Annotated in this window: 51 protein-coding genes and 2 pseudogenes (2 of these 53 running past the window's edge); 25 read left to right on the forward strand and 28 right to left on the reverse strand. The window is 70.7% G+C overall.

The features are described from left to right. Together AQI88_RS22830 and deoC are read right to left on the reverse strand one after the other, a co-directional pair. A protein-coding gene (locus AQI88_RS22830; protein WP_067002447.1) for an aldehyde dehydrogenase family protein crosses the window boundary here: on the reverse strand, nt 1-384 show its start. Its footprint begins 1,053 nt before the window's first position; 384 of the gene's 1,437 nt are visible here — the first part of the coding sequence; the start codon lies at nt 382-384; its stop codon lies off the left edge, out of view. Nucleotides 385-389: 5 nt separating this feature from the next. Next, a complete protein-coding gene (gene deoC, locus AQI88_RS22835; RefSeq protein WP_079057736.1) occupies nt 390-1,355 on the reverse strand; it encodes a deoxyribose-phosphate aldolase in 966 nt (321 codons plus the stop codon). Between the two features lie 131 nt (nt 1,356-1,486). Here deoC and AQI88_RS22840 point away from each other — a divergent pair, with 131 nt between their 5' ends. Next, nucleotides 1,487-2,200: a PH domain-containing protein gene (locus AQI88_RS22840; RefSeq protein WP_067002451.1), complete on the forward strand. Its 714-nt coding sequence runs from the start codon at nt 1,487-1,489 to the stop codon at nt 2,198-2,200. 91 nt (nt 2,201-2,291) lie between these two features. Here the strand turns inward: AQI88_RS22840 and AQI88_RS22845 are convergent, their stop codons facing one another. The 3 genes from AQI88_RS22845 to AQI88_RS22855 all read right to left on the reverse strand — a co-directional run bounded on the left by AQI88_RS22845 (nt 2,292) and on the right by AQI88_RS22855 (nt 5,548). After that, on the reverse strand, nt 2,292-3,923 hold the full coding sequence (locus AQI88_RS22845) for a phospho-sugar mutase (protein ID WP_067002453.1): 1,632 nt from the start codon (nt 3,921-3,923) through the stop codon (nt 2,292-2,294). Between the two features lie 204 nt (nt 3,924-4,127). Further along, on the reverse strand, nt 4,128-4,952 hold the full coding sequence (locus AQI88_RS22850) for a purine-nucleoside phosphorylase (RefSeq protein ID WP_067002455.1): 825 nt from the start codon (nt 4,950-4,952) through the stop codon (nt 4,128-4,130). Between the two features lie 158 nt (nt 4,953-5,110). Continuing rightward, complete coding sequence (locus AQI88_RS22855; RefSeq protein ID WP_067002457.1) at nt 5,111-5,548, reverse strand: gamma-glutamylcyclotransferase family protein; 438 nt, start codon at nt 5,546-5,548, stop codon at nt 5,111-5,113. 106 nt (nt 5,549-5,654) lie between these two features. On the opposite strand from AQI88_RS22855, the gene AQI88_RS22860 reads away from it, so the two are divergent. Both AQI88_RS22860 and AQI88_RS22865 read left to right on the forward strand, forming a co-directional pair. Further along, nucleotides 5,655-7,103: an NAD(P)H-quinone dehydrogenase gene (locus tag AQI88_RS22860; protein WP_067002460.1), complete on the forward strand. Its 1,449-nt coding sequence runs from the start codon at nt 5,655-5,657 to the stop codon at nt 7,101-7,103. Between the two features lie 166 nt (nt 7,104-7,269). Then, nucleotides 7,270-8,202: a DeoR/GlpR family DNA-binding transcription regulator gene (locus AQI88_RS22865; protein WP_079057737.1), complete on the forward strand. Its 933-nt coding sequence runs from the start codon at nt 7,270-7,272 to the stop codon at nt 8,200-8,202. A gap of 168 nt (nt 8,203-8,370) precedes the next feature. Here the strand turns inward: AQI88_RS22865 and AQI88_RS22870 are convergent, their stop codons facing one another. Further along, complete coding sequence (locus tag AQI88_RS22870; RefSeq protein WP_067002463.1) at nt 8,371-10,143, reverse strand: acetyl/propionyl/methylcrotonyl-CoA carboxylase subunit alpha; 1,773 nt, start codon at nt 10,141-10,143, stop codon at nt 8,371-8,373. Between the two features lie 361 nt (nt 10,144-10,504). On the opposite strand from AQI88_RS22870, the gene AQI88_RS22875 reads away from it, so the two are divergent. After that, nucleotides 10,505-11,089: a hypothetical protein gene (locus AQI88_RS22875; protein WP_244184267.1), complete on the forward strand. Its 585-nt coding sequence runs from the start codon at nt 10,505-10,507 to the stop codon at nt 11,087-11,089. Here the strand turns inward: AQI88_RS22875 and AQI88_RS22880 are convergent. The 4 genes from AQI88_RS22880 to AQI88_RS22885 all read right to left on the reverse strand — a co-directional run bounded on the left by AQI88_RS22880 (nt 11,061) and on the right by AQI88_RS22885 (nt 13,772). Continuing rightward, the gene (locus AQI88_RS22880) at nt 11,061-11,678 is read right to left on the reverse strand and encodes a Maf family protein (protein ID WP_079057738.1); all 618 of its coding nucleotides are present in this window, start codon (nt 11,676-11,678) and stop codon (nt 11,061-11,063) included. The genes AQI88_RS22875 and AQI88_RS22880 overlap by 29 nt on opposite strands. A 26-nt stretch (nt 11,679-11,704) precedes the next feature. After that, nucleotides 11,705-11,833, reverse strand: coding sequence for a morphogenic membrane protein MmpB (gene mmpB, locus AQI88_RS48535; RefSeq protein ID WP_279616563.1), 129 nt, complete (start codon nt 11,831-11,833; stop codon nt 11,705-11,707). Between the two features lie 109 nt (nt 11,834-11,942). Continuing rightward, complete coding sequence (locus AQI88_RS43390) at nt 11,943-12,152, reverse strand: acyl-CoA carboxylase epsilon subunit (RefSeq protein ID WP_079057739.1); 210 nt, start codon at nt 12,150-12,152, stop codon at nt 11,943-11,945. Between the two features lie 24 nt (nt 12,153-12,176). After that, the gene (locus AQI88_RS22885; protein WP_067002467.1) at nt 12,177-13,772 is read right to left on the reverse strand and encodes an acyl-CoA carboxylase subunit beta; all 1,596 of its coding nucleotides are present in this window, start codon (nt 13,770-13,772) and stop codon (nt 12,177-12,179) included. Between the two features lie 112 nt (nt 13,773-13,884). Between AQI88_RS22885 and AQI88_RS22890 the strand changes: the two genes are divergently transcribed. Beyond that, nucleotides 13,885-14,745: a biotin--[acetyl-CoA-carboxylase] ligase gene (locus AQI88_RS22890; RefSeq protein ID WP_067002469.1), complete on the forward strand. Its 861-nt coding sequence runs from the start codon at nt 13,885-13,887 to the stop codon at nt 14,743-14,745. 199 nt (nt 14,746-14,944) lie between these two features. After that, nucleotides 14,945-16,069 (forward strand): adenylate/guanylate cyclase domain-containing protein, encoded by a 1,125-nt coding sequence (locus AQI88_RS22895; protein ID WP_067002472.1) that lies wholly within the window; start codon nt 14,945-14,947, stop codon nt 16,067-16,069. A 22-nt stretch (nt 16,070-16,091) separates the two neighbouring features. Here the strand turns inward: AQI88_RS22895 and AQI88_RS22900 are convergent, their stop codons facing one another. Next, nucleotides 16,092-16,718, reverse strand: coding sequence for a hypothetical protein (locus tag AQI88_RS22900; protein WP_244184268.1), 627 nt, complete (start codon nt 16,716-16,718; stop codon nt 16,092-16,094). Between the two features lie 216 nt (nt 16,719-16,934). Here AQI88_RS22900 and AQI88_RS22905 point away from each other — a divergent pair, with 216 nt between their 5' ends. The 3 genes from AQI88_RS22905 (at nt 16,935) to hutH (ending at nt 20,721) form a co-directional block, all read left to right on the forward strand. Next, on the forward strand, nt 16,935-17,729 hold the full coding sequence (locus AQI88_RS22905; RefSeq protein ID WP_067002474.1) for an enoyl-CoA hydratase/isomerase family protein: 795 nt from the start codon (nt 16,935-16,937) through the stop codon (nt 17,727-17,729). Between the two features lie 212 nt (nt 17,730-17,941). Continuing rightward, on the forward strand, nt 17,942-19,096 hold the full coding sequence (locus AQI88_RS22910) for a GGDEF domain-containing protein (protein WP_067002476.1): 1,155 nt from the start codon (nt 17,942-17,944) through the stop codon (nt 19,094-19,096). Between the two features lie 86 nt (nt 19,097-19,182). Further along, nucleotides 19,183-20,721 carry a histidine ammonia-lyase gene (gene hutH, locus AQI88_RS22915; RefSeq protein WP_067002478.1) on the forward strand — a complete coding sequence of 513 codons (1,539 nt, stop codon included), beginning with the start codon at nt 19,183-19,185 and terminating at the stop codon, nt 20,719-20,721. 53 nt (nt 20,722-20,774) lie between these two features. Here hutH and AQI88_RS22920 read toward each other — a convergent pair whose 3' ends face one another. Together AQI88_RS22920 and AQI88_RS22925 are read right to left on the reverse strand one after the other, a co-directional pair. Further along, nucleotides 20,775-21,569: a hypothetical protein gene (locus tag AQI88_RS22920; protein WP_244184270.1), complete on the reverse strand. Its 795-nt coding sequence runs from the start codon at nt 21,567-21,569 to the stop codon at nt 20,775-20,777. A 41-nt stretch (nt 21,570-21,610) separates the two neighbouring features. Beyond that, nucleotides 21,611-21,937, reverse strand: coding sequence for a hypothetical protein (locus tag AQI88_RS22925; protein ID WP_067002482.1), 327 nt, complete (start codon nt 21,935-21,937; stop codon nt 21,611-21,613). Nucleotides 21,938-22,047: 110 nt separating this feature from the next. On the opposite strand from AQI88_RS22925, the gene AQI88_RS22930 reads away from it, so the two are divergent. From AQI88_RS22930 to AQI88_RS22940, 4 genes and pseudogenes are all read left to right on the forward strand, one after another. Next, the gene (locus AQI88_RS22930) at nt 22,048-22,395 is read left to right on the forward strand and encodes a hypothetical protein (protein WP_067002484.1); all 348 of its coding nucleotides are present in this window, start codon (nt 22,048-22,050) and stop codon (nt 22,393-22,395) included. 220 nt (nt 22,396-22,615) lie between these two features. Beyond that, the gene (locus AQI88_RS22935) at nt 22,616-23,860 is read left to right on the forward strand and encodes a L,D-transpeptidase (RefSeq protein WP_208615872.1); all 1,245 of its coding nucleotides are present in this window, start codon (nt 22,616-22,618) and stop codon (nt 23,858-23,860) included. An 87-nt stretch (nt 23,861-23,947) separates the two neighbouring features. Next, nucleotides 23,948-24,085: pseudogene (locus tag AQI88_RS43395) on the forward strand (ABC transporter ATP-binding protein); the annotation flags it as partial. 141 nt (nt 24,086-24,226) lie between these two features. Next, nucleotides 24,227-27,526: a S8 family peptidase gene (locus AQI88_RS22940; RefSeq protein ID WP_208615873.1), complete on the forward strand. Its 3,300-nt coding sequence runs from the start codon at nt 24,227-24,229 to the stop codon at nt 27,524-27,526. 67 nt (nt 27,527-27,593) lie between these two features. Here the strand turns inward: AQI88_RS22940 and AQI88_RS22945 are convergent, their stop codons facing one another. From AQI88_RS22945 to AQI88_RS22955, 3 genes are all read right to left on the reverse strand, one after another. After that, nucleotides 27,594-27,827, reverse strand: coding sequence for a hypothetical protein (locus AQI88_RS22945; protein ID WP_067002486.1), 234 nt, complete (start codon nt 27,825-27,827; stop codon nt 27,594-27,596). Nucleotides 27,828-28,378: 551 nt separating this feature from the next. Beyond that, the gene (locus AQI88_RS22950; RefSeq protein WP_067002728.1) at nt 28,379-28,873 is read right to left on the reverse strand and encodes an ATP-binding protein; all 495 of its coding nucleotides are present in this window, start codon (nt 28,871-28,873) and stop codon (nt 28,379-28,381) included. Then, complete coding sequence (locus AQI88_RS22955; RefSeq protein WP_067002488.1) at nt 28,873-29,079, reverse strand: hypothetical protein; 207 nt, start codon at nt 29,077-29,079, stop codon at nt 28,873-28,875. The genes AQI88_RS22950 and AQI88_RS22955 overlap by 1 nt, the downstream gene beginning before the upstream one ends. A 163-nt stretch (nt 29,080-29,242) precedes the next feature. On the opposite strand from AQI88_RS22955, the gene AQI88_RS22960 reads away from it, so the two are divergent. The 4 genes from AQI88_RS22960 (at nt 29,243) to AQI88_RS22975 (ending at nt 31,704) form a co-directional block, all read left to right on the forward strand. Next, the gene (locus AQI88_RS22960) at nt 29,243-30,076 is read left to right on the forward strand and encodes a helix-turn-helix domain-containing protein (RefSeq protein WP_067002490.1); all 834 of its coding nucleotides are present in this window, start codon (nt 29,243-29,245) and stop codon (nt 30,074-30,076) included. Further along, a complete protein-coding gene (locus AQI88_RS22965) occupies nt 30,048-30,341 on the forward strand; it encodes a DUF397 domain-containing protein (RefSeq protein ID WP_067002492.1) in 294 nt (97 codons plus the stop codon). Before AQI88_RS22960 ends, AQI88_RS22965 begins: the two co-directional genes overlap by 29 nt. Nucleotides 30,342-30,404: 63 nt before the next feature. Next, the gene (locus AQI88_RS22970) at nt 30,405-31,175 is read left to right on the forward strand and encodes a group II truncated hemoglobin (RefSeq protein WP_067002494.1); all 771 of its coding nucleotides are present in this window, start codon (nt 30,405-30,407) and stop codon (nt 31,173-31,175) included. A gap of 16 nt (nt 31,176-31,191) precedes the next feature. Next, on the forward strand, nt 31,192-31,704 hold the full coding sequence (locus AQI88_RS22975; RefSeq protein WP_067002496.1) for a hypothetical protein: 513 nt from the start codon (nt 31,192-31,194) through the stop codon (nt 31,702-31,704). Here AQI88_RS22975 and AQI88_RS22980 read toward each other — a convergent pair. Beyond that, the gene (locus AQI88_RS22980; RefSeq protein ID WP_067002498.1) at nt 31,701-32,597 is read right to left on the reverse strand and encodes a helix-turn-helix transcriptional regulator; all 897 of its coding nucleotides are present in this window, start codon (nt 32,595-32,597) and stop codon (nt 31,701-31,703) included. The two genes, AQI88_RS22975 and AQI88_RS22980, sit on opposite strands and share 4 nt — an antisense overlap. 180 nt (nt 32,598-32,777) lie before the next feature. Here AQI88_RS22980 and AQI88_RS22985 point away from each other — a divergent pair, with 180 nt between their 5' ends. Then, the gene (locus AQI88_RS22985) at nt 32,778-33,818 is read left to right on the forward strand and encodes an NAD(P)-dependent alcohol dehydrogenase (protein ID WP_067002500.1); all 1,041 of its coding nucleotides are present in this window, start codon (nt 32,778-32,780) and stop codon (nt 33,816-33,818) included. On the opposite strand, the pseudogene AQI88_RS22990 reads toward AQI88_RS22985, so the two are convergent. Next, nucleotides 33,811-34,209, reverse strand: a pseudogene (locus AQI88_RS22990) (iron chelate uptake ABC transporter family permease subunit); the annotation flags it as partial. The gene AQI88_RS22985 and the pseudogene AQI88_RS22990 overlap by 8 nt on opposite strands. Nucleotides 34,210-34,505: 296 nt before the next feature. Next, on the reverse strand, nt 34,506-35,240 hold the full coding sequence (locus AQI88_RS22995) for a type 1 glutamine amidotransferase family protein (protein WP_067002502.1): 735 nt from the start codon (nt 35,238-35,240) through the stop codon (nt 34,506-34,508). 112 nt (nt 35,241-35,352) lie between these two features. Here AQI88_RS22995 and AQI88_RS23000 point away from each other — a divergent pair, with 112 nt between their 5' ends. Beyond that, the gene (locus tag AQI88_RS23000) at nt 35,353-39,612 is read left to right on the forward strand and encodes a HEAT repeat domain-containing protein (RefSeq protein WP_067002504.1); all 4,260 of its coding nucleotides are present in this window, start codon (nt 35,353-35,355) and stop codon (nt 39,610-39,612) included. A 37-nt stretch (nt 39,613-39,649) separates the two neighbouring features. Here the strand turns inward: AQI88_RS23000 and AQI88_RS23005 are convergent, their stop codons facing one another. The 3 genes from AQI88_RS23005 to AQI88_RS23015 all read right to left on the reverse strand — a co-directional run bounded on the left by AQI88_RS23005 (nt 39,650) and on the right by AQI88_RS23015 (nt 43,809). Further along, entirely contained in the window at nt 39,650-40,741 is a 1,092-nt protein-coding gene (locus AQI88_RS23005) for a hypothetical protein (RefSeq protein WP_067002506.1), read from the reverse strand. A 64-nt stretch (nt 40,742-40,805) separates the two neighbouring features. Continuing rightward, on the reverse strand, nt 40,806-42,440 hold the full coding sequence (locus tag AQI88_RS23010) for a M48 family metalloprotease (protein ID WP_067002508.1): 1,635 nt from the start codon (nt 42,438-42,440) through the stop codon (nt 40,806-40,808). A gap of 250 nt (nt 42,441-42,690) precedes the next feature. Further along, complete coding sequence (locus AQI88_RS23015) at nt 42,691-43,809, reverse strand: hypothetical protein (RefSeq protein ID WP_067002510.1); 1,119 nt, start codon at nt 43,807-43,809, stop codon at nt 42,691-42,693. A gap of 218 nt (nt 43,810-44,027) precedes the next feature. Between AQI88_RS23015 and AQI88_RS23020 the strand changes: the two genes are divergently transcribed. Next, nucleotides 44,028-45,182, forward strand: coding sequence for a cystathionine gamma-synthase (locus AQI88_RS23020; protein ID WP_067002513.1), 1,155 nt, complete (start codon nt 44,028-44,030; stop codon nt 45,180-45,182). Between the two features lie 12 nt (nt 45,183-45,194). On the opposite strand, the gene AQI88_RS47080 is transcribed toward AQI88_RS23020, so the two are convergent. The 3 genes from AQI88_RS47080 to AQI88_RS23035 form a co-directional block, all read right to left on the reverse strand. Beyond that, a complete protein-coding gene (locus tag AQI88_RS47080; RefSeq protein WP_067002515.1) occupies nt 45,195-45,443 on the reverse strand; it encodes a hypothetical protein in 249 nt (82 codons plus the stop codon). A gap of 25 nt (nt 45,444-45,468) precedes the next feature. Then, nucleotides 45,469-45,975 (reverse strand): sigma factor-like helix-turn-helix DNA-binding protein, encoded by a 507-nt coding sequence (locus AQI88_RS47085; RefSeq protein ID WP_067002517.1) that lies wholly within the window; start codon nt 45,973-45,975, stop codon nt 45,469-45,471. 132 nt (nt 45,976-46,107) lie between these two features. Beyond that, nucleotides 46,108-46,614: a MarR family winged helix-turn-helix transcriptional regulator gene (locus tag AQI88_RS23035; RefSeq protein WP_208615880.1), complete on the reverse strand. Its 507-nt coding sequence runs from the start codon at nt 46,612-46,614 to the stop codon at nt 46,108-46,110. A 161-nt stretch (nt 46,615-46,775) separates the two neighbouring features. Here AQI88_RS23035 and ilvA point away from each other — a divergent pair, with 161 nt between their 5' ends. From ilvA to AQI88_RS23050, 3 genes are all read left to right on the forward strand, one after another. Then, nucleotides 46,776-48,005, forward strand: coding sequence for a threonine ammonia-lyase (gene ilvA, locus AQI88_RS23040; RefSeq protein ID WP_067002520.1), 1,230 nt, complete (start codon nt 46,776-46,778; stop codon nt 48,003-48,005). A 253-nt stretch (nt 48,006-48,258) separates the two neighbouring features. After that, a complete protein-coding gene (locus tag AQI88_RS23045; protein WP_067002521.1) occupies nt 48,259-49,242 on the forward strand; it encodes an ATP-binding cassette domain-containing protein in 984 nt (327 codons plus the stop codon). Further along, on the forward strand, nt 49,239-50,096 hold the full coding sequence (locus tag AQI88_RS23050) for an ABC transporter permease (protein ID WP_067002523.1): 858 nt from the start codon (nt 49,239-49,241) through the stop codon (nt 50,094-50,096). Before AQI88_RS23045 ends, AQI88_RS23050 begins: the two co-directional genes overlap by 4 nt. A 65-nt stretch (nt 50,097-50,161) precedes the next feature. Here AQI88_RS23050 and greA read toward each other — a convergent pair whose 3' ends face one another. Then, the gene (gene greA, locus AQI88_RS23055; protein ID WP_067002525.1) at nt 50,162-50,662 is read right to left on the reverse strand and encodes a transcription elongation factor GreA; all 501 of its coding nucleotides are present in this window, start codon (nt 50,660-50,662) and stop codon (nt 50,162-50,164) included. Nucleotides 50,663-50,833: 171 nt separating this feature from the next. Then, complete coding sequence (locus AQI88_RS23060) at nt 50,834-51,232, reverse strand: DUF4307 domain-containing protein (RefSeq protein WP_067002527.1); 399 nt, start codon at nt 51,230-51,232, stop codon at nt 50,834-50,836. Between the two features lie 106 nt (nt 51,233-51,338). On the opposite strand from AQI88_RS23060, the gene mca reads away from it, so the two are divergent. Continuing rightward, complete coding sequence (gene mca / locus AQI88_RS23065) at nt 51,339-52,220, forward strand: mycothiol conjugate amidase Mca (protein WP_067002529.1); 882 nt, start codon at nt 51,339-51,341, stop codon at nt 52,218-52,220. Next, nucleotides 52,213-52,473 carry a hypothetical protein gene (locus AQI88_RS23070; RefSeq protein ID WP_079057742.1) on the forward strand — a complete coding sequence of 87 codons (261 nt, stop codon included), beginning with the start codon at nt 52,213-52,215 and terminating at the stop codon, nt 52,471-52,473. Before mca ends, AQI88_RS23070 begins: the two co-directional genes overlap by 8 nt. A gap of 63 nt (nt 52,474-52,536) precedes the next feature. On the opposite strand, the gene AQI88_RS23075 is transcribed toward AQI88_RS23070, so the two are convergent. Beyond that, on the reverse strand, nt 52,537-55,587 hold the 3' portion of the coding sequence (locus AQI88_RS23075; protein ID WP_067002533.1) for a tetratricopeptide repeat protein. It continues 153 nt past the right edge of the window; the window shows 3,051 of its 3,204 coding nt (coding positions 154-3,204); its start codon lies beyond the right edge, outside the window — the gene reads right to left on this strand; it ends in the stop codon at nt 52,537-52,539.

Here is a 55,587-nt window from a genome sequence, read left to right on the forward strand (position 1 = left end):
GTGCGCGGCGACCAGCGGGAGGTCCGCGTCGCGGGTCTCCTTGATCGGCTTGCCGTTGTCCAGCGTCTCCAGGACGGCCAGCTCGCGGCTGCGCTCCTGGATGATGCGGGCGATGCGGAACAGGTACTTGGCGCGCTCGGAGCCGGGCAGCGCCGACCACTTCTCGAACGCCTTGCGGGCGGCCTTCACCGCGCGGTCGACGTCCGCCTCCCCGGCCTGGGCCACCTCGGAGAGGACCTCCTCGGTGGACGGCGAGACCGTCTTGAAGACCTTGCCGTCGGCCGCTTCCACGAACTCGCCGTCGATGAACAGGCCGTAGGAAGGGGCGATGTCGACGACCGAGCGGGACTCGGGCGCCGGTGCGTACTCGAATACGGAAGCCATGATGATCAGTCCACCGTCACGTAGTCGGGGCCGGAGTAGCGGCCGGTGGCCAGCTTCTGACGCTGCATCAGCAGGTCGTTCAGGAGCGAGGAGGCGCCGAAGCGGAACCAGTGGTTGTCCAGCCAGTCCTCGCCCGCGGTCTCGTTGACCAGGACCAGGAACTTGATGGCGTCCTTGGTGGTGCGGATGCCGCCCGCGGGCTTCACGCCGACCTGGACGCCGGTCTGGGCGCGGAAGTCGCGCACCGCCTCCAGCATGAGGAGGGTGTTGGCGGGGGTCGCGTTGACGGCGACCTTGCCGGTCGACGTCTTGATGAAGTCCGCGCCCGCCAGCATGCCCACCCAGCTCGCCCGGCGGATGTTGTCGTACGTCGACAGCTCGCCGGTCTCGAAGATGACCTTCAGCCGGGCGCTCGTCCCGCAGGCCTCCTTCACGGCGACGATCTCGTCGTACACCTTCAGGTACTTGCCCGCGAGGAACGCGCCCCGGTCGATGACCATGTCGATCTCGTCGGCGCCCGCGGCGACGGCGTCCCGGACGTCGGCCAGCTTGACGTCGAGGGCGGCACGGCCGGCCGGGAAGGCGGTGGCGACCGAGGCGACCTTCACGCCGGAGCCGGCGACGGCCTCCTTGGCCGTGGCCACCATGTCGGGGTAGACGCAGACCGCGGCGGTGGCGGGGGCGGTACGGTCCGTCGGGTCGGGGTGGACCGCCTTGGCGCCGAGCGCCCGGACCTTGCCCGGGGTGTCCGCGCCTTCCAGCGTCGTCAGGTCGACCATCGAGATGGCGAGGTCGATGGCGTACGCCTTCGCGGTGGTCTTGATGGAACGGGTGCCGAGAGACGCGGCGCGCGCCTCCAGGCCGACCGCGTCGACGCCGGGCAGCCCGTGGAGGAAGCGGCGCAGCGTGCTGTCGGACGCGGTGACGTCAGCGAGAGCGTGTGCGGGGGATGCAGTGGTGGGCATGGTCACCAGACGAGCATATCTACGCGCGTAGCGGCTGTATAGCCCCGGGTGCTCATTGCCTGGTCGGAGGTCACGGATGAGCGCCGGTATCGGGGCGTGCAGGGGCGGTCGCGGTGGCTTCGGGCAGAATCGGGGCCATGACGACCCCGGACCACCAGTCACCCGCGCCACAGCCCCCGGTACCCGCCGCGAAGGACCGGATCTACCGCTCGCCGTTGGCGCTGGTGGCCGGTGTGCTGCTGCTCGCGCTCGTCGGCTGGCTGGGCTTCGACGCGCTGGTCCACGGGCACGGGCGGACGCCCTGGCTCGCGCTCGCCGGGCTGATCCTGATCGTGCCGCTGGTGGTCGCCTTCACCTTGCGCCCGGCCGTCTACGCGAACGACGACCGGCTGCGGATCCGCAACCCCTTCCGGCTGATCACCCTGCCCTGGGGCGAGATCGCCTCCCTGCGCTCCGGGTACACCAACGAGGCCGTCATGAAGTCCGGCGCCAAGTACCAGCTGTGGGCCATCCCGGTCTCGCTGCGCGCCCGCAAGAAGGCGGCACGGCGGCAGGCGCGGGTGGACTCGGCGGGCGCGGGTGGCGGGCGCGGTGTGCTCGGCGGGCGTGGCGGGCGGGCCGGGGGCGGGCTGGGCCTCGGCGGGTTCGGCGCGTTCGGTGATGCCGATGCCTCGACCGGTCCGGCGCGCGCGGAGACCGACAAGATCATGGACGACCTGCGGGAAGTCCTGGAGCGGCGCGGCGAGGCGGAGGCGGCTCAGGGGGAGGTCACCGTGCGCTGGGCCTACGAGGTGGCTGCGCCTGCGGTGGCCGGGGCGGTGCTGCTGGCGATTCTGCTGGCGATCGGGTGAGGCTGCTCTGCCGGTGAGGCGGGGCGTGTGAACGCCTGAAAGACGAAATGGGGTGCCCCGGGCGGGGGCACCCCATCGGTCTGCGTACGGATCAGATGCCGGCCGCTGCCGACAGGTCCCGCTTCAGGGCGGCCAGCAGTTCGTCGGCCTTCGTGCGGGCCGTCGGGAGGCCGGCGTGCGCGGCGACCGGGACGACGACCTCCAGGTAGCACTTCAGCTTGGGCTCGGTGCCGCTGGGGCGGACGATGACGCGGGCGCCGTCGAGGGTGTAGCGCAGGCCGTCGGTGGGCGGGAGCTTGTCCGTGCCCTGGGTGAGGTCCTCGGCGCGGACGACCGGCAGGCCCGCCAGCTCGGTCGGGGGCTGTTCGCGCAGGCGGTGCATCGCGTCCGCGATGATCGAGAGGTCCTGGACGCGGACCGAGAGCTGGTCGGTGGCGTGCAGGCCGTGCTCCACGGCCAGGTCGTCGAGGAGGTCGAGGAGGGTGCGGCCCTCCTCCTTGAGCTGCGAGGCCAGTTCCGTGATCAGGAGCGCGGCCGTGATGCCGTCCTTGTCGCGTACGCCCTCGGGGTCCACGCAGTAGCCGAGGGCCTCCTCGTAGCCGTAGCGCAGGCCCTCCACGCGGGCGATCCACTTGAAGCCGGTGAGGGTCTCCTCGTAGGGCAGGCCCGCCTTCTCGGCGATGCGGCCGAGGAGGGAGGAGGAGACGATCGACTCCGCGAAGGTGCCGGTGACGCCCCGGCCCACCAGGTGGGCGGCGAGCAGTGCGCCGACCTCGTCGCCGCGCAGCATCCGCCAGGCCTCGCCGTCGCGCACGGCCACCGCACACCGGTCGGCGTCCGGGTCGTTGGCGATCACCAGGTCCGGGACCGTCTCCCGGGCCTGGGCGAACGCCAGGTCCATGGCGCCCGGCTCCTCCGGGTTGGGGAAGGCCACCGTCGGGAAGTCCGGGTCCGGGTCGGCCTGCTCGGCGACCAGCACCGGCTCGGGGAAGCCGGCCCGGGCGAAGGCGGCGAGGAGGACGTCCTTGCCGACGCCGTGCATCGCCGTGTAGACCGTGCGGGCGGTGCGGGGGGAGCCGGGGGCGAGGACCGCGTCCGTACGGGCCAGGTAGGCGTCCAGGACCGCGTCGTCCAGGGTCTCCCACCCGCTCTCCGGGCGGGGTACGTCGTTCAGGGAGGCGATCGCGTCGATCTCGGCGGCGATCTCCGCGTCGGCGGGCGGGACGATCTGGGAGCCGTCACCGAGGTACACCTTGTAGCCGTTGTCCCGGGGCGGGTTGTGGCTGGCGGTGACCTCCACGCCCGCGACCGCGCCGAGGTGCCTTATCGCGAAGGCCAGCACGGGGGTGGGGAGGGGGAGGGGCAGGACCGCTGCGCGCAGGCCGGCCCCGGTCATCACGGCGGCGGTGTCCCGGGCGAAGTCTGCGGACTTGTGGCGGGCGTCGTAGCCGATGACGACGAGTCCGTCGGTGTGGCCCTGCTTCTTCAGGTACGCGGCGAGGCCGGCGGCGGCGCGGATGACGACGCTGCGGTTCATGCGCATCGGGCCGGCGCCCAGCTCACCTCGCAGGCCGGCGGTGCCGAACTGGAGGGTGCCACTGAAACGGGCCGACAGTTCCGTTACGTCACCGGCGTCGATCAGCTTGGCGAGTTCCTCACGGGTTTCCGCGTCGGGGTCCTCGGCGAGCCATGCCTGGGCCTTGGTGATCAGATCGTCGTGCACGTCGTGGTCAACCTCTCCTGTGTTGTGCCTGCTCTCCTGGGGGCTCCGCCCCCAGACCCCCGTTTCCCACCCGCCCATCCGACTCGGTCGGCCGTGAAGTGGACGGGCGGGATCGCGCTCAGCGCCACCGCAGCACCCGCGGTGCGCGCTTGCGCCACCGCAACACCCGCGGCGCACTCGCGTCGCCGCAGGTCCCCGCGCTGCTTACAGCTTGCCCAGTACCTGGCCGAGCAGCTCGCCCATCCGTGCCGCCGAGTCGCGGCCCGCCTGGAGGACCTCCTCGTGGTTGAGGGGCTCGCCGGTCATGCCTGCCGCGAGGTTGGTGACCAGGGAGATGCCCAGCACCTCGGCGCCCGCCTCGCGGGCGGCGATGGCCTCGAGGACCGTGGACATGCCGACCAGGTCCGCGCCGATCACGCGGGCCATGCGGATCTCGGCCGGGGTCTCGTAGTGCGGGCCGGGGAACTGCGCGTAGACGCCCTCCTCCAGGGTGGGGTCGATCTCCTTGCACAGGGCGCGCAGGCGGGGGGAGTAGAGGTCCGTCAGGTCGACGAAGTTGGCGCCGACGATCGGGGACGTGGCCGTCAGGTTGAGGTGGTCGCTGATCAGGACCGGCTGGCCGGGGCGCATGCCCTCGCGCAGACCGCCGCAGCCGTTGGTCAGCACGATGGTCTTGCAGCCGGCGGCGACGGCCGTGCGGACGCCGTGCGCGACGGCGGCGACACCGCGGCCCTCGTAGTAGTGCGTGCGGCCGAGGAAGACCAGCGCGCGCTTGTCACCGAAGGTGTACGAGCGGATCTTGCCGCCGTGTCCCTCGACGGCCGGCGGCGGGAAGCCGGGCAGCTCGGTGACCTGGAACTCGGCGTCGGGGGCCCCCAGGGCGTCGACGGCCGGAGCCCAGCCGGAGCCCATCACGAGGGCGACGTCGTGGGTCTCGGCGCCCGTGAGCTCGCGCAGGCGCGCGGCGGCCGCGTCGGCGGCGGCGTAGGGGTCGCCCTGGATGTCGTCCGGAAGAAGAGATGCGTTCACGCCGACGAGGGTAGCCGCTCTTCGCCTACGCGCGTAGATGACAGAGCCCACGGGATTGGGATCGTTGTCTTGTCGTTTTCGACAAAGGAGGGGCAAATCCGCAGCAAAACCCGCTGGGGCCCCTTGCTCGGCGCGCCCGGAGCGCCGTCCGGCTCGCCTCAGCAGGGGCGCTTGCGCAGCTCCATCACATAGTCGTGGGGCGCCCCGGCGGACTCGGCGGCATCGGCGATCTCCCCGAGGTACCGGGCCGACGGCAGCCCGCCCTCGTAGCCGTTCAGGACGTAGGCCCAGGCCGGTTCCTCGCCGTCCAGCGTGTGCGCGAGCACCCGGACGCGCCGGTAGATGCCGAGGCCCACGCCCTCCCACCGGTCGAGGGACTCCTCGTCCATGGGTGCTATGTCGTACAGGCCGACGAAGACCTGGGCTCCGGGCTCCTCGACGATCATCGCCAGCGCCCCCTCCCAGCCCAGCTGCTCGCCCCCGAAGGTCAGTCGCCAGCCGTTCAGCCAGCCGGTGGCGCGCAGTGGGGAGTGCGGGGCGCGGCCGGACATCAGCCCCGCATCGAGGTTGCCGGCGTATGCGGCATAGAGCGACATGGAGAGAGGGTACGGCAGGGGAAACTCCCGTCCCGGTCACCCTCTTCCGTTCCAGGAGTCCCGCTGGTGCGGCCCCGGGCAGTAGCACCTTGAAGCGTGCGGGACAATGGGGTACGTGACTCGGATCGTGATCATCGGTGGCGGACCCGGCGGATACGAGGCGGCCCTGGTGGCCGCCCAGCTCGGCTCGGAGGTGACCGTCGTCGACTGCGACGGTCTGGGCGGAGCGTCGGTGCTGACCGACTGCGTGCCGTCGAAGACCCTTATCGCTACGGCCGAGGTGATGACCACCTTCGACTCCTCGTACGAGGAGCTGGGCATCATCGTCGCCGACGACACCCCGCCATTGGAGCAGGCCGCCCGGGTCGTCGGTGTCGATCTCGGCAAGGTCAACCGGCGTGTGAAGCGGCTCGCACTCGCGCAGTCGCACGACATCACCGCCTCCGTCACCCGCGCCGGCGCCCGGGTCCTGCGCGGCCGCGGCCGGCTGGACGGCATGCAGGGCCTCGACGGCTCCCGCAAGGTCGTCGTCACCGCCGCCGACGGCACCGAGGAGACCCTCACCGCCGACGCCGTCCTCATCGCCACCGGCGGCCACCCGCGCGAGCTGCCCGACGCCCAGCCCGACGGCGAGCGCATCCTGAACTGGACCCAGGTCTACGACCTCACCGAGCTGCCGGACGAGCTGATCGTGGTCGGCTCGGGTGTGACCGGTGCCGAGTTCGCCGGTGCCTATCAGGCGCTCGGCTCCAAGGTGACCCTGGTGTCCTCGCGCGATCGCGTGCTGCCCGGCGAGGACCCGGACGCCGCCGCCGTCCTGGAGGACGTCTTCAGGCGCCGCGGCATGAACGTCATGGCCCGCTCCCGCGCGCAGTCCGCCAAGCGGGTCGGCGACCGGGTGGAGGTGACGCTGGCCGACGGGCGCGTCATCACCGGCTCGCACTGCCTCATGGCCGTCGGTGCCATCCCGAACAGCGCGGGGCTGGGCCTGGAGGAGGCCGGCGTCAAGCTGCGCGAGTCCGGGCACATCTGGACCGACAAGGTGTCGCGGACGACCGCTCCGGGCGTCTATGCCGCCGGTGACGTGACCGGTGTCTTCGCCCTCGCGTCCGTCGCCGCCATGCAGGGACGTATCGCCATGTACCACTTCCTCGGCGACGCGGTGGCCCCGCTGAACCTCAAGACGGTCTCCTCGAACGTCTTCACCGACCCGGAGATCGCCACCGTGGGCTACAGCCAGGCGGACGTGGACGCGGGCAAGATCGACGCGCGCGTGGTCAAGCTCCCCCTGCTGCGCAACCCGCGCGCCAAGATGCAGGGCATCCGGGACGGCTTCGTGAAGATCTTCTGCCGCCCGGGCACCGGCATCGTCGTCGGCGGTGTGGTCGTCGCGCCGCGTGCCTCGGAACTGATCCACCCCATCTCGATCGCCGTCGACAACAATCTGACGGTCGAACAGATCGCGAACGCATTCACCGTGTACCCCTCCCTTTCGGGGTCGATCGCGGAGGTGGCGCGCCAGCTCCACACGCGCAAGGCGAGCGGCGAGGCCTGACGGCCGATTCCGCATCCCCGCTGGTCACGGGGAGTTGTCGCGCATGCGTACGGCATAGTCGGGCGGGTTAGCCCCTATACCACTTCCCGCCCTCCCATGCGAACAACTTCTGCTATTCGGCGCAAACTGCTGAAAGCAGACGGTCGTTGGGGTTACTGTCAGTTTCGTGTTCGCTGCAGAACGTCGCCAATTGATCCTCGAAATGGTGCGAGCGAACGGGGCCGTGTCGCTCCGTGAACTCGCCCGTGTCGTCCAGACCTCCGAAGTGACCGTACGACGGGACGTGCGGGCACTGGAGGCAGAAGGACTCCTCGACCGCCGGCACGGCGGTGCGGTACTGCCGGGCGGGTTCACGCGGGAGTCCGGCTTTCCGCAGAAGTCCCATCTCGCGACCGCCGAGAAGACGGCCATCGCCGACCTGGCCGCGGGCCTCGTCGAAGAGGGCGAGGCCATCGTCGTCGGAGCGGGGACCACCACGCAGGAGCTGGCCCGCCGGCTCGCGCGCGTGCCCGGGCTGACGGTCGTCACCAACTCCCTCCTGGTCGCCCAGGCGTTGGCCCATGCCAACCGGGTGGAGGTCGTGATGACCGGCGGCACCCTGCGCGGCTCCAACTACGCCCTGGTCGGCTCCGGCGCCGAGCAGTCCCTGCAGGGGCTGAGAGTGTCGAGGGCCTTCCTGTCGGGGAGCGGCCTGACCGCGGAGCGGGGTCTGTCCACGTCCAACATGCTCTCGGCGTCCGTCGACCGCGCGCTGGTGCAGGCCGCCGCCGAGGTCGTGGTCCTCGCCGACCACACCAAGCTGGGCACGGACACGATGTTCCAGACGGTGCCGACGGATGTCATCACCCGGCTGGTCACCGACGAGCCGCCCGCGCACGAGGACCGTGCCGCCACCGAGCTGCAGGCCCTTGCCGATCAGGGGGTGCAGATCGCCGTGGCCGGGGCGAGCAGCCCTTCGGGGGGTGAGCAGGTCCCGGCGCGGCGTCCGTTGCCGGGGCCGCGGCGGGGACCGGTGAGCGGGGGTGGGCTGCGGGGGATGCTGGGGGAGCAGTCGGCGGGGGCTGAGCGGGGGCGCGTCGCCGACCTTCGCAGGCGCTGAGAGTGCCTGTTCGCCGTAGGGCTTGAGGTCGTTGGGCGGGTGCGGGGCCGTTGTGGTTGTTCGCGCAGTTCCCCGCGCCCCTGGGGGTTGTAGCTCGCCCGCGCTGAAAGCGAAACGCCCGGCAGACCACCGTAAGCGGTCCACCGGGCGTCACTCGGATTCTTGCCGTCAGTCCTTGATCTCGCAGATCGCTGCGCCCGAGGTGACGGACGCGCCGACCTCGGAGGTCAGGCCCTTGATGGTGCCCGCCTTGTGGGCGTTCAGGGGCTGTTCCATCTTCATGGCCTCAAGGACGACGACCAGGTCACCCTCCTGGACCTCCTGGCCCTCCTCGACGGCGACCTTCACGATCGTGCCCTGCATCGGGGAGGCGAGGGTGTCGCCGGACGCCACCGGGCCGGACTTCTTGGCCGCGCGGCGCTTCGGCTTGGCGCCCGCCGCGAGGCCGGTGCGGGCCAGGGACATGCCGAGGGAGGACGGGAGGGAGACCTCCAGGCGCTTGCCGCCGACCTCGACGACGACCGTCTCGCGGCCCGACTCCTCCTCCGCCTCGGCGTCGGCCGGGGCGGTGAAGGGCTTGATCTCGTTGACGAACTCGGTCTCGATCCAGCGGGTGTGGACCGTGAAGGGGTCGGCGGAACCGGTCAGCTCCGGGGCGAAGGCGGGGTCCTTGACGACCGCGCGGTGGAACGGGATCGCCGTCGCCATGCCCTCGACCTGGAACTCCTCCAGGGCGCGGGAGGCCCGCTCCAGGGCCTCCTTGCGGGTGCGGCCGGTGACGATCAGCTTGGCGAGCAGCGAGTCCCAGGCCGGGCCGATGACCGAGCCGGACTCCACGCCCGCGTCCAGGCGGACACCGGGACCGGACGGCGGGGCGAACCGGGTGACCGTACCGGGAGCCGGGAGGAAGTTGCGGCCCGGGTCCTCGCCGTTGATGCGGAACTCGAAGGAGTGGCCGCGCAGCTGCGGGTCGTCGTAGCCCAGCTCCTCGCCGTCGGCGATGCGGAACATCTCGCGGACCAGGTCGATGCCGGTGATCTCCTCGGTCACCGGGTGCTCCACCTGGAGGCGGGTGTTCACCTCCAGGAAGGAGATCGTGCCGTCCTGGCCGACCAGGAACTCACAGGTGCCGGCGCCCTCGTAGCCGGCCTCCTTCAGGATCGCCTTCGAGGCGCGGTACAGCTCGGCGACCTGCTTCTCGGACAGGAACGGCGCCGGGGCCTCCTCGACCAGCTTCTGGTGGCGGCGCTGGAGGGAGCAGTCACGGGTGGAGACCACGACCACGTTGCCGTGCTTGTCGGCCAGGCACTGGGTCTCCACGTGACGCGGACGGTCCAGGTAGCGCTCGACGAAGCACTCGCCACGGCCGAAGGCGGCGACCGCCTCGCGCACCGCGGACTCGTACAGCTCGGGGACCTCTTCGAGGGTCCGGGCGACCTTCAGACCGCGGCCGCCGCCGCCGAACGCCGCCTTGATGGCGATCGGCAGGCCGTGCTGCTCGGCGAAGGTGACGACCTCGTCGGCACCGGAGACCGGGTCGGGCGTGCCGGCCACCAGGGGGGCGCCGGCGCGCTGGGCGATGTGCCGGGCGGCGACCTTGTCACCCAGGTCGCGGATGGCCTGCGGAGGCGGGCCGATCCAGATCAGACCGGCGTCCAGGACCGCCTGCGCGAAGTCGGCGTTCTCGGAGAGGAAGCCGTAGCCGGGGTGGATCGCGTCCGCACCGGATTCACGAGCGGCGTTCAGCACCTTCTCGATGTCCAGGTAACTGGTGGCCGGAGTGTCACCGCCCAGTGCGAACGCCTCATCCGCGGCGCGGACATGCAGAGCGTCCCGGTCCGGGTCCGCGTATACGGCCACGCTCGCGATCCCACTGTCCCGGCAGGCCCGGGCCACGCGGACAGCGATTTCGCCACGGTTGGCGATGAGCACCTTGCGCACGATTGAGGCTCCCTCCTTGAAACAAGCCGAGTTTAGGGACTGTGGACACGGCACTTCGACCCGTCCCCAATGGTGAGCTTGCCCACACGGAGCGTGATGCGAGGCTTGCTCGACCCGCGAAAGCCCATGTCGCACCTCGGTACGCAGGGCTCCACCGGGAAACCCTAGCCCCGTCATGTGGTCAAGGTCTCTGTGAGGGCGTGCTGCGGCCCACTCCGTTTCTTTGTCGAGTCCCTACGAATGGCCCAATGATTCTTTGCTACTGACCGAACCCTTGTCCCTGGGTTTACCCATTAGTAGCGTTCGCGATGACTCGAACGTACTTGAGGTAACAGCTGAGGTCGAAAGTGGGTGGGGGCCGGTGGTACGCAGACCGGTGGCGTGGGTCGTGGCGGTCGTCCTCCTTGCCGAGGCGCTCTTCATCGCGGCACTGAACTGGTTCCTCGGGATGGTCGTGGACCGGCAGAAGATGTCGCTGGCCGGCCTCGATCCCCATGTCATGTCGACGTCCTCGAAGATCGGTGGAGTCCTCTTCGGCCTCTACTTCGTCCTGTGCGCCGTGGTGGCCCTGCTCGTCGCGATACGCAACCGGGCCCCCGCCGGCTTCGGCCGCATCCTGCTGATCAGCGTCGCGGTGGTGCACGCCCTGCTGGGCGCGTTCACCCTGAGCATGGTGGGCTGGCCGGCGTTCCTGTTCATGATGGTGATGCTCGGGCTCGTCGTCCTGCTCCTGATGACGTACGACCGTGACGGCGGTCCGGAGCAGGCCTCCCCGGGCGGTGCCCCGGAGGCGGGCGGCGACCCGAAGGCCGTGACCGAGCCGGGCGTGTCGCCGGGCGTGGCGGGTGAGCCGCACAGCCGTACGGGTGAGCCGCAGGACGGGGACGACGAGCCGCAGGACTCGGTCCCCGCCCAGCTCACTCAGCCGGTGCCCACAACTCTGTGATGCCGATGCCCAGTTCGGCCAGCAGCCGCCGTACGAGGGGCAGGCTGATGCCGATCACGTTGCCGTGGTCGCCGTCGATGCCCTCGATGAACGGCGCCGAGCGGCCGTCCAGGGTGAACGCTCCGGCGACGTAGAGGGGTTCGCCGGAGGCGACGTACGCGGCGATCTCCTCGTCGGTGGGCTCGCCGAAGCGGACGACGGTGGAGGCGACCCCGGCGACGTACCGCTTGGCCGTCGTGTCCCAGACGCAGTGCCCCGTCTGGAGGGTCCCGGCCCGCCCGCGCATCGCCTTCCAGCGGGCGGTGGCCTCCTCGGCGTCGGCGGGCTTGCCGAGCGCCTGGCCGTCCAGCTCCAGCACCGAGTCGCAGCCGATCACCAGGGCGCCCTGCACCTCCGGCTTCGCCGCCACCACGGAGGCCTTGGCCTCGGCGAGGGCGAGCGCGAGCTCGGCCGGGGTGGGCGCGGTCACCGCGTCCTCGTCGACCCCGCTCACGATCACCTCGGGCGTGAGGCCCGCCTGCCTCAGGAGGCCCAGCCGGGCGGGGGACTGGGAGGCGAGCACGAGTCGTCTGCGCGGCTTAGCAGTCATACGGCCAGGTTAGCGGTGTCGCTGCGCTACCTCAGGCCGATCACGATCATCCCGAGCAGCATGGCCAGGGCCAGGACGAGGCCGAGCCGCCGAAGCATCTCCTGCATGTCGCGCAGTTCTTTCGGCGGCTCGTTCTCGGGGTCTGACCACAGCATGCCACTAGCGTGGGGCTGGGGCGGTCAGGGCGCCTGAGTAGGCGTACTCAGATTGGCACTGGTGCTGCACTGAGCTGCGCGGTTCCCCGCGCCCCTGGGGAGTTGCAGCTCAGCTTGGCCAATAAGTGCGGGTCCAGGATGACTGGCCCGGGTGGGGGACGCGCTGTGCTGCGATGCGGGACGGGTCCGACCAGGCGTCCCGGGGGCCCGGTGCGCCGGGCGGCGTTGCTGCTGCCGCCGCGGCGCGGGCGCGGACCACCGCCAGGGCGGCGGCGAGCTCCTCCGGGGTCGGGTTGCCTCGTACGACCTTGATGTTCATGACGGCTCCAAGGGTCCGCGGGGCCTAGAGGGGGATGTTGCCGTGCTTCTTCGGAGGCAGGGATTCCCGCTTGGTGCGCAGCTGACGCAGACCGCGGACGATGTGGGCGCGGGTGTCGGACGGCATGATCACCGCGTCGACGTAGCCGGCCTCGGCGGCGATGTAAGGGTTGAGGAGGGTGTCCTCGTACTCCTGGATGAGCCGGGCGCGCACCGCCTCCAGATCCTCGCCGTTCGCCTCCGCCTCGGCGATCGTGCGGCGGTGCAGGATGTTGACCGCGCCCTGGGCGCCCATGACGGCGATCTGGGCGGTCGGCCAGGCGAGGTTGAGGTCGGCACCCAGGTGCTTGGAGCCCATGACGTCGTAGGCGCCGCCGAAGGCCTTGCGGGTGATGACCGTGATCAGCGGGACCGTCGCCTCGGCGTAGGCGTAGATCAGCTTGGCGCCGCGGCGGATGATGCCGGTGTGCTCCTGGTCGACGCCGGGGAGGAACCCGGGCACGTCGACGAAGGTGAGCACGGGGACGTTGAAGGCGTCGCACGTGCGCACGAAGCGGGCGGCCTTCTCGCTGGCGTCGATGTCGAGACAGCCGGCGAACTGCATCGGCTGGTTGGCGACGATGCCCACCGGGTGGCCCTCGACCCGGCCGAAGCCGGTCACGATGTTCGGCGCGAACAGCGCCTGCGTCTCGAAGAACTCGGCGTCGTCCAGCACGTGTTCGACCACCGTGCGGATGTCGTAGGGCTGGTTCGCACTGTCCGGGACCAGCGTGTCCAGCTCGCGGTCCTCGTCCGTGAGGGAGAGGTCCGCCTCCTCCGCGAACACCGGTGGCTCGCTGAGGTTGTTGGACGGCAGGTACGACAGCAGCTGCTTGATGTACTCGATCGCGTCCTTCTCGTCACCCGCCATGTGGTGGGCCACGCCGGAGACCGCGTTGTGGGTGCGGGCGCCGCCCAGCTCCTCGAAGCCGACGTCCTCGCCGGTGACGGTCTTGATGACGTCCGGGCCGGTGATGAACATGTGCGAGGTCTGGTCGACCATGACCGTGAAGTCGGTGATGGCCGGGGAGTAGACCGCGCCGCCCGCGCAGGGGCCGACGACCAGGCTGATCTGCGGGATCACCCCGGAGGCGTGGGTGTTGCGGCGGAAGATCTCGCCGTAGGCACCGAGGGAGGCGACCCCCTCCTGGATGCGCGCGCCGCCGGAGTCGTTGATGCCGATGACCGGGCAGCCGGTCTTCAGGGCGAAGTCCATCACCTTGACGATCTTCTGCCCGTAGACCTCGCCGAGGGCGCCGCCGAAGACGGTGAAGTCCTGGGAGAAGACGGCGACGGGCCGTCCGTCCACCGTTCCGTACCCGGTGACGACGCCGTCCCCGTACGGGCGGTTCTTCTCCAGTCCGAAGTTGGTGGAGCGGTGCCGGGTGAACTCGTCCAGCTCGACGAAGGAGCCCTCGTCCAGCAGCAGCTCGACCCGCTCACGGGCCGTCAGCTTGCCCTTGGCGTGCTGCTTTTCGACGGCGCGTGCGGAGCCGGCGTGCGTCGCTTCATGGATACGGCGCTGCAGATCCGCGAGCTTGCCCGCGGTCGTGTGAATGTCGGTCTCTTCCGGCTCGGACATCGGGATCGCGGCTCCCTGCCTGCTCAAAACGGGGGGACGGTTACTCATCCGTAGCGTAGTGGCGTGCCTCGGTGTCGGCAGTGCGGCGTTTCCCACACCTAGGGTGACTTGCATGACGCCGCACAATGCATCAGACGACAGCCGTTGGTCCGACCTTGAGCGCCCGCCGCTGAACGCCACGGCGCTGCGGCGCGGGCTGGTCCGGGAGGGCAGTCTGTGGTCGGAGGTGGAGCTGGTCCAGCGCACCGGCTCGACCAACTCCGACCTGGTGGCCCGGGCCGCGGCCGGCAAGGCGGGCGAGGGCGCGGTCCTGGTCGCCGAGGAGCAGACCGCCGGGCGCGGCCGCCTGGACCGCCAGTGGACCGCACCGGCCCGCTCGGGCCTCTTCTTCTCCGTCCTGCTGAACCCGGCCGAGGTGCCCGTGGCCCGCTGGGGCTGGCTGCCGCTGCTCACCGGGGTGGCGGTGGCGACCGGCCTGTCCCGGGCCGCGGGCGTGGACACGGCCCTCAAGTGGCCCAACGACCTGCTGGTGACCGTCGGCGGTGAGGAGCGCAAGGCCGGCGGCATCCTCGCCGAGCGGGCCGGGGACGACGGTGTGGTCATCGGCGTCGGCATCAACGTCAGCCTGCGGGCCGAGGAGCTGCCGGTGCCCCAGGCGGGCTCGCTGGTGCTGGCCGGGGCGGTCGGGACGGACCGCGACCCCCTGCTGCGGGCGGTGCTGCGGTCGCTGGAGGAGTGGTACCTGCGCTGGCGGGCAGCGGGGGGCGACCCGGTGGCCAGCGAGCTGCAGGAGACGTACGCGGCGGGGTGCGCGACGCTCGGGCGGGTGGTGCGGGCGGAGCTGCCGGGGGACCGGGCGATCGTGGGGGAGGCCGTGGCGGTGGACGGGGACGGCCGCCTGGTCATCGCGACGGAGAAGGGCGTGCAGGAGCCGGTGGGGGCGGGGGACATCGTGCACGTGCGGCCGGCGTGAGACCAACCAGCCTGTCGGGCGTTCGAGGACGAGGCCGTTCGGGCCGAAGCGGGGGTCTGGGGGCGGCAAGCCCCCAGGCAGGTGACTGCCCGCAGCTGCGCAGGTGTCGGCCGAACCCGACGGAGTGAGCTGGCGCACACCTGCCGTAGAGTTGAGGCCGGTCGATATCTGACCGTGGCAGATCAGAAGGGCAGCAGGCGTGACCGTCGACGACACGGGCTCCGGCGCGGGCGAGGACGGCCGGGCGGAACCCCACGACGCCGACCCCGGCGAGGACCCGCTCGCGCTGCGTCTCGAACACCTCATCCTGGGCGCGGAGCGCCGCTACACCCCCTTCCAGGCGGCCCGTAGCGCCGGCGTCTCCATGGAACTGGCCTCCCGCTTCTGGCGGGCCATGGGCTTCGCCGACATCGGGCAGGCCAAGGCGCTCACCGAGGCCGACGTACTGGCCCTGCGGCGCCTCGCCGGTCTGGTCGAGGCGGGGCTGCTCAGCGAGGCCATGGCCGTCCAGGTGGCCCGGTCCACGGGACAGACCACCGCCCGACTGGCCGAATGGCAGATGGACTCCTTTCTGGAGGGCCTGACCGAGCCCCCCGAGCCGGGCATGACCCGCACCGAGGTGACGTACCCGATCGTCGAGCTGCTCCTGCCCGAGCTGGAGGAGTTCCTCGTCTACGTCTGGCGCCGCCAGCTCGCCGCCTCGGCCGGCCGTGTCGTGCAGACCGGTGACGACGAGGAGATGGTCGACCGGCGCCTGGCCGTCGGCTTCGCCGATCTCGTGGGGTTCACGCGGCTGACCCGCCGGATGGAGGAGGAGGAGCTCGGCGAGCTGGTCGAGGCCTTCGAGACCACCGCCGCCGACCTGGTGGCCGCGCGCGGCGGCCGGCTCATCAAGACCCTCGGCGACGAGGTGCTGTACGCCGCCGACGACGCGGGCACGGCCGCGGACATCGCGCTGCGTCTGGTCGAGACGATGGCGAACGACGAGACGATGCCCGAGCTGCGCGTGGGCATGGCGTTCGGCACCGTGACCACCCGAATGGGTGATGTCTTCGGTACGACGGTGAACCTCGCCTCCCGGCTGACCTCGATAGCCCCGCGTGACGCCGTGCTGGTGGACAGCGCCTTCGCCGAGGAGCTGATCCGCAGCGGCGAGGCCCCCGCCTCGGAGGCGGAGGCGGCCGAGGCAGCGGCCGCCGCGGAGAAGGAGGGCGAGGAGCCGCCGACGTACCGCTTCGCGCTCCAGCCGATGTGGCAGCGCCCGGTCCGCGGGCTCGGCGTGGTCGAGCCGTGGCTGCTCGCCCGCCGCGACGGCCAGTCCTGAGGCCTGCGCCCATTCCTGAGACCTACGGACGTGAGGCGCCCGGCAGGTCCACGCACAGGCCGATCACCGGTACGCACACCCCGCCGCCCGGCGCGGGTGCGGTCGTGCTGTGGCTCGGTGCCGGTGCCGGGGCCTGGGTGGGCGCGGTTGTCGTGGGCGAGGGGCGCGGTGCCGGGGCGGACGAGGTCGCCGTCGGCTGAGGCACCGCGGTCGGGATGGTGGTCGGGACGCCCGTGCTGCCGGGGAGTGCGGTGGGCGTGGCCCGGGCCGTGGGGCCTGTCGTGGCCGTAGCCGTCGGTGCGGCGCTCACCCCGCCCATGACGGACGCGGCCGAGGGCAGGGGCGTGGGTACGTCGGCGACGGTGGCGGCGGGGTCGGCCGCGTGGTCGGTGGCGCCGCCGCCCGGGTCGAGCCGGGGCTCGGCCTCCGCGGTGCCCGGGGCGCCGACCCCGGCCTCCGGGGCGACCCGGACGAGGCTGAGCACTCCGGCGGCGAGTGCGAGGCCGCCGGTGGCGAGCAGGACCTTGCGGGGGCGGGGCTTGCGGTGCCGACCGCGGCGGACGGCGGGCAGAGCCGGCTCCGCGGCCTGTGCCGGCCCGGCCTGCCGGTCCGTTTCGGCCGTACGGGACTGTGCACGTATCGGTGTCATGAGGTTCCCTCCCCGCCGCGCGCCCGGGGCGTGCCGTGGCGGAGCGCACGCTATGCGCTCCTGTGGGCGGTGTGGGGTGAGACGGCCGGGATGTCACTCGAACGGGCGTAGAACACCGGGCGGGACCGGCTCTTCGCAGGGGCACTTTCCCGCGGCGGGGTACGGCTGCGATGATCGGGCCGACAGTGAGTTAACCCGCGTTAACCGGAGGGTGTCATGGGTGAGGAGCGGTTCGGGGAGTTCGTGCTGGTACGGCGGCACGGGCACGTGGCGGAGCTGGTGCTGGACCGACCGAAGGCCATGAACGCCGTCTCGACGGACATGGCCCGCTCCATCGCGGCCGCGTGCGCGGCGCTCGGCGCCGACCGGGAGGCGCGGGTGGTCGTGGTGACCTCCTCGCACGAGCGGGCGTTCTGCGTCGGGGCCGACCTGAAGGAGCGGAACTCCTTCAGCGATGCGGACCTGGTGCGGCAGCGGCCGGTGGCGCGCGGGGCGTACACCGGGGTGCTGGAGCTGCCGATGCCGACGATCGCGGCGGTGCACGGCTTCGCGCTGGGCGGCGGTTTCGAACTCGCCCTGTCCTGCGATCTGATCGTGGCGGACCGTACGGCGGTGGTGGGGCTGCCGGAGGTGTCCGTGGGCGTGATTCCTGGCGGTGGCGGTACGCAGTTGCTGCCGCGGCGGGTCGGGGCGGCGCGGGCGGCCGAGCTGATCTTCTCGGCACGGCGGGTGGAGGCGGCGGAGGCGGCCGAACTGGGGCTGGTGGACCAGCTGGTGGAGGAGGGGCAGGACCGGGAGGAGGCGCTGGCGCTGGGGGCGCGGATCGCCGGGAACTCTCCGGTGGGGCTGCGGGCGGCGAAGCGGGCGCTGCGGCTGGGGCACGGGCTGGATCTGCGGGCCGGGCTGGAGGTCGAGGACGCGGCGTGGAGGTCGGTGGCGTTCTCGGGGGACCGGGCGGAGGGGGTCGCGGCGTTCAACGAGAAGCGGAAGCCTGCGTGGCCGGGGGAGTGAGGTGCCCTGTGCGGGACAGTGCCCTGTGCTGTGGCTGGGGAGGCACGACTGCCCGCAGCTGAGCGCCTGAAGGGGCGCGGGGAACTGCGCGACCAGCCCCACCGGCCCGCAGACGTGCTACTGCCCGAAGCCACCCGGCATAAATCCCCCTCGCGTACCTGATCGCCGTACTAATCTCACCATTTGCTGGATTTCATCCCTAACCTGGAAAAATGGGTGAGGACAAGCGGCTTGCCGCTGTGGTGGCGCTGGCTCAGGGGATGGCGGCGGCGCCTGCTCCGAGGGAGTCGTGGCGGGCCGCCGCGCTCGGTGCGTGCCGGGCGCTGGACGGCGGCTTCGCCGCGCTGTCGGTGTGGGAGCGGGAGCTGGGGCGGCTGCGGGTCCTGGTGAACGTGGGGGAGCGCCGTCCCGACGAGGAGGAGTTCCCGGAGGCCGAGGCCTATCCGGTGCATCAGTTCCCGGAGATCACCGAGTTCCTGCACGAGCGGTGGGCGGGCGGGGGCGGGCCCAACGCGTGGGTGGAGACCGCCGAAGGCACGGCCGCCGGCACTCCCGGTTACTTCCACCGGCGCGTCGCCGCCCTGCGCCGCAGGGGCCGCGGCTGCTGTGTCGTCGCCCCCGTCGTGCTGCACGGCCGGGCCTGGGGCGAGTTGTATGTCGCCCGGACCGTCGGTGTGCCCGTGTTCGGGCGGGCGGACGCCGACTTCGCCACCGTCCTGGCCGCCGTCGTCGCCGCCGGACTCGCGCAGACCGAGCGGCTGGAGGAGGCCCGCCGCCTCGCCTACACCGACGCCCTCACCGGCCTCGCCAACCGCCGTGCCGTGGACGTACGCCTGGAGGAGGCCGTCGAACAGCACCGCAGGGACGGTGTGGTCGTCAGCCTCGTCGTCTGTGACCTCAACGGACTCAAGCGGGTCAACGACACCCTCGGGCACGCCGTCGGCGACCGCCTGCTGGAGCGGTTCGGCTCGGTGCTCTCGCTGTGCGGGGCCATGGTGCCGGGCGCGCTCGCCGCCCGGCTCGGCGGGGACGAGTTCTGTCTGCTGGCGGTGGGTCCGGCCGCCGATGACGTGGTCAAGGCGGCGGATGAACTGTGCCGCCGCGCCGCCGAGTTGGAGCTGGGCGAGGGCGTGGCGTGCGGGGTCGCTTCGACCGAGGATCCGATCGGGCCGGTGCAGGACGCCCGGCGGCTGTTCCGGCTGGCCGACGCCGCGCAGTACCGGGCCAAGGCCGTGCGCGCGGACCGGCCCGTGGTGGCCGGGCGGGAGGGCCCCGACGATCCGGTCGTACGGTTGGCGGACGAGTCCCCGCTCGAGGCGCCGCACGCGCTCGCCGAACGCCGGCGTTTCCGCGGCCGGAGGCCGTGAGGTGAAGCACACGGTTCGGTAAGGGGCAGTCCCGCTCCCCACTAGTGACATCAACGCATTCAATGCGTACGCTCCTGAATATGGATATGCACACTGTGGTGGTGGGGACGTCCGGAGTCACCGCGTCCGACGTTCTCGCCGTGGCGCGCGGCGGCGCCCGCATCGAGCTGTCGGCCGAGGCGGTGGCGGCCCTCGCGGCGGCCCGGGAGATCGTGGACGCCCTGGCGGCCAAGCCGGACCCGGTCTACGGCGTCTCCACCGGTTTCGGAGCCCTGGCGACCCGGCACATCAGCCAGGAACTGCGCGCCCAGCTGCAGCGCAACATCGTCCGCTCGCACGCCGCCGGCATGGGCCCGCGGGTCGAGCGCGAAGTCGTACGGGCCCTGATGTTCCTGCGGCTCAAGACCGTCTGCTCCGGACACACCGGCGTCCGTCCCGAGGTCGCGCAGACCATGGCGGACGTGCTGAACGCCGGGATCACCCCGGTCGTGCACGAGTACGGCTCCCTCGGCTGCTCCGGCGACCTGGCCCCGCTGTCCCACTGCGCCCTCACGCTCATGGGAGAGGGGGAGGCGGAGGGTCCCGACGGCAGCGTCCGGCCCGCCGGCGAGCTGCTCGCCGAGCACGGGATCCAGCCGGTCGAGCTGCGTGAGAAGGAGGGCCTGGCCCTCCTCAACGGCACCGACGGCATGCTCGGCATGCTGGTCATGGCCCTGGCCGACCTGGACACCCTGTACAAGTCCGCCGACGTCACCGCCGCCCTCAGCATGGAGGCGCTGCTGGGGACGGACAAGGTGCTCGCTCCCGAGCTGCACGCCATCCGGCCGCACCCGGGGCAGGGCGCCTCCGCCGCCAACATGCTCGCCGTGCTGAAGGGCTCCCAGCTCACCGGGCACCACCAGGACGACGCGCCGCGCGTCCAGGACGCCTACTCCGTGCGCTGCGCCCCGCAGGTCGCCGGCGCGGGCCGCGACACCCTCGCGCACGCCCGCCTCGTAGCCGAGCGGGAACTCGCCTCCGCCGTCGACAACCCCGTCGTCCTGCCCGACGGCCGCGTCGAGTCCAACGGCAACTTCCACGGCGCCCCGGTCGCCTATGTCCTGGACTTCCTCGCCATCGCCGCCGCCGACCTCGGCTCCATCGCCGAGCGCCGCACCGACCGGCTGCTGGACAAGAACCGCAGCCACGGCCTGCCGCCGTTCCTCGCCGACGACGCCGGTGTGGACTCCGGGCTCATGATCGCCCAGTACACGCAGGCCGCGCTGGTCAGCGAGATGAAGCGGCTGGCCGTACCGGCGTCCGCGGACTCCATCCCGTCCTCCGCCATGCAGGAGGACCACGTGTCCATGGGCTGGTCGGCCGCGCGCAAGCTGCGCACCGCCGTCGACAACCTCACCCGGATCATCGCCGTCGAGCTGTACGCCGCCACCCGCGCCATCGAGCTGCGTGAGGGCCTGTCCCCGGCGCCCGCCTCGCAGGCCGTGATCGAGGCCGTGCGGGCCGCGGGGGTGCAGGGCCCGGGTCCGGACCGCTTCCTGGCTCCCGACCTGGCCGCCGCCGACGCGTTCGTGCGCGGGGGCCGCGTCGTCGCCGCCGTGGAGCCGGTCACCGGGCCGCTTCAGTAAGGCGGAACGTCACAAAGGGAGGGGCTCTGTCCGGCGACAGGGCCCCTCTCGCGTCACTTCAGCTTGGCCGTCTGGGCCTTGATCACCGCAGCGGGCACCGTGTAGGCCTTCTTGGCCATCATCGCGCCGATGTTCATGGTGGTGTACGAGGCGAGGGTGTTCCCGTGCCGCACGACCTCGGCGTGGACCGGGGCGGCGTCCCCGTCCCCCATGTCGCTGGTCGCGGCGAAGGCGAGCGACGCGTCACCGGTGCCCGCGGACTTCTCCTCGGCGACCTTCGTGAACTTCGCCTTCTCACCGGCCTGGTCGCCGGTGAAGCCGCCCGCGCAGGCCTTCACCGCGCCGGAGACCGACTGCAGGGCCTTCTCGGCGCCGTCCCCGTCGTAGGAGGACAGGACGACCACGGTGACATCCAGGTTCATGGAGTTCTTGATTGCGTCCTCGAACTTGCCGTCGGCCAGATCGTCCATGGACGTCGCGTGGTCCGTGGGGTCCTTCTTGTCCTGCGTGGCCATGCGGTTGGTCTCCGCCGCCGCGTCACCCGGCGCGATGCCGGTCAGGACGTGGAGCAGCGGCTCGCACTGCGCGTCGTCCGCCTTGACCGCGCTCTTGGCGGGGGTGCCGCCCTTGACGGCCGTGACCTTGTAACCGGTCACCTCGCCCTTGGCGATGATCAGCTTCTTCAGCTCGGCGGCGCTCAGGGCCTTGGCGGCCGGCTTCGCGGCCTGTCCGCCCTTGCCGTCCCCGGAGTCCTTCGAACCCCCGTCGGAACAGCCCGTGATGAGGGTGAACGACAGCACGCCCACAGCTGCGGTGGCGCACAGCCGCACACCCGATGATCTCTTCATGGGCGGACTATGCGACTTCCGTCAAGGAAACGTCAAGAAAATTAAAAGCCGAGGCGTTCCCGGCGCACCGAATACACCACGAATCCGGCACCGATGGCGAGGAAGGCGCTGCCGCCGATGACGTACGGCGTGGTGTCGAAGCTGCCGGTGTCGGCGAGTTCGGTGGTGTCCTGTGCGGCCTCGGAGGTGGCCGCGGACACCGCCCGGGCCTGCTGGGTGACCTGCGTCGTCGTGGTGGCCGAGGCGGTCTGCGCCGTCACTCTCGCCGGGTCGTCCTGCGACGCGTTGGCGGACGGGACGAACCACAACGCGCACAGCAGGGTCCCCGCGGCGGTGGCGGTCAGCAGCGAACGGCGAGCGGATGACACGGAATATCGATCCCCCTTGTGGCGCTGGCGAATTGGCCGTGTGGGGCGATGTTAGTGAAAGTCGCGGGTCACAGGAAAGTCACGGGAGGTTTCGGTCGTACGCTCCCGGCATGAGCGCTGAAGAGACATCACGGTTTGTACGACTTCGGGTGGAGCTGGTCCTCGAGGTGCAGGACGAGGACGAGCTGACCAAGGCCGCGCTGGGCCGGCTCGCCCGTGATCCGGAGCTGCCGCCGGAGGAGCGGGCCCACGCCGAGGGTGCTGTGACGGAAGACACCGCGGAGGCCCTGGCGTATCTGGTGGATCCGTTCGACCTGGTCAGTGAGGTGCCCGGAGTGGAGCTCCAGCAGGCTTCCTGGTCCAGCGAGCGGGTCGAGTACGACCCGGACTCGCCGGAGTGGGATCTGGACGAGGATGATGGGGCGGACGACGACGAAGAAGAGGTCGGCATCGGCTGAGCGTCCCGGGGCACCCATGACCCCGGACGGCAACCGCCGTCCGGGGTTTCGTCGTCTCAAGGGGGCGCACGGGCGACTCCCGCACCACCCCGCTCCGGGCGGACGTGGTGTGGCCCACATCTGTGAGCTATGTGGAACGGGACGAATCGCCCGTAGCGTTGAAGGTTCCCAGCGGGGGCTCGGGGTTTTCACGGATTCGGCAACGATGGAGAAGCGTGTGATGACGGACAGTAAGCGGCGCAAGGGCCTGACGGTCGCGTCCGCACTGCTCGGCGGTGTGCTGGCACTCACCGGATGTTCCGGCGGCGGCAACGCCAAGGCCGCAGACGACAACACATCCCAGGCCAAGGCCGATGAGGCGGCGGCCAAGAAGTCGTCCGAGGCCCAGATCACGATCACGCCCAAGGACGGCTCCAACAACGCCTCCATCAACAACTCGGCCGCGGTCCAGGTCGCCAAGGGCACGCTCACCGGTGTGACGATGACCACCGCCGACGGCAAGGCCGTAGCGGGCGCGCTGTCCGCCGACAAGACCAGCTGGAAGCCCACCACCCAGCTCCAGCGCTCCACCACCTACAAGGTCGCCGCTCAGGCCAAGGACTCCCAGGGCCGCGCAGCCACCGAGAACGCCTCCTTCACCACGGTCGCCCCGGCCAACAGCTTCATAGGCACCTTCACCCCGGACGACGGGGCCACCGTCGGCGTGGGCATGCCCGTGTCGATCAACTTCGACAAGGCGATCGCCAACAAGGCGGCCGTCCAGAAGGGCATCACGGTCACCTCCAGCAGCGGCCAGGAGGTCGTCGGTCACTGGTTCAACGCCAACCGCATCGACTTCCGTCCGGAGGAGTACTGGAAGGCGGGTTCCACCGTCACGCTGAAGCTCGCGCTCGACGGCGTCGAGGGCGCGCCCGGTGTCACCGGCGTGCAGCAGAAGACGGTCACCTTCCACATCGGCCGCAACCAGGTCTCCTACGTCGACGCGAAGACCAAGCAGATGAAGGTCACGCAGGACGGCAAGGTCGTCAAGAGCATCCCGATCTCCGCCGGCGCCCCCGAGCACACCACGTACCAGGGCCAGATGGTGATCTCGGAGAAGTTCACCCAGACCCGGATGAACGGCGCGACGGTCGGCTTCAAGGACGGCGACGGCAAGGGCGAGTACGACATCAAGGACGTGCCGCACGCCATGCGCCTGACCAGCTCCGGCACCTTCATCCACGGCAACTACTGGGGTGCTCCGTCCGTCTTCGGCAGCGTCAACACCAGCCACGGCTGCGTCGGCCTCCAGGACAAGAAGGGCGCGGGCGACGCGAACATGCCGGCCGCGTGGTTCTACAGCCACACGCTGATCGGTGACGTGGTGGTCGTCCAGAACACCGGCGACAAGACGGTCTCGCCGGACAACGGCCTCAACGGCTGGAACATGGACTGGGCGCAGTGGAAGGCCGGTTCGGCCGTCTGACACCCCGTTCCACAGCTCGTCCGATGCCGCCCCCAGGGGCGGCATCGGCATTTCCGGGCTCTTCCCGGGGCCGGGCACAGCCTTCTCATGGTCGAACGTCTGTGGAAGGAACACGGGTTGACCTTCATCATGGTCACCCACGACTCCGCGATCGCGAAGAAGGCCCCGCGGGTGGCCACCATCCGCAAGGGCCGGATCACCGTCAAGGAGAACGCGGGCACTTGACGGTATTGAGCCGTCAGATCACCCCCGGCATACTTCGGGATCCGGGGGGCTGACGTGCAGGTGTTTTGGACTGCCCCCCCGCCGGGTGAATGGGGAATTCACCCGGTACTCCATCTCCAGGGGGAGAACTTGCGCAGACAAGTGAAAAGAGCAACTGCGGCCACCATCGCCACCGCCGCAGCCGTCGCCCTCGCAGCGGGAATGACCAGCCCCGCGTCGGCGAAGCCCGGCGGGCGTGTCCCGGCCGGTGCCTCCTCGCTCACCGCCAAGCACCACGTCACCCTGATCACCGGCGACCGTGTCGCCCTCGACGCCAAGGGCCGCGTCATCGGCCTGGAGCGGGCCAAGGGACGGGAACACATACCCTTCCAGGTCCGCAAGGCGAAGGGGCACACGCTGGTACTACCCGCGGACGCGACCCACCTGGTCGCCTCCGGCACGCTGGACCAGCGCCTGTTCGACATCACCGAGCTGAACCAGGCCGCCACCCGCAAGGCCCAGAAGAACGGCCTGAAGGTCATCGTCGGCTACCGCGGTGCCGCCGCGGCCGCCAAGGCCGACGTCCGGGACGCGGGCCACCTGCGCCGCAGCCTGAAGGCGCTGAACGCGGACGCCGTGCAGACCCCGGCCAAGGACACCGCCGAGCTGTGGCACGCCGTCACCCACGGCGACAGGTCCGCATCCGGCATCGCGCACGTCTGGCTCGACGGCGTCCGCAAGGCCTCGCTCGACAAGTCCGTGCCGCAGATCGGCGCCCCGACCGCCTGGGCGGCCGGCTACACCGGCAAGGGCGTGAAGGTCGCCGTCCTGGACACAGGTGTGGACACCACCCACCCGGACCTCAAGGACCAGGTGATCGAGTCCAAGAACTTCACCGCCGCGGCCGACGCCAAGGACCACTTCGGCCACGGTACGCACGTCGCCTCCATCGTGGCGGGCACCGGCGCAAAGTCGGGCGGCAAGTACAAGGGGGTCGCCCCGGACGCCAAGATCCTCAACGGCAAGGTCCTGGACGACACCGGCTCCGGTGACGACTCCGGCATCCTCGCCGGCATGGAGTGGGCGGCCTCGCAGGGCGCCTCCGTCATCAACCTGAGCCTCGGCGGCTATGACACGCCCGGGATCGACCCGCTGGAGGCCGAGGTCGACAAGCTCTCGGCCGAGAAGGGCGTCCTGTTCGCGATCGCCGCGGGCAACGACGGCCCCCAGTCGATCGGTTCGCCGGGCAGCGCGGACGCCGCGCTCACCGTCGGCGCCGTCGACAAGAAGGACAAGCTGGCGGACTTCTCCTCCACCGGCCCGCGAGGCGGCGACGGCGCGATCAAGCCGGACGTCACCGCGCCCGGCGTGAGCATCACCGCCGCCGCGGCCAAGGGCAGCGTCATCGACCAGGAGGTCGGCGAGAAGCCCGAGGGCTACCTGACCCTCGACGGCACCTCGATGGCCACCCCGCACGTCGCGGGCGCCGCCGCGATCCTGAAGCAGGAGCACCCCGACTGGGGCTACGCCGAGCTGAAGGGCGCGCTCACCGGCTCCGCCAAGGGCGGCACGTACACGCCGTTCCAGCAGGGTTCGGGCCGGATCGCGGTCGACAAGGCGATCAAGCAGTCCGTGATCGCCGACCCGGTCTCGCTCACCTTCGGTGTGCAGCAGTGGCCGCACACCGACGACAAGCCGGTCACCAAGCAGGTGTCGTACCGCAACCTCGGCGACAAGGACGTCACCCTCGACCTGACGAGCACCGCCACCAACCCCAAGGGCCAGGCGGCTCCGGCGGGCTTCTTCAGGCTCGGTGCGACCAAGGTGACGGTCCCGGCGCACGGCAAGGCCTCCGTCGGCCTCACCGTCGACACCAAGCTGGGTGGCACCGTCGACGGCGCCTACTCCGCGTACGTGATCGCGACCGGCGGCGGGCAGACCGTCCGTACGGGCGCCGCGGTGCAGCGCGAGGTGGAGTCGTACGACGTCACGCTGAAGTTCATCGGCCGTGACGGCAGGCCGGCTCCGTACTACAACGCCGACCTGAGCGGCGTGGCTGGCCTTGCCAACGGCCAGGAGCTGACCCCGTACGACAAGTCCGGCACGGTGAAGGTGCGGGCACCCAAGGGCACGTACATCCTCAACACCGCCGTCCTCGGCGCCCCGCAGGACGCCACCAAGGGCATCGACTGGATCTCCCGGCCGAAGCTGACCGTCTCCGGGAAGCAGACGATCACGGTCGACGCGCGCAAGGCCAGGCCGGTGGACATCACCGTCCCGGCCACGGGCGTCAAGTTCGAGTTCGCCGCGCCGGAGTGGGACGTCACGATCGGCGACGGCCAGTACGGCTACGGCTGGTTCCTCGACTCGTACGAGAACTTCCGCACCGCCCACCTGGGCCCGGCGCTGCCCTCCGGCACGCTGTTCCAGCAGTGGGACGGCCACTGGTCCAAGGGCGCGACCGAGGAGTACGGCGTCGTGGCCGGCGGCCCGGTCAGGCAGCTCGCCACCGGCTACACCAAGCACTACAAGGCGAGTGAGCTGGCCACGGTCAAGGCCCGGCTCGGTGCCGCAGCCGACGGCAAGAAGGGCTCCGTCAGCGCGTCGGGCTGGCTGCCCGGCAGCACCAGCGCCTCCTCCATCGGACTCCTGCAGACCCTGCCCGGTACCCGCACCCTGCACCTGGCCGCCAAGGGCGTGAGGTGGGGCCTGCAGTTCGAGCAGAACGGCGGGGTCGACCAGGACGGCTTCCCGGTCACCGACTCGTCCTACCGGCTCGGCGAGCAGTCCTACACGGCGGGCAGGACGTACACGAAGACCATCAACACCGCGGTCTTCGCCCCGCTCGTCAACGCCGGCCTGGGCCTGTTCCGGGACGGCAACGAGATCTACGGCTCGCTGCCGCTGTTCGCCGACGGCGCCAAGAACGCCGGGTACTCGACGTTCACCTCGGTGACCACGACCCTGTACCGCAACGGCACCAAGGTCGGCTCCAACGACGACCCGCTGTTCGGCGACAAGACCTTCAAGGTCCCGGCCGGTGACGCCGCCTACCGGCTGACCACCTCGGTCAGGCGCTCGGCCAAGGTCGCGGACGCCTCCTCTCGGATCGACGCCACCTGGACCTTCCGCTCCAGGAAACCGTCCGGCGGCTCGGCCAAGCTCCCCGCCTCCGCCCTGTACTTCGGCGCGAAGACCGGCCTGGACAGCCGCGTCGAGGCCGGCCGGACGGTCACCTTCCCGGTCACCGTGGAGGGTTCGGCCGCGGGCAGCAACCTGAAGTCCCTGTCCGTCTACGTCTCCTACGACGGCAGGACCTTCAAGAAGGCCGACGTCCGCGGCGGCAGGATCACCGTCAAGAACCCGGCGAAGGGCAGGAGCATCTCGTTCCGCGCCAAGATCGCCGACAAGCAGGGCAACACGTCGGAGATCACGGTCTACGACGCGTACTTCGGCAAGTAGACGGTCCACAGGTGAGGGGCACGCCCGGATGCCGGGCGTGCCCCTCGCTGTGTCGGTCAGCAGGCCGTCAGCTGGCGCTCATGCCCCGTTCCGGCCACTGGCTGCGCTCCTCGAACAACGAGTTGATCTTCCGGGATGCCTTGAGAAAGGTGTAGTCGGCGTTGCCGTCGTCGGACGTCGAGGTGCGGCTGGCCGTGTTCATCGTGAGCGTGCGGTCCATTTCGGCGGGGTCCTCGCCGAAGGTGTAGCGGATGGAGCCCGGCTGCTCGGAAAGCTTCTTGAAGTACACCAGGGACGCCATTACCACTCGCTCTCGAAGTCTTCCCGCTTGTTGAGCGGAACCATGCTCTGCCAATTGTGGTTTTGGTTGGCAGGGCGTTGCCGGAGCGGAGGCGGATCCAGGCGTCGGCGATCTCCGCGTCCGCGTCGAACCTGCGCGTGACCACCTTGCCGGTTTCGCAGTCCTCGATGGGGTGCTCGGTGTCGAAGACGTGCTTCTTGATGGCGGAGATGTCGCGGGAGTCCTGACGGAAATCGTCGTACGCGGCTTCCGCCCACTTCGTCTGCGCGGGATCGTCGAGGATGTCACGCGGGCGGCGCCGGGCTCCCGTGAGTCACTCGTCGCCGCCCCGTGTCGCGCTCAGGGCGGGAGCGGCCTCCTCCGGCATGTTGGCCAGGAGCAGCCGGGGGTCCGTGAGGGCGGGCATGTCACCGCCGAGGAGATGGCCGACCGCTGTTCATACGTCCGCGCTTCGCCCCGCGAGGGGATGTGTGCTGACGTGGCGCCGGTTCGACGTGCAACCGTGGCGGGGGTGAGGGAGCGGGGAGACAACGGCGCAGACGGCGGGGAGGTCAGCGGACCGCCGGGCAAGTCCTGGCCCCGTCCTGGCCCGTGACGTCTGAAGGCCCGGCCGTGGTTCGGCCGGCTTGCCCTGACGTGCAGATCACCCGCGCCGCTGGGGGCCTGCGGCTGCTGGGTTGCTTGCTCGGCCTTGCCAGCTCGCACCAGACCGTTTTGCGGTCGGCCTCCGGGGTCACGCCCCACCGATGGGCGAGCGCGTCCACGAGAGTCAGGCCGCGGCCGGACTCGGCTGTGTCGGCCGCGGACCGGAGGGCGGGCAGGGCGCTCGGGTCGGGGTCGGTGACCTCGATGCGGGTCTGGCCGTGGTCCGACGCGGTGGTGACGCGGACGGTCACCGGTGTGCCCTCGCCGAGGTGGTCGATGACGTTCGTGAGCAACTCCGTCGCGCACAGGCGGACGTCGTAGTCGTGGTCGTGGAGGTGGTGGCGCAGCTCGGGTACGGCCTTGGGGGTGGCGAGCAGATCGAGTTCGAGGGGAGTCGTCATCACTCGGCCGCCGTCTTCCTGAGCGCGGAGGAGAGCGCGCGGGCTGTGACCGTGGTGCAGCTCCCGAGCACGACGAGTCCGGCCGACGGCGCGCTCGGCAGGTCGACGCGGAGGGAGGGCAACGTGATCGCGTGCAGGGCGAGGGCGGTGCGGAGTTCCTCGGCGCAGAGCGTCACGTCGAAGGGGGTGGGGGAGCGGTCGGGCATGGGGTTGGGAGGCTTCCTGTGCGGTCTGTGACGAACACCTCACAGGCTGTCGCCGGGCCCGCTACCGTGGAAGACGTTTCGCGTCAGCGGCGCGAACGGTGGAAACGGCACGGTGAGTTACGGCGGTGAGCGCGTGGCACGGCGTAAGGACATTGACGGCTCGATGAGCGTCCCGACCTTCTACGGCAAGGAGTTGCGGTGGAAGAGGGAGGCGGCGGGGATGTCGTTGGAGACGTTCCTCGAGGGCAGCTTCTACGGCAAGACGTACCTCAGCGACATCGAGCACGGGGAGCGGAGAATGCCGCTCGATCTGGCTCGGCATGCGGATCGGGTACTGAAGACGGACGGGTTCTTCGAGCGGCATTGCGAGGATGTGCGGAGGGCGCGCAGGGGGCCGCATGCCGCGTACTTCGAGAAGGCGCTGGAGGCGGAGAAGCACGCAGAGTCCATTGAGCTGTGGTCTCCCATCATCTTCCCCGGGCTGCTCCAGACCGCCCCGTACGCTCGGACGCTGGTCCGGTCGGCCCACCCGGCGGCTTCCGACGAGTGGGTCGAGGAAAAGGTGACGGCCCGACTCGCCCGCGCCCGCCTCTTCGAGGAGGACCACTCCACCCCGGAGTACTGGGCGGTCCTGCACGAGTCGCTGATCGCGGATCCGATCCTTCCGCCGCCGGAGATGGCCGAACAGTTGGACCGGATCGTGGAGTTGGCCGAGCGGCGCCGGATCACTCCGCAGATCGTTCCGCGGACGTGTGGCGCGTATCCCCTGATGGCCGCCTCCATCATGGTGATGACCTTCCCGGACGCGCCGCCGCTGATCTACACCGAGGCGTCCTACAGCGGTGACACCATCGACGATCCGGCCCTCGTGAAGCAGTACCGCAAGGCATACGATCGGCTCAGGGCCGTCGCGCTGTCACCAGACACGTCCCTCGCCATGATCAAGGCAGCGGCAGAGGATTACCGAAATGGCAAGCAACGGGATCGACTTGAGTGACGCTCTCTGGTTCAAGAGCAGCTACAGCAACGGGGACGGCGGGGAATGCGTCGAAGTGGCCGGCGACTTCCCCGGCGCCGCTCTCTGGCGCAAGTCGAGCTACAGCAACGGTGACGGCGGCAACTGCGTCGAAGTCGCCGACAACCTCCCCGGCCTCGTCCCCGTCCGTGACTCCAAGGTTCCCCACGGCCCCGCCCTCGTCCTCACCGCCGCCGCCTGGGCCCCCTTCATCACCGCACTCAAGGCCGACCCCGTCGTTCGCTGAGCGCTGACCGACTTCCTGCCGGAGGTGCAGCTTCCGGCGGGGTATTCGTGTTTGCCTGGGCCCATGACGGCTCACACGGTCGAATACATCCGGTATCGCATCTCCGAGCAGCAGTCGGCGGAGTTCCTGTCCGCCTACGCCCGCGCCGCGGCCCAGCTGGCGGCGGCCCCGCAGTGCGTCGACTACGAACTGACGCGCTGCGAGGAGGACCCCGAGCACTTCATCCTCCGGATCACCTGGACATCGACGCGGGACCACCTGGAAGGCTTCCGCAAGTCCGAGCAGTTCCCGGCGTTCTTCGCCGAGATCCGCCCGTACGTCGAGAACATCGAGGAGATGCGCCACTACGGCGCGACGCCGGTCCACGGCACCGGGGCGGCCACTCCCACGCTCTACGTCTGGGCGGGCGGGGCCGAGGCGTTCTCCCGGCTGACGGACGCGTTCTACGACAAGGTCCTCAAGGACGACCTCCTGGCCCCGCTCTTCCAGGACCTCGCCCCGGACCATGCCGCCCACGTCGCCCTCTGGCTCGGCGAGGTCTTCGGCGGCCCCGCCCGCTACTCCGAGACCCAGGGCGGCCACTCCCACATGGTGGCCAAGCACTTCGGCAAGCACATCACGGAGCCCCAGCGCCGCCGCTGGGTCAACCTCGTCCAGGACGCCGCCGACGACGCAGGTCTGCCCACCGATGCCGAGTTCCGCTCGGCCTTCCTGGCCTATGTGGAGTGGGGCACCCGGCTCGCGGTGTACTTCTCCGGCCCGGACGCGCAGCCTCCGGCCGAGCAGCCGGTGCCGAAGTGGAACTGGGGGGCGATGCCGCCGTATCGGGGCTGACGTAGGGTCCCTGTCCGTGACCGCCGCCATCACCGCCATGATCACTGCCGTCGTCGGTGTCCTCGGGACGCTGCTCGCCCCCGTGTTCAGTCAGCGGCATGCCGCGCGGCAACGTGCCGAAGAGGCCGAACAGGCGGAGCGCAGGCGGCTGTTCGAGGAGCGACGGGACGCCTACACCGCGATGAACCGTGCGTCCCGGCACTTCCACACCCTGCTCAAGGACGCCCTGCACCGGATCCGCGACGGCGTCTACACCGAGCACGACCGGGACCAGTTGGAGCAGGCCCGGTTCGACCACCGCGACCGGTACGTCGAGGCGCAGATGGTCGTACCCGAGCGGATCCTGGACGCCTCGCGGGCCGTCAACAAGGTGCTGGCCCGCATGGACGCCGTCACCAAGCGGCTCGACCGGGGACTGGCCCAGGAGGGCGAGAGTGCCGAACGGGCGCTGCTGGAGCTGAAGGAGGCCGAGCCGCTGCTGGCGGCCATGCGGCGCGCGATGCGGGCCGATCTGGGGGTGGAGGACTAGGCGGAGACCGCGCGGGTCGCGTCCGTGCCCCAGCTGGACAGGAGGCGCAGGGACTGGGCTGAGGGGGAGTCCGGTTCCGCGTGGTACGTGATCAGGGACTGGTCGGCGTCGCCCGCGAGGCGGAAGCCCTCGAAGTTCAGGGACAGGTCGCCGACCAGCGGGTGGTGCAGGCGCTTGACGCCGTGGCTCTTCTCCTTGACGTCGTGCGTCGCCCACAGGCGGCGGAACTCCTCGCTCTTGACCGAGAGTTCGCCCACCAGGGCGGACAGACGTGCGTCGTCGGGGTGGCAGCCCGCGTCCATGCGCAGGGCGCACACGATGTCGATCGCCTTCTGCTCCCAGTCGATGAACAGGTCGCGGTACTCGGGGCGCAGGAAGACGAGACGGGCCCAGTTGCGTTCGGCGGGCGGGAGCTCGGCCCAGTCGCCGAAGACCGCCGCCGCCATCCGGTTCCAGGCGAGGATCTCCGCGCGGCGCCCGACGACGTACGCCGGTACCCCCTCCATCGAGTCCAGCAGCTGGCGCAGTGCCGCCCGCACCTGCTGCTGCCGTGCCGCCGGCTTCTTCTTGTGCGACTTCGGCTTGGCCAGGTGGGTGAGGTGCGCGTGCTCGGCGTCGGTGAGGCGCAGGGCGCGGGCGATCGAGTCCAGGACCTCCGCCGAGACGTTGCGTCCGTTGCCCTGTTCCAGCCGGGTGTAGTACGCCACCGACACCCCGGCCAGCTGGGCCAGCTCCTCGCGGCGCAGCCCGGGCACCCGGCGGTGCCGTCCGAAGTCGGGCAGCCCCACGTCCTCCGGCTTCAGCCGGGCCCGCCGGCTGCGCAGGAACTCGCTCAGCTCGGCCCGCCGGTCCAGGGGCCGGCCGGCGGCGGCTGCTTCCGCCTGTTCGTCCATACCGCCAGTATCGGCCGTATCCCATGGTCGTACGTCCATCAGCCTGACCCCGCCAGTGGTAGGCACGGCAGTCGTACGAAGATCTGTGGTCTGGGTGAGCGGCGGCGCCCGCGGCAGGCTGGACGCCGTACCCGGTCGGAAGGCAACCGGGCACGAACCCCCTGCTAGGAGAACCCCGGCATGACCACTGTTGCTGCGTACGCCGCGCCCGCCGCGAAGGCCCCGCTGGAGCGGACCACCATCGAGCGGCGCGCGGTCGGTGAGTTCGACGTCCTGATCGACATCGAGTTCGCCGGCATCTGTCACTCCGACATCCACCAGGCCCGCGAGGGCTGGGGCGAGGCGATCTTCCCGATGGTCCCCGGCCACGAGATCGCGGGTGTCGTCTCCGAGGTCGGCCCCGGTGTGACCAAGTTCAAGGTCGGCGACCGGGTCGGCGTCGGCTGTCTCGTCGACTCCTGCCGCGAGTGCGCCAACTGCAAGGCGGGCCTGGAGCAGCACTGCACCGCCGGCGCCGTCGGCACCTACAACGCCGTCGGCAAGGACGGCGAGCCCACGTACGGCGGCTACTCGCAGAAGGTCGTCGTGGACGAGAACTTCACCGTCCGCATCCCCGACGGTCTGTCCCTGGACGTGGCGGCGCCGCTGCTCTGCGCGGGCATCACCACGTACTCGCCGCTCAAGCACTGGGGCGCGGGCCCCGGCAAGAAGGTCGCCGTGATCGGCCTGGGCGGCCTCGGCCACATGGGCGTCAAGATCGCGCACGCGCTCGGCGCCGAGGTCACCGTGCTGTCGCAGTCGCTGCGCAAGAAGGACGACGGCCTGAAGCTGGGCGCCGACCACTACTACGCGACCAGCGACCCCAAGACCTTCGAGGACCTGGCGGGCTCCTTCGACCTCATCCTCTCCACGGTGTCGGCGCCGCTGGACTTCGGCGCGTACCTGAGCCTGCTGAAGACGGGCGGCGCCCTGGTGAACGTCGGCGCCCCCGAGGAGCCGATCGGGCTGAACCTGTTCTCCCTCATCGGCGGCAACAAGACCCTCGCCGGTTCGATGATCGGCGGCATCGCCGAGACCCAGGAGATGCTCGACTTCTGCGCCGAGCACAGCCTGGGCGCGGAGATCGAACTGATCCGCGCCGACCAGATCAACGAGGCGTACGAGCGGGTGCTGGCGAGCGACGTCCGCTACCGCTTCGTCATCGACACCGCCACTATCTGACCGGCTTGGCTGTGGAACGCCCCAGCAGCCACAGCAGATACGGCCCGCCGACCAGCGCGGTGAGCGCGCCGACCGGCACCTCCAGCGGCGGCAGCAGCGTGCGCGCCGCGAGGTCGGCGGCCACCAGCACCACCGCACCGGTCAGTGCCGAGCACAGCAGCGGCAGGTGCGGGGTGCGGGTGAGGCGGCGGGCCGGCTGGGGTGCGGTCAGCGCGACGAACCCGATCGGGCCGACCGCGCCGGTCGCGGTGGCGGCGAGGACGACACCGAGCGCGGTGAGTCCGAGCCGCACCCGGCCGACCCGCACCCCGAGCGCGGCCGCGGTCTCTTCCCCGAGCCCCAGCGGCCGCGCGGCCCACCCTGCCCACCAGAGTCCGGGGCCCGTGCTGAGTACGGCGATCCGCCGCGGCGCCGACCTGATGCCCGTGCTGCCCTCGAAGTGCGTGACGGTGCGCGGGAAGATGCTGTCGGTGCCGGTGTCCGAGCCCATGCCCGACGCCAGGGTGCTCGGCGCGGCCGAGGGGCCCTCGGAGGCGCCGATGACGCTGTTCCGCCCGCCGTCGGTGCCCTCGCCGGACCCCTTCCCGGCGGCCGACCCGCAGCCGGCCGGCAGGACGCCGACGGCGGACACGGCCAGGACGGCCCTCAACCTCGACGCACGCTCGGCTTGCGCCCCGGGGGTGGCGGTCAGCCCAGGTCGAAGGCCTCCCCGGCGGCATACGACCGTACGGCCACGCCCGCCTCCCCGCCGGGCCGTACGACATGCACGCGCCCGCGCCCCGCCACCCGGGCACCTTCGCCGGCCACCTCCAGCAGCGTGTTCTCGTCGACGGCTACGCCGTACGGCACCGACCCGCGCCCCACCGCCGCGACCAGCCGCGCCAGCGTCCCCCACTGCGCGGCGTGCACGTCCACCGCGAACGGCACGAGCCCCAGCCCCGCCCGTACCTCGATCTCCGCAAGGTCCTCCCCGGTCTCCTCCGGGCACACCGGCACCCCGTCCAGCAGCCACCCGCCGACGACCGCCCGGCGCGCGGCGACGGCAGCGCCCGCGGAGAAGCCCGCGTACGGCACCCCGCGCTCGGCGAGCAGCCGCGGCAGCCGGTCCAGGCAGCCGGCGAACGCCTCCTGATACGCGGGCGTCAGCCCGCCGCACCCCAGCAGCCCGTCCACACCGTCCAGCGCGCCGTCCGGCTCGAACCGCCCGCCGAGCGGCACGAGCAACGGCACGGGCTCACATGCCCCCGCCTTCCCCAACGCCTCCGCATACCGCTCGAACTGCCTCTGCCCGTCGCCCTCGTCGACGATCACACACCCGATCCGCGGCAGGCCTCCCTCTGCGCGCGCGGCCGCCCGCAGAAACGGCTCGTACACCTCGGCGGCGTCCCAGCCGCCACCTACCAGGAACGTATGACCGACCATCCGGGTTCCTCCCCTTGTGCGAGTGTTCTCGCGAGTTTCGCAAAGGGTGAATGTACGGGGGATGAGTCGGTTGCGTCGCCCGAATTACCTGCTCAACGCTAGACTTGATGACATGTCAGAACTGGGGTGGCTGGCGGACTATACGAAGCGGCTTGCGGGCGACCGTGTCGCCGGTTACATCGCTCCGACTTTCCATTTGCGGGAGGCGGAGGGCGACGAACAGGCTGAGCCGACCCGGAGGTCGTATGCCTGGCTGATAGAACAGCTGAGCAAGTTCCCGCCCCGCACCTACTTCGTCGACGGTGTGGCGGGGAGCGGGAAAAGCAGCCTCATCGTCCATGTTGCGACCGATTTGATGCGCAATGATGTGGTTTGCATCCGCGTTGACCACCGGACGTTGTCCCTGGGGCGCAATGCTCTCGGTGACCCGAAGGCATTCGGTAAGGCGCAGTGCCCTCCGGATGTCACCGAGAGGCCGCTGTGGAAGTCGCGTGTCAAACACGAGCAGGCTGTCTTCTTGGTGGACGCCGTCAATGAACTGCAGCGAGAGTTCCCCGAACGGTCACCGGAGATGGAATTCGTCAAATACCTGCTGGAGGGTACGCACCGGCACACGGTGCTCGCCACCTCCCGATCGACCCCCGAGGCTCTGGGGGCCTCTCACCTCCGGCCGATCGAGCAGTTGACGATTGCTCCGCTGACGGACGCAGAATCCGAGAACTACCTGCTTGATTGCGGTCTTGATCCGCGTCCCGCACTGAAGGAGATCCGGGCGACCGGTCTCGACGGCGCCATCTGGAACCCGCTCCTGCTTTCCCTCCTGGCGCATCTCCTGAAGTCGGAGACGCCTGGCCGTCGGATGCGCATGCCGCGGTCCCGGGCCGAACTCCTGTTGGCCACCGTGGAGAGGGCCCGCACGAATGAGTACCTCAAGGCTCGCGAAGAACATATAGCGCAGCACGGCCTGAACCTCGAAGCCGTCCTCTGCGCCGGCGCACTGGTCATCTTTTCGAGCAAGGGCGGAGAAAACAGTCTGCAGCGGAAGGATCTCAGGGGCATACTCCGGAGGGTGTGGGAGGACTCGGAGAGCCTGGACTCCGCCATCGACGCGTTCTTGAGTACTCAGTTGGTGACTGCTTACGACCCCGGTGGGGGGCAGGAAACCTTCTATCGACTGCTCCACCCCTCGATTGTCGATTTCGGCCTCGCCCTGGGGTGGCGGTCTTCGAACCCACCCGGCCTGGCGTTCGATCTTGATCAGTGTGTGGGTGACTGGCTGGGACTTCAAACCGATACAGAGAGTGCGGTTGAAGAACTTCTGAAGAGAACGCCGATGATGCGTCCGAGCCTGATGCTCGACGCCATTGTCGCCAATCGCGGTCTGCTCTCCCATAGCGCCAGGGGGCGGATGTGGCGGGCTCTGGGTACCGGCTTCATCGCGGATCGCGGGAGTCGGGACGATTTGGCGCTTTCGCTGGGAAGAGTGCCCTTCCACGTGGTACGTGAGGGTATCGGGTACGGGCTGCTCCACACTCTCCAGAGGGAGCAGCCTGAATTTGCTTTGGACGTGATCGAGTCCCTGCAGTACGAGACGCTCACGCCTGTGTCTCTTCAGCAGCTCAAGAGGCGGCACATACGTCTCCAGAAGAACCAGAGCCCAGGCAGGGTCTCGTCGAACATCCGTCAGGCATCTCCCACGCGCGACGTCGAATATCGTCTGAGTGTTCTTCGTTCCGACCCAAATGCGGTGAACCGTGGAAGCGCGGCAATCTGGTTGGTTCGTCAAGCCCCCGGGCAAGCTCTGGACCCCTTGGTCGACGCTCTGGAAAAGGAACCTGTCGCTTCGGTGCGGGGTTCTGTCGCCACGGCCTTGGGGCAGTTGGCCGATGCGGCTGCGGTTCCCGCGTTGCAGGCCGCTTTGAGCGACGAAGTCGCTTCGGTGCGGGGTTCGGCTGCGACGGCGTTGGGGCGGTTGGCCGATGCGGCTGCGGTTCCCGCGTTGCAGGCCGCTTTGACCGATGAGGTTGCTTCGGTGCGGGGTTCGGCTGCGACGGCTTTGGGGCGGTTGGCCGATGCGAGTGTGGTTCCTGCGTTGCAGGTGGTTCTCACCGATGAGGATGCGGCGGTGCGGGGTTCGGCCGCGACCGCTTTGGGGCGGTTGGCGGATGTGGCTGCGGTTCCTGCGTTGCAGGCGGTTCTGGCCGATGAGGACGGTTCGGTGCGGGGTTCGGCTGCGAACGCTTTGGGGCAGCTGGCCGATGCTGCTGCGGTTCCTGCGTTGCAGTCCGTTCTGACCGATGAGGTTGCTTCGGTGCGGGGTTCGGCTGCGACGGCGTTGGGGCGGTTGGCCGATGCCAGTGTGGTTCCTGCGTTGCAGGCTGTTTTGGCGGATGAGGATGCGGCGGTGCGGGGTTCGGCTGCGACGGCTTTGGGGCGGTTGGCCGATGCCAGTGTGGTTCCTGCGTTGCAGGTGGTTCTCACCGATGAGGATGCGGCGGTCCGGGGGTCGGCCGCGACGGCTTTGGGGCAGCTGGCGGATGTGGCTGCGGTTCCCGCGTTGCAGGCCGTTCTGGCCGGCGATGAGGATGCGGCGGTCCGGGGGTCGGCCGCCACAGCCCTGGCACGGTTGGCTGACGCTGCCGCGCTTCCCGCGTTGCAGGCCGCGCTGGCCGGCGACGAAGTCGCTTCGGTGCGGGGTTCGGCTGCGACGGCCCTGGGGCGGTTGGCGGATGTGGCTGCGGTTCCCGCGTTGCAGGCCGCGCTGGTCGACGGAGTTGCTTCGGTCCGGGCCTCAGCGGCAGCAGCTCTTGGGCGCGTCGGCGATGTCCGGGCCACCGAATCGTTGCGCGGGCGTCTCGAAGACCGCAAGGAGGAATACCACGTCCGCTCCGCGGCGGCCTGGGCGCTCGGGGCCCTCGTCTCGGATGCGCAACCCTGGCTCATACCGCTGGCGGATGAATTGCAGGGTTACGCAGGACCGGTCATGCGGGAGGCCAGAAGGTTCCGTGGCGTCCTCGTCAACCTGCTGAGTCGTCAAGCGAACGACGAGGGCGTGCGCTCCTGGCTCGAACGCGTCGGCCGCTTCGATCCCGATCCACTGAACCGGACGGTTGCCGTACAGGGGCTCGCGCAAGCGCGGTGCATCGATGCGCGACTGATTCGATTTCTCATCGATCCGGAAGTCCCGCGCAAAGACGGACGCAAGCGAGACACGGACGACGGTGTTCTTGGCGTAGCCGGCGCCGCAGTCCTCCGCATGTTCGAATATGCGGAGGCCGAGTCGCTGCGTCTCATACCTTCGGTGGTCCGACTCCTCGCCGACCCCGAAACATGGAACACCACCATCAATGCGGTGCTCGCGCCGCTTTCTTCTCTCCCGCTGGAAGTTTCGCAGAAACTTATCCAATTGATCCAGAAAAGCGCTGCGCGATACAAGGAGAAGAACCGCTTTTTTCAGAACCGACTGGATCAGCATGTGGAAAAGTGTCAAGGTCGGCAGTATGCCGAGGCTGAATTCCGGAAGATGGTAGACAGTCCCGAAGTGGGGCTTGCGGGCTTTCGGAAGTCCGCGCAGTCGAGATTCGATGAGGTCGCATCTATGGGGTCTGAAGAGCACTTCGACGTTGTCATCCTCACGGCTGTCCCCGTCGAATCGGCCGCGCTGTTCGAAGAGTTGCGCAGCAGAAGCATCGTGCATCGCACCATTCAGCGGAACGGCAGATACTACAGCGCCTTCGATCTTCCGGTGGGCAGTGAATCCAAAGGTGTGCTCTTTGCGCAGGCCACGGACAAGGGTGGGCAAGCTGCGGCGGCTCTCACCCGGGAGCTGATCGCAGAATTCGGATGCACGCTGGTGCTCCTGGTGGGTGTCGCAGGAGGGTTCTCGGAACGCAAGGTCGAACTGTACGACGTCATCGTCGCCCGAAATGTCTTCAACTATGACCCGCGACGCCTAGAGGCCGACGGGCAGGGGTATCGCCCTCAACCGTATCGAAGCGACGAACAGCTGATCCGGCTTGTCAATCATCTGCTCACCAGCGGTGCGCTGGACGCGACGCTCGACGGTCACGCCCTGCACACGAAGGACTACGTCAGCGGAGAGACGGTTCTCGCCTGGGGCGAGGCTCCCTTGCGACAGCAATTGCTCGGATTCTCGATCGACGTGTACGGAATGGAGACCGAGGGTCATGGAGTCATGCATGCCGTCTGGGAGACGTTCAAGGTGGACTCCTTCGTCGGCGCGGGAGTGATCAAATGCGTAAGTGATCTCGGTGATGAAGACATGAGGGTCGACAAGGACGAGAAGCAACAGCGGGCTGCTCGCATAGCCGTGCAGGTCGCGCTGCGCATCATCGGCGACTTCCGCAGGTGAGAGACGGGTTCGCGGGTCGTGGGACTCCCCATTCCGGTCAGGCCGCCCCCGCCACCGCCCGCACCGTCTCGTTGCGCACCCGGCAGTAGTACGCCGCCGCCCCGTCGCCCAGGTAGCTCCACGGCAGCGCGTCCACATAGCCGTCGACCAGCTTGAACTGCTTCAGCGCGGCCTCGTGCCGGTCCTGGAGGTGGAGGTAGAACGCCAGCAGGTGGCGCAGTTGCGCCAGGCCCGGGTGCTCGGGGTCGGCAGCCGCCGCGTCCGCGAGGCCCGCGTCGACCCGGGCCACCATCTCGGGCGTGTTGTCGGCCGCGACTTCGGTCGGCTCGTCGTGCTCGAAGTGCGCGATGAGCGGCAGCACCGACAGCAGACTGCCCAGCGGCGCCTCGGCCGCCGCGCGCTCGGCGAAATCGAACGCCTGCTGCTGCGACCCCCGCCACTTCGCACACCAGTACTGGAGTGCCGAGAGGTGGGCCCCGAAGTGGTGCGGCGCGCGCGTGGTGATCTCCGCCCACAGCTTGTCCATCTCGGCCTGCGGATAGCCGAGGCCGAGCGCCACCCAGATCTCCGTGATGTACGGCGTGGGGTCGTCGGGGTTGAGGGCGGCCGCCCGCGCGATCTCCTCGCGTGCGCCCGTCAGCGTCCGGCGGAAGCCCGCGAACTGCTCCTGCGTCGTGTACTCGGCCAGCTTCGCGCCTCGCAGCTCCCAGGCCAGGTACACCGTGCTCTGCGCCCTGACCACGGCCGCGTCCGGGTCCTCGGGGCGCGCGGCCTCCCAGGCCAGCAGCCACGCGTCCTCCTTGGCCGCGAGCGTGCCCAGCAGACCGGTGACCGTCGTACGGCGCTCCCAGTCCCGGCCGATGTCGCGCAGCACCTCGGCCGCGGGCTGCCAGTCGCCGCCCTGCACCGCGGCGAGGGCCTGGGCCCAGGGCGCGGGCAGCGGCGCGGCGTGCTCGGTGTCCTGCCGCTCGGCGGGCAGCAGGCCGAGCTGCTCCGCGGCCTCGGCCGCCTGGTCGGCGTCCGGAGGGCTCGGCGAGAACAGCTCCTTCACGAACACGCCGGTGAACCACACGGCGGCGATCACCACAGGGAGGGCCAGGATGCCCAGGATCCAGAGCAGGACGGTCATCGGGGGGTCCGGTCCGTTCGTCGGGAGAAGTCGGGGTGTGCTGGGGTGTGTCGGGATGTGCTGGTCACGCGGGCTGTGCCGCAGGTGGCAGCAGCGCGCGCAGGGGTGCGGTGTCGGGGTGGTCGGCGAGCGCCGCCTCCACGGCCGCCTCCAGCGCGGCCTCGGGGCCGTCGCCCGGTGTGTTCGCCGAGGCCCAGCCGGGCAGGCGGACGGCCGCCGGGCGTGACCAGGAGAACTCCCAGTGCAGCAGCGAGCGGGCGCTGAACTCGGCCAGCACCATCGTCCGCAGCGACTCACCCAGCCGCGGCCGTGCGAACTCGCGGAAGGCCCGGCCCTTCGCCGCGGCCGCCTGCTCGGACAGCGGCAGCCGCTCCGCCAGCCGCCACAGCCGGCCGTCGTCGATCACCTCCAGCAGCGCGGTCAGCGTCGGCTGCTGCCCGGTGTAGTCGGCCAGCGCCCGGTGCAGCGGGGTGTGCACGCAGGACAGGCCCTCGGCCATGGAGGCATCCAGCAGTTCCTCCCACGCACCGGTGCGCCGGAAGGCGAGAACCTCGTCCGCGAGGACGGCGTCCTCCAGCGCGGCCAGGGTGCGCTGCGCGTCGGTGAGCAGGGCGGACGCCGCGCCCTTGGCCTCCTCGGTGCGCCCGTCGGCGGGCAGCGCCTCGATCCGGCGCACCCGCTCGGCGATCGGCGGATGGGAGTCGTACGGCGAGCCGGGCTCGGTCGGCAGTTCCCCGCGCAGCTCCACCAGCTCCGTTTCGCGGGCCGACAGCAGCCGGCCGAAGCCGCCGAAGAACTCGCCGCGCGGTGGCAGCAGCCGTGCCGGCAGGCCCAGGGTGGCGTAGGAGTCGAGGTAGAAGTCGTGGGAGGTGGCCAGCACGGGGATCTCGCGCAGTGCCGACGCGGTCGCGTCGCGGCCGGCGATACGGGCGGCGGCCAGGTCGGCGGCGTATTCCTGGGCGCGGGCCGTGGAGAGGGAGGCGCGCAGGTAGAGCTTGCCGTACGCGGTGTAGATCGCCGCCATCATCCGGTACGTCGCCCCGGCCCCGCCGGTGTCGACCTTCTTGGCCTTCTTGCCCTTGGCGACCCGCTTGGCCGAGGCCTGTTCCTGACGGGCGCGCTCGGTGGCCGCCTTGCCGTCCGCCTTGGCGTGGAACTGTCCGATGACCCGGCCGATCTGCGCCCGGCCGCGCACCACGAGCGCGGACAGCCGCGTATCGCCGCCGGTGAAGTGGCCGTACTCGTGGGCGAGTACGGCACGCAGCTGTGCCTCGGTCAGGCCCGTCAGCAGCGGTACGCCGAGGTAGAGGCGGCGCGGGCCGGGCAGCAGGCCGAGCAGCCGCGACCGTTCGCTCACGGCCGCGTTGACGTCGGCCGTGAGCAGGATCCGGTCGGGGGCGCGGGTGCCCGTCGTCGCCGCGAGTTCCCGGACCAGGGCCCACAGCCGGGGCTCGTCGGTCTCGGTGACCGCGACGCCGGCGGGCTCCTCGCCCCTGGGCGTGCGCAGCATGAACATGCCCTGTACGACGGGGATGGCGAGCAGTGCAGAGACGATGACGATCTTCACGGCGGCAGGGCCGTGCGTCCAGGTGAGCACCGCGATGTCGAGGCCGACGAGCGCCGCGAGCAGCACGAGGCTCAGCAGATAGAAGCCGAACAGCAGAACGAGGGCGCGCAGTGCGCGCAGAGTTGCGCCCATCGGGCAGATCCCCCCACAGGATCCGGAGAAGCGGACATGGCGGACACCGCGAAGCGGCGCTGCCGGTGAGTGTGGGGGGACTCGGAGCAGGCTCGGAGCGAAACGCAGAGTGGACTCAGAGCGGGCTCGGGCAAAGCGTGAGCAAACTCGGAGCACGCGGAGTATGCCCTACCGCAGGTCAGCAGGGCAATCTCAATTCCGGTGGGGCGGTGGGGCGGTGGGGCGGTGGGGCGGTGGGGCGGTGGGCCGGTCAGCCGGGCAGGCTTGTCCGGCTGCCGCCGTTCGCCTCGTAGCCGGCCACCGCCAGCGCGCGGTAGAGGGCGAACTCGGCGGCAGGGTCGGCGGACAGCGTCCAGGGCAGCGCGCCGACGTGGCCGTCCACGTGTATGAGCTGGTCCATGGCCTCCGCCCAGCGTTCGGCGCGGACCAGGAAGAAGACCAGCAGGTGGCGGACGTGGGCGAGCATCGGGTCGTCGGGGCGGGCCGCGTGCACCGCGTAAAGCGCGCCGTGCATCGCCTTGGTGACGACCTCGCTCTGGTAGAAGCTCGCGACCAGGTTCACCTCGGGGAGGTGCTCGAAGACTGCGAAGAGCGGCAGCGCGGCGAGCAGCGAGCCCTCGGGGGCGCGGGCCGCCGCGGCCTCGGCGAACGCGTACGCCTGCGCGCGCGAGCCGTGCCACTTCTCGCACCAGAAGTGCAGCGCGGCCAGGTGCGCCCCCATGTGGTGCGGGGCGCGGTCCAGGATGTTCAGCCACAGCTTCTCGAACTCCGGCTGCGGATAGGCCAGGCCCCGGGCGATGGACAGCTCGACGAGGTACGGCACCGGGTCGCCGGGGGCCAGCAGCGCCGCCTGCCCGCACGCCTGGCGGGCCTCCTCCATGATGATCCGGAAGTCGTCCGTGCCCGGCGTGGACGTCCGCCACGCATGCTGCACCAGGAACTCGGCGTGCACCGCCGCGCCGCCCGCGTCCTTGGGCTGCTCGGCCCGCCACACCCTGAGCCACTGTCCGCCGGGCGTCTCGTGCACCCCGCCCGGCCGCTGCTGAAGCTCCAGCGCCGCCGCGCCGGCGAAGGCCTGCACCCGCTGCCAGCGCACCTCGCCGTCGGCCTCGGTGCCGGCCAGCATTTGGGCGGCCGCGCGGTAGTCCTGGGTGCGCTGCACCAGGTCCAGGACGTCCAGCAGGGCCTGGTCGGGGCCGGGCATCCGCACGTCCAGCTCCTCCTGGCGCACGAAACCGTACGTCGCCGGGTCGGCGGCGTCCGGGTGGCCCGGGGAAACCTGCCCGATCACCCCACGCCTGCGCCGCAGGATAGGGAGCAGCACGAAGCTCAGCATGAGCAGCGCCAGGAGCAGCCAGAGAATCGCCATGCCTCCAGCGAACCAGACACCGCCGACAATTGGCCAACTTCGCCCGCCGGGCCTGTGGAAAACTCCGGCCCAGGTCATGACAGGGGCGGCCGCCACCGCCGTACACCAGGGGCGATGACGGTCCGGCGCCGCCGTGCACACAGGGAAAACCCTTCCGCCGGGGCCCTGCGACCGAGCCGTCCGGCAGCACCCGTCCGAGCGCACTACGCTCGGTGGACATGAGCGACAGGCAGATCAGTCAGCACTTCGAGACCCTCGCGATCCATGCGGGCAACACCGCGGATCCCCTCACCGGCGCGGTCGTCCCGCCGATCTACCAGGTCTCGACCTACAAGCAGGACGGCGTCGGCGGCCTGCGCGGCGGCTACGAGTACAGCCGCAGCGCCAACCCGACCAGGACCGCCCTGGAGGAGAACCTCGCCGCGCTGGAGGGCGGCCGCCGCGGCCTCGCGTTCGCGTCCGGCCTGGCGGCCGAGGACACCCTGCTGCGTACGCTGCTCAGCCCCGGCGACCACGTGGTGATCCCGAACGACGCCTACGGAGGAACCTTCCGCCTCTTCGCCAAGGTCGTCTCCCGGTGGGGCGTGGAGTGGTCGGTCGCCGACACCAGCGACCCCTCCGCCGTCCGGGCCGCGATCACCCCGAAGACCAAGGCCGTCTGGGTGGAGACCCCCTCCAACCCGCTGCTCGGCATCACCGACGTCGCGGCCGTCGCCCAGGTCGCCCACGACGCGGGCGCCAAGCTCGTCGTCGACAACACCTTCGCCACCCCCTACCTCCAGCAGCCGCTGTCGCTCGGGGCGGACGTCGTCGTGCACTCCCTGACCAAGTACATGGGCGGCCACTCGGACGTGGTCGGCGGTGCGCTGATCGTCTCCGACCAGGCGCTGGGCGAGGAACTGGCCTACCACCAGAACGCGATGGGCGCCGTCGCCGGCCCCTTCGACTCCTGGCTGGTGCTGCGCGGCACCAAGACCCTCGCGGTGCGCATGGACCGGCACAGCGAGAACGCCACCAAGATCGCCGACATGCTGACCCGGCACAAGCGCGTGACCAGCGTCCTGTACCCGGGGCTGCCCGAGCACCCCGGCCACGAGACCGCCGCCAAGCAGATGAAGGCGTTCGGCGGCATGGTGTCCTTCCGGGTCGAGGGCGGCGAGGAGGCCGCGGTCGAGGTCTGCAACCGCGCCAAGGTGTTCACGCTCGGCGAGTCGCTCGGCGGTGTCGAGTCGCTCATCGAGCACCCCGGCCGGATGACGCACGCCTCCGCGGCCGGCTCCGCCCTGGAGGTTCCCGCCGACCTGGTGCGCCTGTCCGTCGGCATCGAGAACGTCGACGACCTGCTGGAGGACCTCAAGCAGGCCCTGGGCTAGGGACTGTCCGCGTCACCAGCCGGTGATCGGTGGAGTCGTCTGTGACGGCGGCTCCACCCAGGGGTGGGCGTGCACCGCCCACACGGTGAAGGCCACGGCCACGGCGCACAGCAGCAGCCACAGCAGGCGGCCCACGACGCGCCTGCGCCGCAGTGCCCGGTTGCCGCGGCGGACGACCTCGCCGTACAGGTCCGGTGGCACGGGTGCCGGAGCCTGCTCCATGATCCGCCGTGCGGCGGCCTCCCGCTCGGACCGGTTCACCGGGGTCTGCCCGCACGCCGTCGCCTCATGACGGCGCCACCCTCGCACCGCCCATCGCGCGCGGGGCGGCCGTGCGCGCCGGATGCAGCAAGGTGGCCGTCGCCCGGTCGCAGATGGTGTGCACGCGCTCGGCGGGCAGGCCGAGCAGGGCCGCCGCCTGTTCCTCGGCGACCCCCTCGTACAGCCGCAACACCAGGATCAGCCGCTCCTGGGGCGCCAGGGCGGCGAGCGGGCTGCGCGGATGGGGCCGGGCGCGGCCGAAGGCGCCGTACTGGTGCCATGTCCCGCGCGAGAAGCGTGTGGCGAGGTACTGGCGGGCGCAGTCGTACGGGTCCTCGCCGCGCAGCCGGTCCCAGCAGGCGTAGGTGTGGGCGAGGGCCAGCGTCAGCAGCCTCCGTGCGCGCGGGTTGGCGTCCGGCGCCTCGGCGGTGAGCAGCGTGGCGGCATGCTGCAGCCGCCCACCCGCGCCCGCCACGAACGCCTCGAACTCACGGGCCCGGCGGGCATCGCGGGATGCCTGCCGATCACGCACCGCGCCTCCCCCCTGAGGGGGCCCTGTCCGGCACGAGGCGGATGAGCCGCGTACGACGCAGGACCCGGTCTCATATGAGGCCAGCGGCGGCCCAAGGTCAAGACTCCGGACCGCACCCGTGCGGCGGGTGCCTCAGGCCGTCGGCGGCTGCTCCGGGGACGGCACTCCCTGGACCGACATACGGGCGGAGAGCGCGCTGTTGAAGCGGGTGAGGAGGGTGCAGAACTGCTCGCGCTCCTCCGGTGCCCAGTCGTCTGTCAGCTCGGCCATCAACTGACGCCGGGAGGAGCGCACTTCCTCCAGCCGCGACAGGCCCCGCGGCGACAGCTGGAGCACCACCGCCCGGCCGTCCTCCGGGTGCGAGGTGCGCTTGACGAGCCCGCTGTCGACCAGCGGAGCCACCTGCCGCGTGACCGTGGACGAGTCGATCCCCATGCTCGCGGCGAGCGCCTTGACGCCCATCGGGCCTTCGTTGTCGAGGCGGTTGAGCAGCAGATACGCGGCGCGGTCCATGGAGTTGCGCACCTGCCCGACGCCGCCGAGGCGGGTCTGTTCGGCACGGCGGGCGAACACCGCCACCTCGTGCTGGAGGGTGTCGAGAAGGCCGGTGTCACCGACGGTCGTCATGTCCATCGACATTTCAGGTGTTGTGGGCATGGCCGGAGGCTCGCTTCATGAAGGCTGCTGGGTTGGGGGACAGGGTACGCGGCCCGGGGGCGGGCCGTACCGGCGCTGCGCAAACCGGTCTCGGAGGTTGGTCACACCCGTCGTGTGCGACCGTGAACTGCGAGACTTGAGTCATGAGCTACGGCACGACTGACTCCTTGCGCTCCGTCACCCTCGACGATGTGCGCGGAGCCCAGAAGATGCTCTCGGGTGTGGCGCGGGTGACCGCGATGGAGGGCAGCCGGTACCTGTCCCAGCTGATCGGCGCGCCGGTGCACCTCAAGTGCGAGAACCTGCAGCGGACGGGCTCGTTCAAGCTGCGCGGCGCCTATGTCCGGATCGCCGGACTGCTGCCGGAGGAACGTGCCGCCGGGGTGGTGGCCGCGAGCGCCGGGAACCACGCGCAGGGCGTGGCGCTGGCCTCCGCGCTGCTGGGTGTGCGCGCCACCGTGTTCATGCCGAAGGGCGCCCCGCTGCCGAAGATCAGCGCCACCCGGGACTACGGCGCCGAGGTGCGCCTGCACGGCCAGGTGGTGGACGAGACGCTGGCCGCCGCCGAGGAGTACGCGGCCGCGACGGGCGCGGTGTTCATCCACCCCTTCGACCACCCGGACGTGATCGCCGGTCAGGGAACGGTCGGCCTGGAGATCCTGGAACAGTGCCCGGAGGTGCGCACGATCGTCGTCGGCATAGGCGGCGGCGGGCTCGCGGCCGGGATCGCGGTCGCGGTGAAGGCGCTCAGGCCGGACGTCAGGATCGTCGGGGTACAGGCGGAGGGTGCGGCGGCCTATCCTCCCTCGCTCGCGGCCGGCTGCCCGGTGTCGGTGCACAACCCGGCGACGATGGCCGACGGCATCAAGGTGGGGCGGCCGGGCCTGGTGCCGTTCGGGATCATCAGTGAGCTGGTGGACGAGGTCCGCACGGTCAGCGAGGACCAGCTCTCGGCCGCGCTGCTGCTGTGCCTGGAGCGGGCGAAGCTGGTCGTCGAACCGGCCGGGGCGAGCCCGGTGGCGGCCCTGCTCGGCGAGCCCGGCGCCTTCCCCGGCCCGGTCGTCGCCGTGCTGTCCGGCGGCAACGTCGATCCGGTGCTGCTCCAGCGGGTGCTGCGGCACGGCATGGCCGCGCAGGGCCGCTACCTGGCGGTCCGGCTGCGGCTGACGGACCGTCCGGGCGCCCTCGCCACGCTCCTCGGGGTGTTGTCAGTGGTCGACGCCAACGTCCTCGACGTGAGCCATGTACGGACCGACCCCCGGCTCGGGCTCACGGAGGCGGAGGTGGAGCTGCACCTCGAGACGAAGGGACCGGCCCACTGCGCCGAGGTCGGCCAGGCCCTGCGCGAGGCGGGCTACACGGTCATGGACTGAGCGGTCATCGACCGAGCCACGGTCATCGACCGGACGCACCCGTCCTCGACCGAGGCCGGGCGAGGCCCGGAGCGGCGGTGCCATTCGTTCGGGGAAATGCATTGAGAGACGCGATACATCGCGTTATGGTGTGTCGTGTGGCCGTCGGTCCGCCCCGATCGCATGCGGAAATCCGCAGGTGGAAAACCGAGGGCGGAACCGAGCGCGCAAACCTAACCTCATCCGAAGAATCCCCGACGACGTGGAGACTCACATGCCAGGCGCCATCTATGCCGAAGGCCTGGTGAAGACCTTCGGCGACGTAAGGGCACTGGACGGCGTCGACCTCGATGTCCCCGAGGGCACGGTCCTCGGCCTCCTCGGGCCGAACGGTGCCGGCAAGACGACGACGGTCCGCTGCCTGACCACCCTGCTGCGTCCCGACCGCGGCAAGGCGGTCGTCGCGGGCGTGGACGTGCTCAAACACCCCGACACGGTCCGCCGCTCCATCGGCCTGTCCGGACAGTTCGCGGCCGTGGACGAATACCTGACCGGCCGGGAGAACCTCCAGATGGTCGGGCAGCTCTACCAGATGAAGGCCAAGGCGGCCAAGCAGCGCGCGGCCGACCTGCTGGAGCAGTTCAACCTCGCGGATGCCGCCGACCGCCCCGCCAAGACCTACTCCGGAGGCATGCGCCGCCGGCTCGACCTCGCTGCCGCCCTCGTGGTCTCACCGCCCGTGATGTTCATGGACGAACCGACGACCGGCCTCGACCCGCGCAACCGCCAGCAGCTGTGGGAGGTCATCAAGCAGCTCGTCTCCGGCGGTACGACCCTGCTGCTCACCACGCAGTACCTCGAAGAGGCCGACCATCTCGCCCATGACATCGCGGTGGTCGACCACGGCCGTGTCATCGCCAAGGGCACCTCCGACCAGCTCAAGGCCCGCACCGGCGGCGAGCGCGTCGAGGTCGTGGTGCACGAGCGCGCCCACATCGCGGACGCCGCCGAGGTGCTGCGCGGCTTCGGCAAGGGCGAGACCACCGTCGAGGAGCACACCCGCAAGCTCACCGTCCCCGTCACCGGCGGCGCCAAGCTGCTCGCCGAGGTCATCCGGGAGCTGGACACCCGCGGGATCGAGATGGACGACATAGGACTGCGCCGCCCCACCCTGGACGACGTCTTCCTGTCCCTGACCGGACACATGGCCGAGGCGGCCGATCAGGACGAGGCCAACGGCAAGGAGGCCGTGAAGTGAGTGCCGTCAGCGACGCCGTGCGCATCACGGCGCCCGGCAACCCCGTCAGCCGGTCCATCCGTGACTCGCTGATCGTTGCAAAACGCAATCTGATTCGTATGTCCAGAATTCCCGAGGTGGTGATCTTCGGGCTGATTCAGCCGATCATGTTCGTGGTGCTGTTCACCTATGTGTTCGGCGGCTCCATGAAGATCGACGGCAGCACCAGCGCCGAGGGTTACAAGAACTTCCTGATGGCCGGCATCTTCGCGCAGACCGTCACCTTCGCCACCGCCAGTTCCGGCGCGGGCATCGCCGACGACATGCACAAGGGCCTCATCGACCGCTTCCGCTCACTGCCGATGGCGCGCGGCGCGGTGCTGACCGGGCGGACCCTCGCCGACCTGGTCCAGACGGCGCTCACCCTGCTGATCCTCGCCGTCGTCGCGCTCCTGGTCGGCTGGCGGGTCGGGACCTTCCACGACACCAACGCCGGCCGGGTCCTCGCGGCCTTCGGCCTGCTGCTCCTGCTCGGGTACGCGTTCACCTGGATCGGCGCTCTCATAGGCCTGACCGTGCGCACCCCCGAGGCGGCCACCTCCGGCGGACTGGTCTGGCTCTTCCCGGTGACCTTCCTCTCCGGCGCGTTCGTGGACACCAGCAACATGACCCCGTGGCTGCGCCACATCGCGGAGTGGAACCCGTTCAGCGCCACCGTCCAGGCGGCCCGCGTGCTCTTCGGCAACCCCGGTCAGTCCCATTCGACCGCCTGGCCCATGGAGCACCCGGTCTGGGCCTCGCTGATCTACTCGGTCCTGATCGTCGTCGTGTTCCGCACCCTGGCCGTCCGCAAGTACCGCTCGGCGACCGCTTGACGACAGGACGACGCCCCCGGCGTCACGCGGACACCGGGGGCGCGATACGAATCTGGGGGCCGGCCTCAGCCCGAGTACGGCTCGGCCTTCAGGATCGTCACCGAGGCCTTCCTGCCGTTCGGCAGCTCGTACTCCGCGTCCTCGCCGACCTTGTGGCCGATGACGCCGGCGCCGAGCGGGGACTGCGGCGAGTACGTCTCGATCGCGGCGCTCGCGTACTCGCGGGAGGCGAGCAGGAACGTCAGCGTGTCGTCCTCGTCACCGTCGAAGGCGATCGTCACGACCATGCCCGGCGCGACGGCACCGTCCGCGGAGGCCGGAGCCTCGCCCACCTGGGCCTTCTCCAGAAGCTGGGTCAGCTGGCGCACGCGCAGCTCCTGCTTGCCCTGCTCCTCCTTGGCCGCGTGGTACCCGCCGTTCTCGCGCAGGTCGCCCTCCTCGCGCGCGGCCGCGATCTTGGCGGCGATCTCCGTGCGCGCAGGACCAGTAAGGTACTCAAGCTCATGCTTGAGCTTGTTGTACGCCTCCTGGGTCAGCCAGGTGACGTTCTCGCTGGTCTGGGTCACAGGGTGCTCCTCGTCGGTACTGGGAATACAAAGCATCGCCCTACCCAGAAGCATGTTCCTCCTTGGATGGGCGAAACCACGAGCCTAACAATTTCGCGGCCAAAGGGGGAGGACATAAGCCATCAGAATTGCATCAATGCAGGTCAGGGCCTATACATTCCGGGTGATGGATCAGTCCGCGTGACAGCCGAGCAGCTCGGCCGTCGTGCCCTTCGCCGTCGTACGGAGCGTGACGACCTTGTCGATGCGCGTGGCCGAACCGGTGAAGCGGAAGTCCGCCCGGCCCACCTCGGAGCCGTCGGCGCCCTGGGAACGCAGCGTGCAGTAGCCGGAGGCGCCCGAGTCCTTGTGGACCTCCAGATGCACCCGGACCGCGTCGTCGGACGCGTCGAAGGTGATCACCTGGGCGCTGATCTTGTTCTCCGCGACGTAGTGGTAGGCGAAGTAGCCGACCAGGACGAGCAGGGCCGCGCCGAGCACCGCCCCGGCGATCCTGAGCTTCCGGTCGGCACGCTCGTCCGAGGAGCGGCCGTAGCGGCCCTCGGGCAGCCGCGTGCTCGCCGTACTCATGATCGTCCTCCGGACCCCGGAATTATTCGCCCCCCGATTCGGTCACTATAGAAGCCGCCGATCGCACCCCAGGACACCGGGGCGCCGACTGACCAAGGATTGAGTCTTGACTGACCAGCTGCGACTGATGGCCGTTCATGCGCACCCCGACGACGAGTCGAGCAAGGGTGCGGCCACCATGGCGAAGTACGTGTCCGAGGGGGTGGACGTGCTGGTGGTGACCTGCACCGGCGGAGAGCGTGGGTCCATCCTCAATCCCAAGCTGCAGGGCGACACGTACATCGAGGAGCACATCCACGAGGTACGCAAGAAGGAGATGGACGAGGCCCGCGAGATCCTCGGCGTGGGGCAGGAGTGGCTCGGCTTCGTCGACTCCGGCCTGCCCGAGGGCGACCCGCTGCCGCCGCTGCCCGACGGCTGCTTCGCCCTGGAGGACGTCGACAAGGCGGCCGGTGAGCTGGTGCGGAAGATCCGCTCCTTCCGCCCGCAGGTGATCACCACCTACGACGAGAACGGCGGCTACCCGCACCCCGACCACATCATGACCCACAAGATCTCGATGGTGGCGTTCGAGGGCGCGGCGGACACCGAGAAGTACCCGGAGAGCGAGTACGGCCCGGCCTGCCAGCCGCTGAAGCTCTACTACAACCAGGGCTTCAACCGCCCCCGCACCGAGGCCCTGCACCAGGCGATGCTCGACCGCGGCCTGGACTCGCCCTACGGGGAGTGGCTCAAGCGCTGGAAGGAGTTCGAGCGTGTCGAGCGCACGCTGACCACGCACGTCCCGTGCGGGGACTTCTTCGAGATCCGTGACAAGGCGCTGATCGCGCACGCCACGCAGATCGACCCCGAGGGCGGCTGGTTCAAGGTTCCGATGGACCTGCAGCGGGAGGTCTGGCCGACGGAGGAGTACGAGCTGGCGAAGTCTCTCGTCGACACCTCCCTCCCCGAGGACGACCTCTTCGCGGGCATCCGCGACAATGCCTGACATGAGCGCAAGCGTGAGCCTGGCAGTGACGCACCTCGTCCCCCTCGCCAAGGAGGTCGACGAGAACAAGGTCACCCCCGGCGTCCTCGGCTTCGTCGTCTTCGCGGTGATGGCCCTGGCCGTGTGGGGCCTGATGAAGTCGATGAACAAGCACATGCAGAAGGTCGACTTCAAGGAGGTCCCCTCCGGGGAGGAAGCGGAAGGGGCCGGGCAGGGCAAGGCCTCCGGCCGGGTCAAGCCACAGCAGGGCTGAGGGGGCGGGGCCCGGCCGGTCCGGCACCTCCCCCCACCGCCCTGAGGGCGTGGGGCGGCCCCCTCAGTTCCCCGCCGTCACCGTCACCCCCATCACCTCCCGGGCGTGGCGGTCCGGGGTCATGTGGAGGCGCCAGGCCTGCCAGCCCGTCTCCAGGCTCACGCCCCGCTCCAGCAGCAGGGCGTAGGCCGGTATCCACTCGCCCAGCTTCTCGTCGCGCAGCGGATGCGTGGTGCGGGACAGCTGGGCCAGTTCCTCCTGGGCCACCGCCGTGCCCACCTCCACCCCGCCCGGTGCCGCGTACGGCAGCAGGGTGCAGCGCAGGAAGCGTGCCCAGTCCTCGCCGCGGCGGTCGCCGGACGACGTGAACAGGGTCAGCGCCTCGTCGCACAGGGCGAGCGCCTGCTGGATCCGGGCGTTGCCCGCGTCCACCACCGCCAGTTCCAGGCAGGTCCAGGCCTCGCCATGGGCGACGCCGATGCGCTGGAAGTCGGCGCGGGCGTCCACCAGCAGCTGGCGGGCGAAGCCCGAGTTGCGCAGGGAGCCGGTCTGCGCGGCCCGCAGGTCGCGGGTGGCCCGGGCCGAGTGGTGCCGGGCACAGGCGAGGCCGTAGACGTCCCGCATCCGGGAGAACATCGTGCGGGAACGTTCCAGGTCGCGGACCGCCTCGCCCAGCTCGCCGGTCTCCTCCAGGGCCTGGCCGAGGTAGTACAGCGTCCAGGCCTCGCCGCGCGCGTCCTCGTTCTCTCTGTGCCGGGTTGCCGCCTGGCGCAGGCCCTCGACGGCGGGGGAGGCGTCGCCGTCCACCAGTCGCGCCCGGGCCAGCTGGGTCAGCGCCCAGGCCTCCCCACGGGCGTCGCGCGTACGGCCGTAACGCTCCAGGGCGGCCCGCAGCTCCGTCTCCGCGCGCGGTACGTCGCCCATGCGCAGCGCCAGCTGGCCGAGCTGGAAGTGGGCCCAGGCCTCCCCGTGCAGGGAGCCGCCCTCGCGGTGCATCACCAGGGAGCGGGTCAGCAGGTCCAGGGCCTGAGACAGCCGGCCGCGGTCGCGCTGGACCGCTGCCAGCGCGTGCATCGTCCAGGCCCGGTCCGTCGCCAGCGCCGGGGCCGCCTGCAGGTCCAGGGCCTCCTGGAGCCTGGCGGCCGCCTCGGTGAGATTGCCCTGGTGGTGCAGGGTGATCCCGAGGGAGCACAGGGCGCGGGCCGCACCCGCGTCGTGGTGGGCCTCCCGGTAGAGGTCCACGACGGAGGCCAGGGTGGTGCGTGCCTTGTCCAGCTCGCCCAGCTGGCGGGCCGCGATACCGGTGCGCCACTGCACTGAGCGCACCAGCAGACCCTGGTCCACGGCCTGGGCCAGCTCGCTGATCTCGCCGAGCCGGTAGAGGTCGCCGCGCAGCAGGCAGTAGTCGCACAGCGCGCCCAGCAGGTTCTGCACGGCCGCCTGGTTCACGCCCTCGGCCTGGCGCAGGGCGGCCGTGATGAAGCTCGACTCGTCGTCCAGCCAGCGCAGCGCCTCGTCCAGCGAGGTGAAGCCGTGCGGGCCGAACCGGTCCGAACGCGTCGACATGTTGCCGTCGACCAGCCGCAGCACCGAGTCGGCCAGGTCCGCGTAGTTCACGATCAGCCGCTCCTGCGCGGCCGTGCGCTCGGCCGGGTCCTCCTCGTCCAGCAGACGGCCCTGGGCGAAGGCCCGCACCAGGTCGTGCAGCCGGTAGCGGCTGCCGCGCACATGGTCGATCAGGCCGGCCCCGGCGAGAGCGACCAGATGCCGCGTGGCCTCCTGCTCGTCGGTGGCCAGCAGGGCGGCGGCCGCCGCCGCGCCCAGCGAGGCACGGCCGGCCAGCGCGAGCCTTCTCAGCAGCCGGCGCGCGGTCTCCGGCTGGTCGGTGTAGCGCAGCCACAGCACCCGCTCCACGGGCTCCACCGGGCCGTACGCGTCCAGGTCCGTGGCCAGCTGACGGGGCGAGCGCGGGCCCAGCGCCGAGCCGGCGACGCGCAGGGTCAGCGGCAGGCCCCCGCACAACTCCCTGATCAGGTCGGCGGATTCGGCGTCGTACGGCCCCGAAGCGTCCTCGGCGGCCGCGTTCAGCAGTTCCTCGGCGCCCACCGCGTCCAGGGCCTCGACCGGCAGGTGGTGCACCCGGGCCGGCAGGTCCGCGGGCAGCTCCAGGGGCGTGCGGGCGGTGACCAGGACCAGGCTGTCGGAGCGCTCGGGCACCAGGGCACGCACCTGCTCCGGGTCCGAGGCGTCGTCCAGCACGATCGTCACCGGCAGGCCGGTCAGATGCCCGTGGTACAGCTCGCCGAGCCGCTTGACCTGCTGGTCGGGGGAGGAGCGCTCACGGAACAGCAGCTGTTCGCGCGGCGCGCCGAGCCGGTTGAGCAGGTGCAGCAGGGCGTCGCGGGTGGGCAGCGCCGGCCCCTCCCGGCTGCCGCCGCGCAGGTCCACGACGACCGCGCCCCGGAAGTGGTCCCTCAGCTCGTGCGCCGCGCGGACCGCGAGCGTCGTACGGCCGGAGCCGGGCTCGCCGTGCAGCACGACCACTGTCGGCCGGGTCTCCGTGGCCGCACGGGCCGCCTGCGCCCACTGCCTGATCCGCGCCAGCTCCTGGCGGCGCCCCGCGAACGGGCCGTCGGGCTCGGGAAGTTGGCCGAACGACTGCTCCAGCACCGTACGCCTGCGGGCCGCCGCGCTCTTGTCCGAGCCGCGCAGCGGCGGGCCGCCCGGCTGCTTCGGGCCCGTGGAGGCACTGAGCACCCGCTGCTGGTCGAGGAACGGACGGACACCGCGCACCTCCAGCGCGGTCAGCCACTGCAACCGCAGCTGCTCCGGGCCGCCGGGCTGCCCTGCCGCGCCCGCGCGATGGTGCGCGGCGGGCAGATGGGAACCGGCCACCTTCACCAGGGTGGCGGCGGCACCCACCACGCCCGCGGCGACGCCCGCGCCGACCGCCGTGCCGACGCCGGTGCCCAGGGTCAGATCGGCGACCGCTGCGCCCGCCGCGGCGACGGCGGCCACCAGCAAGGCGGTGCCGGCACCCTCGCGTGCGTAGCGCTGGCCGAAGGTGAGGCGGCCGGCCCCGGCCTCGTCGAGCGCGCGCGTGTAGGCCTCGTA

The organism is Streptomyces cellostaticus (assembly GCF_001513965.1).
GTDB lineage: Bacteria > Actinomycetota > Actinomycetes > Streptomycetales > Streptomycetaceae > Streptomyces > Streptomyces cellostaticus.

What these genes read in the sequence shown, in the direction of transcription:
- AQI88_RS22840 (WP_067002451.1), top strand. Translation starts at nt 1,487, where the DNA reads ATGACGACCCCGGACCACCAGTCACCCGCGCCACAGCCCCCGGTACCC.
- AQI88_RS22855 (WP_067002457.1), bottom strand. Translation starts at nt 5,548, where the DNA reads ATGTCGCTCTATGCCGCATACGCCGGCAACCTCGATGCGGGGCTGATG.
- AQI88_RS22860 (WP_067002460.1), top strand. Translation starts at nt 5,655, where the DNA reads ATGGGGTACGTGACTCGGATCGTGATCATCGGTGGCGGACCCGGCGGA.
- AQI88_RS22880 (WP_079057738.1), bottom strand. Translation starts at nt 11,678, where the DNA reads ATGACTGCTAAGCCGCGCAGACGACTCGTGCTCGCCTCCCAGTCCCCC.
- mmpB (WP_279616563.1), bottom strand. Translation starts at nt 11,833, where the DNA reads ATGCTGTGGTCAGACCCCGAGAACGAGCCGCCGAAAGAACTGCGCGAC.
- AQI88_RS43390 (WP_079057739.1), bottom strand. Translation starts at nt 12,152, where the DNA reads ATGAACATCAAGGTCGTACGAGGCAACCCGACCCCGGAGGAGCTCGCC.
- AQI88_RS22885 (WP_067002467.1), bottom strand. Translation starts at nt 13,772, where the DNA reads ATGTCCGAGCCGGAAGAGACCGACATTCACACGACCGCGGGCAAGCTC.
- AQI88_RS22890 (WP_067002469.1), top strand. Translation starts at nt 13,885, where the DNA reads ATGACGCCGCACAATGCATCAGACGACAGCCGTTGGTCCGACCTTGAG.
- AQI88_RS22900 (WP_244184268.1), bottom strand. Translation starts at nt 16,718, where the DNA reads ATGACACCGATACGTGCACAGTCCCGTACGGCCGAAACGGACCGGCAG.
- AQI88_RS22905 (WP_067002474.1), top strand. Translation starts at nt 16,935, where the DNA reads ATGGGTGAGGAGCGGTTCGGGGAGTTCGTGCTGGTACGGCGGCACGGG.
- AQI88_RS22910 (WP_067002476.1), top strand. Translation starts at nt 17,942, where the DNA reads ATGGGTGAGGACAAGCGGCTTGCCGCTGTGGTGGCGCTGGCTCAGGGG.
- hutH (WP_067002478.1), top strand. Translation starts at nt 19,183, where the DNA reads ATGCACACTGTGGTGGTGGGGACGTCCGGAGTCACCGCGTCCGACGTT.
- AQI88_RS22920 (WP_244184270.1), bottom strand. Translation starts at nt 21,569, where the DNA reads ATGAAGAGATCATCGGGTGTGCGGCTGTGCGCCACCGCAGCTGTGGGC.
- AQI88_RS22930 (WP_067002484.1), top strand. Translation starts at nt 22,048, where the DNA reads ATGAGCGCTGAAGAGACATCACGGTTTGTACGACTTCGGGTGGAGCTG.
- AQI88_RS22935 (WP_208615872.1), top strand. Translation starts at nt 22,616, where the DNA reads ATGACGGACAGTAAGCGGCGCAAGGGCCTGACGGTCGCGTCCGCACTG.
- AQI88_RS22945 (WP_067002486.1), bottom strand. Translation starts at nt 27,827, where the DNA reads ATGGCGTCCCTGGTGTACTTCAAGAAGCTTTCCGAGCAGCCGGGCTCC.
- AQI88_RS22950 (WP_067002728.1), bottom strand. Translation starts at nt 28,873, where the DNA reads ATGACGACTCCCCTCGAACTCGATCTGCTCGCCACCCCCAAGGCCGTA.
- AQI88_RS22955 (WP_067002488.1), bottom strand. Translation starts at nt 29,079, where the DNA reads ATGCCCGACCGCTCCCCCACCCCCTTCGACGTGACGCTCTGCGCCGAG.
- AQI88_RS22960 (WP_067002490.1), top strand. Translation starts at nt 29,243, where the DNA reads ATGAGCGTCCCGACCTTCTACGGCAAGGAGTTGCGGTGGAAGAGGGAG.
- AQI88_RS22965 (WP_067002492.1), top strand. Translation starts at nt 30,048, where the DNA reads ATGGCAAGCAACGGGATCGACTTGAGTGACGCTCTCTGGTTCAAGAGC.
- AQI88_RS22970 (WP_067002494.1), top strand. Translation starts at nt 30,405, where the DNA reads ATGACGGCTCACACGGTCGAATACATCCGGTATCGCATCTCCGAGCAG.
- AQI88_RS22980 (WP_067002498.1), bottom strand. Translation starts at nt 32,597, where the DNA reads ATGGACGAACAGGCGGAAGCAGCCGCCGCCGGCCGGCCCCTGGACCGG.
- AQI88_RS22985 (WP_067002500.1), top strand. Translation starts at nt 32,778, where the DNA reads ATGACCACTGTTGCTGCGTACGCCGCGCCCGCCGCGAAGGCCCCGCTG.
- AQI88_RS22995 (WP_067002502.1), bottom strand. Translation starts at nt 35,240, where the DNA reads ATGGTCGGTCATACGTTCCTGGTAGGTGGCGGCTGGGACGCCGCCGAG.
- AQI88_RS23000 (WP_067002504.1), top strand. Translation starts at nt 35,353, where the DNA reads ATGTCAGAACTGGGGTGGCTGGCGGACTATACGAAGCGGCTTGCGGGC.
- AQI88_RS23005 (WP_067002506.1), bottom strand. Translation starts at nt 40,741, where the DNA reads ATGACCGTCCTGCTCTGGATCCTGGGCATCCTGGCCCTCCCTGTGGTG.
- AQI88_RS23010 (WP_067002508.1), bottom strand. Translation starts at nt 42,440, where the DNA reads ATGGGCGCAACTCTGCGCGCACTGCGCGCCCTCGTTCTGCTGTTCGGC.
- AQI88_RS23015 (WP_067002510.1), bottom strand. Translation starts at nt 43,809, where the DNA reads ATGGCGATTCTCTGGCTGCTCCTGGCGCTGCTCATGCTGAGCTTCGTG.
- AQI88_RS23020 (WP_067002513.1), top strand. Translation starts at nt 44,028, where the DNA reads ATGAGCGACAGGCAGATCAGTCAGCACTTCGAGACCCTCGCGATCCAT.
- AQI88_RS23035 (WP_208615880.1), bottom strand. Translation starts at nt 46,614, where the DNA reads ATGTCGATGGACATGACGACCGTCGGTGACACCGGCCTTCTCGACACC.
- ilvA (WP_067002520.1), top strand. Translation starts at nt 46,776, where the DNA reads ATGAGCTACGGCACGACTGACTCCTTGCGCTCCGTCACCCTCGACGAT.
- AQI88_RS23045 (WP_067002521.1), top strand. Translation starts at nt 48,259, where the DNA reads ATGCCAGGCGCCATCTATGCCGAAGGCCTGGTGAAGACCTTCGGCGAC.
- AQI88_RS23060 (WP_067002527.1), bottom strand. Translation starts at nt 51,232, where the DNA reads ATGAGTACGGCGAGCACGCGGCTGCCCGAGGGCCGCTACGGCCGCTCC.
- AQI88_RS23070 (WP_079057742.1), top strand. Translation starts at nt 52,213, where the DNA reads ATGCCTGACATGAGCGCAAGCGTGAGCCTGGCAGTGACGCACCTCGTC.